The sequence below is a fragment of the Caulobacter endophyticus genome (assembly GCF_029543245.1).
GTDB classification, from domain to species: Bacteria; Pseudomonadota; Alphaproteobacteria; order Caulobacterales; family Caulobacteraceae; genus Caulobacter; species Caulobacter endophyticus_A.
Genome location: NZ_JARQWV010000021.1, coordinates 1 through 53,742, shown reverse-complemented (window position 1 = coordinate 53,742; position 53,742 = coordinate 1). Strand labels below are relative to the sequence as shown.

Genomic DNA, 53,742 nt, shown 5'->3' with positions numbered 1-53,742 from the left:
CCGTCGCGGCGCCGCGGGCCTGCTGATCGTGCACGAGACCGCCCCGGCCTCCTACGGCTGGGCGACGGTGAAGAACTCCAACACCAACACGATGTTCGACATCGTCCGCAAGGATCCCTCCAAGAGCCACCCGGCCCTGGAAGGCTGGATCCAGCGCGATGTGGCCGTCGACCTCTTCAAGAAGGCCGGCCTCGATTTCGAGACCCTGAAGAAGCAGGCCCAGACCCGCGACTTCAAGCCGGTGGACCTGAAGGCGACCTTCTCGGCCGACTACGCGGTCAAGCACGAGGTCATCGTCTCCAAGAACATCGCCGGCCGCGTGAAGGGGACGAAGTATCCGGACGAGACCATCATCTACAGCGGCCACTGGGACCACCTGGGCGTCGGTTTGCCGGACGCCAAGGGCGACAAGATCTACAACGGCGCCGTCGACAACGCCGACGGCATCGCCGCCCTTCTGGAACTGGGCCGCGCCTTCAAGGCTGCGCCCGCGCCGCAGCGCTCGGTGATGTTCCTGGCCGTGACCGCCGAGGAAAAGGGCCTCTTGGGCTCGGAGTACTACGCCGCCAACCCGCTGTTCCCGCTGGCCAAGACGGTCGCCGACCTGAACATCGACGCCCTGTCCGCCGCCGGTCCGGCCAAGGACGTCACCACCTCGGGCGACGGCAAGGTCGATTTGCAGGACATGCTGGTGGCCAAGGCCAAGGAAGAGGGCCGCTACTTCACGCCCGATCCGGTGCCGCAGGCCGGCCACTTCTACCGTTCGGACCACTTCCCCTTCGCCAAGCGCGGCGTTCCGGCCATTTCGGTCGGCTCGGGCAGCGATCTGGTGAAGGGCGGCAAGGAAGCCGGCGAGAAGGCCGAGGCCGACTACAACGCCAACCGCTACCACCAGCCGGCCGACGAATGGTCGGCGGACTGGGACCTGTCGGGCCAGGCCATGGACATCGGCCTGTTCTACAAGGTCGGCGCGGACCTGGCGAACTCGCGCACCTGGCCCGAGTGGCAGGCGGGGTCGGAGTTCAAGGACCTGCGCGACAAGACCAAGGCGGACCGGAAGTAAGAGTAAATAACCCGATCACCCCCGCGAAGGCGGGGGCCCAAGCCGAGTCGACCGCGCACGCCGTGGCCAGTTCGGTTTGGGTCCCCGCCTTCGCGGGGAAGAACGGTGAAGAATAAAAATGACCGCCTCCGTCTTCGACCTCTTCAAGCTGGGCGTCGGCCCTTCCAGCAGCCACACCATGGGCCCGATGACGGCGGGGGTGATGTTCGTCGAGCGGCTGCGCGCCGCCGGCAAGCTGGCCCTCACGGCCCGGGTCGAGACCCGGCTCTACGCCTCGCTGGCCCTGACCGGCAAGGGCCACGCCACCGACCGCGCCGTGATCCTGGGCCTGATGGGTTTTGCCCCCGCCCAGCTTGATCCCGACGCCGGCGAGGCCGCGCTTGCCGAGACCAAGGCCACGCAATGGATGATGCTGGGCGGCGAGGTCGGCATCGGCTTCGACGAGGCCCGCGACATCGTCTTCGCCGGCCACGAGCGCCTGCCCCAGCACCCCAACGCCCTGACCTTCAGCGCCTTCGACGCCGAAGGCGGCGTGCTGGCCGAGCGCACCTATTTCTCGATCGGCGGCGGCTTCGTGCGCGACGAGAGCGAGATGGGCCGCAACGCGCCGCCCGAGGAAGGCCCGGCCATTCCGTTCCCGTTCGAAAGCGCGGCCGACCTCCTGGAGCGCGCCGAAAAGGCGGGCCTGACCATCGCCCAGGTGATGGCCGCCAACGAGCTGGCCCGGATGAGCGAGGGCGAGATGAACGCCGGCCTCGACCGCATCTTCGGGGCCATGGAGGCCTGCATCGACCGCGGCATGCGCGAGGAGGGCGTCCTGCCCGGCGGCCTTACCGTCAAGCGTCGCGCCCGCCAGATCCACCAGACCATCCTTGGCCGGATGGAGCGCCAGATGAGCGATCCGCTGGCGGCCATGGACTTCGTCAACCTGTGGGCCATGGCGGTCAACGAGGAGAACGCCGCCGGCGGCCGCGTCGTCACCGCCCCGACCAATGGCGCGGCGGGACTAGTGCCGGCCGTGCTGCGGTTCTTCGTGCGCTTCCACAAGGGCACGCCGGAACAGATCCGCACCTTCCTGCTGACGGCGGCGGCGATCGGCGCGCTCTACAAGCGCAACGCCTCGATCTCGGGGGCCGAGGTCGGCTGCCAGGGCGAGGTGGGCGTGGCCTGCTCGATGGCGGCCGGCGGCCTCTGCGCCGCCCTGGGCGGGACCAACGCCCAGATCGAGAACGCCGCCGAGATCGGCATGGAGCACAATCTGGGCCTCACCTGCGACCCGATCGGCGGCCTGGTGCAGATCCCCTGCATCGAGCGCAACGCCATGGGCGCCATCAAGGCCATCGACGCCGCCCGCCTGGCCCTGCTCGGCGACGGCCAGCACTCGGTCAGCCTCGACAAGGTGATCGCCACGATGAAGCGCACCGGCGAGGACATGAACGAGATCTACAAGGAGACCTCGCTGGGCGGCCTGGCCGTGGGCCTGTCGGTGAACCGGGTCGAATGTTGAATCCTTCTCCCCTTGCGGGAGAAGGTGGCGCCGAAGGCGTCGGATGAGGGGTCTCTCAGATCCTTCAACCGCCGCACCAGCCTACCCGCCTGTCGAAGCGGACAGAAATTTCGACCCCTCACCCGACCCCGCGCTGCGGGGCCACCCTCTCCCGCAAGGGGAGAGGGATTCAGAGGCTTCCCACCTGAACGTCGATAATTAGAATGAGCGTTTGAAAGAGCGCCGCCCCCGTCCCAGGTTAGAGCGGCCCGGCAGGAGGAACCCATGCGCGACTACCTGAAGTTCTACATCGACGGCCAGTGGGTCGAAGCCAAGTCCGACAAGACGGTGGACGTCATCAATCCCGCGACCGAAGCTGTCGCCGGCCGGGTGACCCTGGGCTCGGTGGAAGACGTCGATCTCGCCGTCCGCGCCGCCCGCAAGGCCTTCGCCAGCTATTCCCAGACCAGCCGCGAGGAGCGCATCGACCTGCTCGAGCGGATCATCGCCGAGTACCAGAAGCGCTTCGAGGACATGGCGAAAGCCATCACCGAGGAGATGGGCGCGCCCGCGTGGCTGGCCCAACGCGCCCAGGCGGCCATGGGCATCGCCCACGTCCAGACCTCGCTGCAGGTGCTCAAGGACTACAGGTTCGAGGAAGATCGCGGCACCACGCGCCTGGTCAAGGAGCCGATCGGCGTCTGCGCCTTCATCACGCCGTGGAACTGGCCGGTGAACCAGATCGCCTGCAAGGTCGCGCCCGCCCTGGCCGTCGGCTGCACCATGGTGCTCAAGCCCTCGGAAGTCGCGCCGTTCTCGGCCTGGGTGTGGACCGAGATCCTCGAGGCCGCCGGCGTGCCGGCCGGCGTTTTCAACCTGGTCAATGGCGACGGCCCCACGGTCGGCGCGGCCCTGTCCAGCCATCCTGAAGTCGACATGGTGTCGTTCACCGGCTCGACCCGGGCCGGCATCGAGGTGGCCAGGAACGCCGCCCCGACCGTCAAGCGCGTGCATCAGGAGCTGGGCGGCAAGAGCCCCAACATCATCCTCGACGACGCCGACTTCCAGCGCGCCGTCGGCGGCGGCGTGGCCTCGGTGATGATGAACTCGGGCCAGTCGTGCAACGCGCCTACCCGTATGCTGGTCCCGGCCAAGCGCATGGACGAGGTGATCGCCATCGCCAAGGCCGCCGCCGAGGCCCACACGGTGGGCGACCCCAACGGCAATTCCAAGCTCGGCCCCGTGGTCTCCGAGGTGCAGTGGACCAAGATCCAGGGCCTGATCCAGAAGGGCGTCGACGAGGGCGCGACCCTGGTGTCCGGCGGTCCGGGCAAGCCCGAGGGCCTGGAGACCGGCTACTACGTCAAGCCGACCGTCTTCGCCAACGTCACCCCCGACATGACCATCGCCAAGGAAGAGATCTTCGGCCCGGTGCTGTCGATCCTCGGCTACGACAGCGTCGACCAGGCCGTGGCGATCGGCAACGACACCGAGTACGGCCTGGCGGCCTATGTCTCGGGGACCGACGCGGGCGAGGTGCGCAAGGTGGCGAGCAAGCTGCGCGCCGGCCAGGTCAACCTCAATGGCGCCAGCCCCGACCTGATGGCGCCGTTCGGCGGCTACAAGATGAGCGGCAACGGCCGCGAATGGGGCGACCACGCCTTCGGCGAGTTCCTCGAAACCAAGGCCATCCTCGGCTACGCGCCCAAGCAGGCGGCGGAGTAACCGATCGCGCCCCACCGAGCTCCCCTTCTCCCATAGGGAGAAGGAGGGGCCCGCGCCGGAGGCGTGGGAGGATGAGGGGTTACGAGGCCGGCCGGCGCGCCGGCAGGATCGTGGACAAAGCGGTGAGGGCGTAACCCCTCACCCTCCCACCGCTGCGCGGCGGGCCCCTCCCTCTCCCTATGGGAGAGGTTTTCAGAGGCGTATCACCAGCTCACGCTGGCCCGGGTCAGCACCAGGGTCTTGTCCGAGATCCCCCAGCCCATCAGGCCTTCCGGCTTGGCGCCGGGCGAGGGGGCGGCGCGGGGCCAGCCTTCGCGGGTTTCCAGGGCGGCGGCCTCGACGCGGCCGGCGCCGTTCAGGCGGCTGAAGCTGAGGGTCACGCCGTTGGGATCGGGGGCGTGGTAGGTCAGGCTGGTCCACTCGCCGTGCCTGGTGGTCAGGGGGATGGGGCGGCCGTTCAGGCGCGCGCCGGCCAGCATGCCGTCGGGCTTGATGCGCAGGGTGACGTATTCGGCGCCGGGGCCGGGGATCACCCGCACCAGCAGGCGCTCGCCGGCGTGCTCCATGATCAGCTGCGGCGGATCCAGCGGCACGGGCCGAGCCTCGGCCATCCAGACCTTGGAGCGGAAGAACGGCGGCAGCTCCTTCTGGGCCGGTGTCCCGCCCTGGGCGGTCAGGGCGCCGCGCGACCAGGCGTCCAGGCGCGGCAAGGTCGAGATCCGCCAGGCCTGGCCGCTGGACAGGTCCGACAGGTGGGCGGCCTCGGTCAGTTCCGGACGGGCCGGCGTGGCGCCGGCCAGCACGGCGTAGGCGACGAGGCCCGCGCCGGCCATGGCGACCAGGGTGGCCGGGATGGCCGCCAGCTTCAGGGCCGAGAAGTCGTGGGCCAGGGGGATCAGGGCGGGCAGGGCCAAGAGGCCGAACGCCGCCAGGATCGCCGGCAGGGTCACGCCGAGGCCGGCGAAGGTCCACGCGCCCCAGGCGCCGACCTGGGTGACGACCAGCACCGCCGCCAGGGCGACGAAGAAGGTCAGGGCCCAGGCCACGCGGCGGTCGCGCGTGCCGCCCTTGGCCAGCACCAGCACGGCGGCCAGGGCGGCGACCAGCAGCGGCCACACCGCCATCACCGAGCCGCCGGGCAGCAGGATCATGGCCGCCACGGCGATGGCCAGCAGGCCGACGAGGGCCCCGATCCAGGCGCCCAGAACGCCGACCGGCTTGCCCAGCGAGGCCCAGACCAGCAAGGCGCTGGCGACGCCCAGCCCGGCCCCGACCGGGTCGAGCGCCGGCGGTCCGCCGGTCAGGCAGGTCGCGCCGCCGGCGGCCAGGGCCAGGAGGCTGGGCCAGATCCGCGCCGCGCCCTTGGCCTGGCCGATGACCACCGCCAGGGCCACGCCGACCAGGATGGCGGTGCAGCCCAGCAGCAGCGGGTCGAAGCGGCCCAGCAGGGCGTAGTGGGCCTGCAGGTCGGCGATATGCAGCAGCTTGCCGGCCAGGTGCAGGACGAGGGCGCCGGAGGTTCCCACCAGCAGGAAGCCGCAAAGACCCTTGAGAAGCTCGACGACGCTGGTCCCCCGGATCATCAGGCCGCGGACCAGGGCGTACAGCACCAGCACGCCGGCCAGGACCAGCAGGCCCCAGGCGACCTCGACCGGATAGCTGACCAGGAACAGGCCGAAGACGTCGGAATAGATCGCGTTGGGCGCCTTGCCTGGCAGGGTCTGGGCCGCAGCCAGGGCGCGGGCGGTGGGCAGCACCTGGTCGCCGAAGTGCTGCAGGCTGCCCTGGTCGAGGTGGTCGGCCTTGGCCAGCGGGGTGTGATAGGCCAGCTGGTCGTCGATGAAGGCGAAGTTCAGCCCCGGCAGGCCGGCCTTCACCGCGTGGGTGAAGTCGGTGTCGTTGGGCATCTTCTCGTAGACCGCCGCGGCCAGGGAGTTGGCGGCGGGACGGCGGGCCTCGCGGGCGAAGAGGGCCATCAGGGCGCCGTTCTGCGGGCCGGTCTGGAACATGGCGGCCCGGCCGCTGTCGCCGCGCGCCTCCATGTTGATCACCACCCCGACCTTCTGGCGCAGCGGGTCGCGGGCGAAGAAGGCGTCGGCGCCCAGGAGGCCCTGCTCCTCGCCGTCGGTGAACAGGAAGATCACGTCGCGGGCCGGCGTCGGGCCGGCCTTCAGGGCGCGGGCGATCTCCAGCGCGGCGGCCACGCCGGCGGCGTCGTCGGCCGCGCCCGGCGAATTGGCCACCGAGTCGTAGTGGCTCATGATCAGCACGGCGGGCCTTGAGCGGTCGGCGCCAGGCAGCACGCCGATGACGTTCTGCACCGAGCCGGCCGTTAGCCAGCGTCCGTCGTTGCGCGGGCTGGTATAGCCCTCGTCGGCGCGGACCGACAGCTCCAGCCCCAGAGAGGAGATGCGGCTCATCAGGTGATCGCGCACCCGCACGATGTCGGTCGAGCCCGTGGGGTGGGGCCGAAGAGCGATGGTCCGCACGTCGGCCATGGCGCGCTGCGCCGAGAAGGCGTCGGGCGGGGCGGTGGCGGGAACGACGGGCGGCGATCGCTGCGCCAGGGCCGCCAGGGCCAGGCCCAGCAGCAGGCAGATCCAGAATCCGAGCAGTCTGATCGCTTTCATGCGCGGCTCGCCCTCGCGTCCATCCCCCGTCCCAGGCGAGGGTGCGGGTGTTCGCGCGCGGGGGGAACGGGAAAGGCGGGGATGCGGAACGAAAATGGTCGAAGGCGCTAGGGTTTTCCCCAGTATGGCGGTCCCCAGAAGCCGGGCTATGCGTCGGACTATCCGTCATTTCTACCGAGGTCATCGATGAGCATCGTTCCCGCCTTCGCGATCCTGGCCATGCTGGCCGGCGCACCGCCCCAGGCGACGGGGCCGACCGAAGCCGGCGGCCGGGCGATCGCCATTTCCGGGACCGACCACGTCGAGACCCTGTCGTGCGACGGCCGCGCGGTGACGATCACCGGCGTGGACAACACCGTCACCCTGACCGGGGTGTGCAGGAGCGTGCAGATCTCCGGCAGCGGCAACACGGTGACCGCGACCATCGCGCCCGGCGGGGCGCTGTCGGTCACGGGCACCGACCAGAAGGTGCGCTGGCGCTCCACCGGCGAGGTCCGCCGCAGCGTGACCGGCGTCGACAACCAGGTCGTGCGGGAGAAGTAGAGGGGAGTCTTCCCCGCCGTTGCGCCTGCCGCGCGCCGCTGGCACGGTCGCCGCCAAGCGGTCTTCAGCGCCGCGTGGAGGCGCCGCCTTGACCCCGTTCCACCACCTGCTGGCCAACAACCTCGTGGCCAACATCACCAACTTCACGGTCTGGTTCGCCCTGACCTTCTACGTCTATCTGGAGACCCGCTCGGTGTTCGCCACCGGCATGATCGCGGGCGTCTATCTGGTGCTGACGGCGGGGTGCGGATTCTGGTTCGGCAGCCTCGTCGACCATCACCGCAAGAAGACGGCGATGCTGGGGTCCAGCCTCGCCTCGCTGGGGCTCTACGTCGTGGCGCTGGCGGTGCACGAACTGGCGCCGAAAGGCGCCATCGCCGATGTCGGCCGGCCCTGGCTGTGGGCGTTCATCGGCCTGTGCATGCTGGGCGTCATCGCCGGCAACATCCGGAGCGTGGCCCTGCCCACCTTGGTGACGATCCTCATTCCCGAGGGCGAGCGCGACAAGGCCAACGGTCTGGTGGGCATGGTCAGCGGCATCGGCTTCCTGACCACCTCGGTGATCAGCGGCTTCCTGGTGGCCTGGGGCGGGATGCGGCTCAGCCTCGCCTTCGCCCTGGCCCTGACGCTGGCGGCCCTAGTCCATCTGCTGGCCGTGCGGGTCGACGAGCCGCGCGCCGTCGCCGAGGCGGGCGAGCACGCCGCCCCGCGCCGGGTGGACATCGCAGGCACTGTGCGGGTGATCGCCAGCGTGCCGGGTCTCTTCGCCCTGATCCTGTTCGCCAGCTTCAACAACTTTCTGGGCGGGATCTTCATGGCCCTGCTCGACGCCTATGGCCTGTCGCTGGTGTCGGTGCAGGTCTGGGGGCTGCTGTTCGGCGTGCTGTCGACGGCCTTCATTCTCAGCGGGATCGTCATCGCGCGCACGGGCCTGGGACCCAGCCCCTTGCGCACCCTGCTGCTGGTCAATCTGATCACCTGGGCCGTCTGCTGCGTCTTCACCCTGCAATCGTCGATCTGGCTGCTAGCGGGCGGCTGCTTCGTCTGGATGCTGCTGGGGCCCTATGCCGAGGCCGCCGAGCAGACCACCCTGCAGAAGGTGGTGCCTTTGGAGCGTCAGGGCCGGGTCTTCGGCTTCGCCCAGTCGGTGGAGCAGGCCGCCTCGCCGCTGACCGCCTTCCTGATCGGCCCGCTGACCCAATTCGTGGTCATCCCGTTCATGACGAACGGCGCGGGCGCGGCGACCATCGGCGACTGGTTCGGACGCGGACCCGACCGGGGGATCGCGCTGGTGTTCACCGCGGCCGGCGTCGTCGGGGTGCTGGCCACGATCGCGGCCTTCAACTCGCGGCCCTACCGGCAGCTGAAGGCGGCGTATGCGGCGGGCTAGGAGGCTGCCCTAGAACGGATGCGGCGCGTGGTAGTAGAGGGTGACGCGCTCGATCTGGCCGTTGATCCCCAGGACCACCTCGACGTCGCAGACGATCCTCCCCGGGCCTTCCGGCAGCAGCGTGATCTTGTAGGGAACCCACAGGGGGTTGTCCGAAGCCGGCTTGCTGATCTCGAACGGCCGGTCGAAGTCGGCCTTCAGGAAAACGTCGCGCGGAGCGAGCTTGGCCTGCGGATAGGCGGCCGGCGCGCCCGACAGCAGGCCGAAATAGAGCTTTCCGTCGCCCCGCAGGCCATCCTGCGCGGCCTTCAGCTTGCCGATCAGGGCGATAGCTGCCTCGCGATCCAGGCCGGCGAGCCGGGCCTCCTCGGCCGTGGGCGCGGGCGGCGCGGCCCAGGCCGGCGCGGCGGTCATGGCGACGGCGGCGATCGCCAGCGCCCGGATCAGGATCGACATGAACAACGCCCCCATTTGCCCGCGGCGATCATGGGCGCCGCTCGGAAGAACGTCGATCCCAAAAAAGAAAAAGGGCGGCCCGCGAAGGCCGCCCTTTCCCTGCCCCAGGGGCCCGTCGCCGGGCCCCTTAGCCTTATGTGATCAGAACTTCGCCCGCAGGGTCACGCCGTAGGTGCGCGGCGCGCCGAGGAAGGCGTCGTAGGTGAGGGTGTCGGCGGCGGGGTTGTAGACCTTGTTGGTCGCCGACAGGCCCGACGAGCCTTGCAGCGGGCCGTTGAACACCACCTGGTAGTAGTCCTCGTCGAACAGGTTCTGGGCCCACAGCTCGACGGCCCACTTGTCGTCGGCGTCGCCCAGGCCGACGCGGGCGTTCACCAGGGTGAAGGCGTCCTGCTTCTTGAACGGGAACAGGTCCGAGCCGGTGTTGTATTCCGAGGAATACTTGGCGCCGATGTTGTACTTGGCCTTCAGCGTGCCGCCGACGGCGTGCTCGTAGCTGATCGAGCCCGAGGCCGACCATTCCGGCGCGAACGACATCTGCGAGCCCGGCAGCAGGGCCAGGGCGTTGGTCGGGTCGTTGGCCACCAGCTGGTCGCCATACTCGGTCTTGGCGTAGGTCAGGCCGCTCTGGACGGTCAGGCCGCGCACCGGAGTGAACCACAGGAAGTCGACGTCGACGCCCTTGGAGGTCACTTCCTCGACCGAGCGCACCGCGAACGAGGTGCCCAGGAAGGTGTTCAGCTGGAAGTCCGAGAACTTCTGGTAGAAGCCGGTGACGTTGAACAGCACCGTGCGGTTGAACAGGGTGTTCTTCAGGCCCAGCTCGTAGCTGTCGACGAATTCGGCCGGGAACGAGGTGTCGGTGATCGGCACGACGCCGACGCCGCCCGAGGGCGTGCCGTTCGACGACTGGGTGCGGTCGAGGTTGAAGCCGCTGCCCTTGTAGCCGCGGGCGTACGAACCGTAGGCGAACACCGACGGGTTCAGGCGGTAGCTGGCCTTGACCGTGCCGGTCCACTCACGCTCGCTGAGGCTCTGCTCGGTGCCGCGGCCGTTGAACAGCGGGTTGGCCCAGGGCAGGCACATGTTGCCGACGACGGTCGAGACGATGCTGGTGCCCGTGGCCGTGCCGAACAGGGCGGCCGGCACGCCGCGACCGACCAGGGTCGAGGCGACGCGGGCCTGGCCCGCCGGGGTCAGCAGCACGCCGCAGGCGTTGGACGCGCCGGTCTGGTAGGTCGACAGGTCCTTCTCTTCGGCCGTGTAGCGCAGGCCGACGGTGAGGTCGAAGGCGTCGGTGATCTTCAGCGTGTTGTTGGTGAACAGCGCCACGGTCTTGGAGCGCTGCTTGTAGGTGTCGTGCAGGCCAGTCCCGGCCGTGAACGAGCTGCCGTAGGGCAGAGCGGTGACCTGCGAGGCGAACAGCGCGCTGTTGGCCTGGTTGACCGTGATGCCGGCCGGGGCCAGGGCGCCGGCGACGCCCGACAGGACGATCGTCGACATGTAGGCTTCGTAGTCGGCGCCGAAGCGGAAGTTGGCCTCGTTGTCCAGGCGCTCGTCGGCCAGGAAGGCGCCGACCAGCCAGTTCAGGCGCTCGGTGCTGCCGGCCAGGCGCAGTTCCTGGCTGAAGGTGGTGAACTCGGCGTAGTTGGTGCCGTCCTTGGCGCGGTAGGTGATGTCGGCGGCGGTGAAGTCGCTGTCCTGGCCGCTGTCGATGCGCCAGTTGCGGATGGCGCTGATCGAGGTCAGCGTGCCGATCGGCAGGTCGATATCGGCCTGCAGCGAGATCCCCTTGTCCTCGATCTCCTGCGGCGCGCCGCGGTTGGAATAGGCCACGCGGTCGAACGGCCGGGCAGGGTTGGCGATGCCGGGGCCGGTCGACAGGGCGTTGACCACGGCCGAGGTGGGGCCGGTGCGGATCTGCACGGCGCCGCAGCAGTTTTCATCGCGCTTGGTGTAGTCGGCGATGATCTTGAAGGTCGAGTTGTCGTCGGGCACGAACAGCAGCTGGCCGCGCACGGTGTAGAAGTTCTGGTCGGCGTCCTGCTTCTCGGTGCTGGGGCCCTCGCCCGTCACCACGTCGTTGAAGCCGTCGCGCTGGCGGGCCGCGGCGTAGAGGCGGCCGGCCCACTTGTCGCTGCCGAACAGCGGGCCGGTGACCGAGGCCGCCGCGCCCTTGGCGTCGTAGTTGCCGACCGTGACCTCGGCGTTGGCGCCGAAGCCGAACTCCGGCTCCTTGGTCATGATGTTGATGACGCCGGCCGAGGTGTTCTTGCCGAACAGGGTGCCCTGCGGACCTTTAAGCACCTCGATGCGGTCCATTTCGCCCAGGTCGCCGAACGACACGCCGTTGCGCGGGCGGTAGACGCCGTCGATCACCACGCCGACCGAGCTTTCCAGGCCGGGGTTGTCGCCGACGGTGCCGACGCCGCGGATGCGGGCGGTGGTCGAGGCTTCCGACGTGGTCGAGGTGACGGTCAGGCCCGGCGTCAGGATCGTCAGGTCCTTGATGTCGCGCACGCCGGTGTCCTGCAGCAGCTTGGCGCCGACCGCGGTGACCACCACCGGGGTGTCCTGCAGGTTCTGCTCGCGCTTCTGGGCGGTGACGATGATGCTGTCGACGGTAAGGGTTTCGGGCTCCTGGGCGGCCGCCGCGGCCGGGTCCTGAGCATGGGCGACGCCGACGGCGGCGACGCCCGCGAGCACGACGGCGGAGGCCGTGCCGCGAAGCACCTGGGTAAAGCGCATTTCCTACCTCGGTTCGTTATGACGAGAGCGCTTGCACCGCCCCCGCCGGTTTTTTGATTGGCCTTCACCCGAACGATCGTTCGAATGGACAGCCAATGGTTATGGGCGGCTGGTATGCTCGGCAAGCGAAAACCTTGCTGTGAAACGGTTCCAAGGTTCCTGTTGCGAAACTGCGACAGCGTTATGCGAACATGCCGGGCTTCTTAAAAACCCGATCCGGGGTCGCTCCCTTGCGCGCGAGGGGCGGCGGGCGCATCTGGCGTCCATGCCGGTTTCCCCACGCTACCGCCCCGATTCCCGCTTCGCCCTGCTGGGCGGAGAGTTCGCCGATCCGGTCGAGGCCGCCGACTTTCCTGAAACGATCCTGCGGTTCCGCAATGATCGGGCCGCTTTGACGGTAGGGCTGGAGAGCCTGACCGACGCCGAGTGGATCGCCCATTTCGGCAGGTTCGCCCCCCTGCCGGACGCCCAGCCGAGCCCGCTGGCCATGCGCTATCACGGCCACCAGTTCCGCTCGTACAATCCCGAACTCGGCGACGGCCGGGGCTTCCTGTTCGCGCAGGTGCGGGAAGAGGAGACCGGTCGCCTGCTCGACCTGGCCACCAAGGGCTCTGGCCAGACGCCGTGGTCGCGGCATGGCGACGGCCGCCTGACCCTGAAGGGCGGCATGCGCGAAATCCTGGCGGCCGGCCTGCTGGAGGCGCTGGGCGTTCCCACCTCGCGGGCCTTTTCCCTGATCGAGACCGGCGAGGCCCTGACCCGCGGCGACGAGCCCAGCCCGACCCGCTCGGCGGTGCTGACCAGGCTTTCGCACAGTCACATCCGCTTCGGGACCTTCCAGCGCCTGGCCTATTTCGAGCGGGCCGACCTGATCTCCACGATGGTCGACCACGTGGTCGAGACCTATTTCCCGCACTTGGCCGAGGCCCCCGACCGGCCCACGGCGATGTTCGCCGAGGTAGTGGCCCGCACCGCCCGCCTCATCGCCCGCTGGATGACCGCCGGCTTCGTGCACGGCGTGCTCAACACCGACAACATGGTCGTCACCGGCGAGAGCTTCGACTACGGCCCCTGGCGCTTCCTGCCGCGCAACGACCCCAACTTCACGGCCGCCTATTTCGACCATTCGGGCCTCTACAGCTTCGGCCGCCAGCCGGAGGCGGGGTTCTGGAACCTGCAGCAGCTGGCCGCTTGCCTCGTTCTGGTCACTCCGGACCAGACGGGCCTGATCGCCGCCCTCAACGGCTTTTCCGACGCCTACAAGGACGGCCTGCGCGAGGCGATGATCGCGCGGCTTGCGGTCAAGAGCCGGGGCGCGGAGGCCGACGTCGAACTGGTCAACGCCGCCTTCAAGGCCCTGGCCGAGGGGAGCAAGCTGTCCGGCGGCGAGGCCCTGCGCTGGGAGCCGTTCTTCTTCGACTGGTTCGGCGGCGAGGCCTCGCAGGCCCGCGCGCTGGAGGGCCCGCGCGGCGGCCTCTACCAGGATCCGGTCTTCGCCGACTTCCGTTCACGGCTGGCGGGCTTCGAGCCCGACCGCCCCGAGCGCCTGGAAAATCCCGTGTTCGGACGAACCGAGCCGGAGGAGCTGCTGATCGAGGAGGTCGAGGCCTTGTGGGCGCCGATCGACCAGGCCGACGACTGGGCGCCGCTCAACGACAAGCTGGCGCGGATCGAGGACGCGAGAAAGGCTTACGGCCTCGATGTGTGAACTGGACGACTGACATAAGTTTGAGGCATTTATGCCGCATGCTGAGTTTTCCGGAGTCGCACCCGGAACCAACGTCAAGCTTGCGATTTAAGCGTGCTGGACGGCGGTCTATCAACCCCGCGGCCGACCCCTTCCCCCGAGGGCGGCGGGACAAGGTGGAGAATAACGCATGCGCATCTTCCAACCGATCATGCTGGTCTGCGCCGTGGCCCTGTCGTTCATCGGCGCCCTCGGCCTGCCGGGCTGCGCCCGCGCCATCGGCGAAGCGCTCTCGGACAAGCCGGAACTGGCTTAAGCGCCCTTCTCCCCTTGCGGGAGAAGGTGTCATCCGCAGGATGACGGATGAGGGGTCTCTCAAACGGGAGACGCCTCGCCCAGCCCATCTGCCGTCTCGGCGGCGCCGGTCGTCGACCCCTCACCCGACCTGCTTCGCAGGCCACCCTCTCCCGCAAGGGGAGAGGGATATATCTGCCACACCGCCCGCAACTTCCGCGCGCGCCGCTCGCCCGCCCCTGGCGCGGGTCGGCATAACCCTGTAATCGCCCGCCTCCCGATAAGGACCTCGAAGACCATGGCGCGCAAAGCCCCAGCCTTCATGACCGTCAGCTACCAACTCGACCTGCAGGTCGAGGGTAATGACGCGTGCATGCTGGAGGGGAAGACGGCCTAGGTCCGAAAGGATTTCGGGAAGTACGAAGAAAACCCCTCCTGGCCTTGGCCGGAGGGGTTTTTCGTTTTGCGCGGAAATTCCTCCGACCATGACGCCGGGAGGGGCGGATTGGAAAGGAGAAGCCCATGAGCGGCTTCACGCACATCGAAAGCGGGGGCGCGCCGATCAAGGCGTGGACCCAAGGGGTGCCGATCGAGGATTCGGCGCTCAAGCAGCTGCGCAACGTCGCCAGCCTGCCGTTCATCCACAAGCACGTGGCGGTGATGCCCGACGTGCACTGGGGCATGGGCGCGACCGTGGGCTCGGTGATCCCGACGTATAAGGCGATCATCCCGGCCGCCGTGGGCGTCGACATCGGCTGCGGCATGATGGCGGTGCGCACCTCGATCCGCGCCGAGCACCTGCCCGACAACCTGTTCGGCATTCGCTCGTCGATCGAGGCGGCCGTGCCGCACGGCCGCACCGACAACGGCGGGCGCAACGACAAGGGCGCCTGGCAGACCGAGCCCCCGGCGATCGCCGCGGCCAAGTGGGCCGACCTGAAGGAAGGGTACGACGACATCGTCGCGCGCAATCCCAAGGCCGGCCACCCGCGCGGGTTCGGGCACCTGGGCACGCTGGGCACGGGCAACCACTTCGTCGAGCTGTGCCTCGACGAGGCCGGCGACGTGTGGGTGATGCTGCACTCGGGCTCGCGCGGGGTCGGCAACCGGTTCGGGACCTACTTCATCGAGCGGGCCAAGCACGAAATGCGCCGCTGGTTCATCAACCTGCCCGATGAAGACCTGGCCTACTTCGCCGAAGGCTCGGACGGTTTCGTCGACTACGTGCGGGCGGTGGCCTGGGCGCAGAAGTACGCCCGCGCCAACCGCGAGGTGATGATGGACCAGGTCCTCTCGGTGCTCCGCGGGCGCTTCCCGGATCTGGTGGTGACGCAGGAAGCGGTGAACTGTCACCACAACTACGTCTCCAAGGAAAAGCACTTCGGCAAGGACGTCTACCTGACCCGCAAGGGCGCGGTGTCGGCCAAGGCCGGGGAGCTGGGCATCATCCCCGGTTCGATGGGCGCCAAGTCGTTCATCGTGCGCGGCAAGGGCAACCCGGACTCGTTCTGCACCTGCTCCCACGGGGCGGGCCGCGCGATGAGCCGCAACGAAGCCAAGCGCCGGTTCACGGTGGAGGACCACGTCGCGGCCACGGCCGGCGTGGAATGCCGCAAGGACGAAGGCGTGATCGACGAAACCCCGATGGCCTATAAGGACATCGACGCGGTCATGGCCGCCCAGAGCGATCTGGTGGAGATCGTCCACACGCTGCGCCAGGTGGTGTGCGTGAAGGGCTAGCCGCGTGACAGCCGAAAGTGTGTGCGGTTTCGGCGGCCGTCACGCGGCCGCTTGGAGACGAGCCTGCATGCAGGCTCTAGGACGCCGTCCGGTCGCAAGACCGGGCGGCGTTTCCGCGTGGGCCTACCCATTGTGGGCGGGCGGTGCGTACAGCACGCGCGTCTGTTGCTAAGCCGCTGCTCAAGGTTGATCTGAGGCGCGCGCCATGGCCACGGAAGTCCCGTTCCCGACCCGGCCCTTTTACATCGGTTCCAAGTTGCCCGGCGGCGAGCGCCTGGCGCTGTCCAAGGGCGAGGGCGACAAGCTCGTCCTGCGACCGCTGGAAGGCGACCTCGACCAGCTGTGGACAGCCGAGGCCTACATCCATGGCGGATCGGTGCTGCGCCACCTGGCCAGCGGCCTGGTCCTGACCTACCGCACCCGCCACTATTCGACGCCCAAGGGCGGCGGCTACGACACGCCCGAGGGGGCCGTGCGCCTGGCGCCCTTCTCGCCCAGCGAGGTGCGGCAGGTCTGGCGCGCCGAGGCGGTCAACGGCTGGGTCGCGCTGAACACCCGGCTCGACTGGGAATACAAGCTGAACATCTACCGCTCCGACCCGCGTGGCGACATCGGCGTCTATCGCTGGGACGGCGGCGCCGACAACGAGTGCTGGGCGCTTCCGGTCGAGGAAGGCCAGGTGATCGTCACCGACCTGCAGTATGCCCACCGCCTGTTCATGGAGGTGAGGCCCGCGCCGTCGCAGTGGGGCGAGGTCATGGTTGTCGACAACCGCTTGGGCTCGGAACTGCTCACCGACGTGCGCTGGACGCCGCGCACCTACGACATCGAGCGCACGTTCATGATCGAAGAGGGCGTCGATCGCGGTCCGCTGGCGATGTTCGGCCCGGTGGGCGGGTTCGATCGCGTGGTGGACGTCCTTGACGGTGAACAGACCCTGGAGCGGTCGATCAAGCCGCTGCCCGAGGCTCACATCCTCAGCCCCCACCTTGAACGGATGGACGACCCGGCCCAGGCGCTGGTCGAGGTTCCGGCCGGACGGCTCTACGGCTACCAGCCGCTGGTGGACTACGCCCGTATCGTCGCGCCGTTCACCGCCACCCTGCGCCTGCGGTCAGCGATCTCGGGGCGGTTGTCGGGTGCGCTCGCGATCGAGGGAAGGTTCTTCGGCGTCAATCCGGTGCGTAGCGAGGTCCGGGTCCACGATCTCACCACGGTCGGGGCAGACGGCGGCGGCGACCTTGTGGGCGTCATGCAGCCGGCCTAGGCGGGCGTCTTTCCGCGCCCCTCACGCCAGGACCGGCATCTTCTCCAGCAGCTTGTCCAGGGTCACCGGGTACTCGCGCACCCGCACGCCGGTGGCGTTGTAGACGGCGTTGGCCACCGCCGCGCCGACGCCGCAGATGCCCAGTTCGCCCACGCCCTTGGCCTTCATCGGCGAGGACATCGGGTCGGTCTCGTCCAGGAAGATCACCTCCTGGTGCGGGATGTCGGCGTGCACCGGCACCTCGTAGCCGGCCAGGTCGTGATTGACGAAGAAGCCGATGCGCTTGTCGACGACCAGCTCTTCCATCAGAGCCGCGCCGGCGCCCATGACCATGGCGCCGATCACCTGGCTGCGGGCCGCCTTCGGATTGAGGATCCGGCCCGCCGCGCAGACGGCCAGCATCCGGCGGATGCGGATCTCGGCGGTGTCGGCGTCTACGCCGACCTCGACGAAGTGGGCGCCGAAGGTCGACTGCTGGTGGGTCTTGGTGAGGTCGCCGTACTCCATGAAGTCTTCGGCGGTGACCGGGCCCGAGGCGGCGGCCTGCTCCAGCGGCAGGCTCTGATTGCCGACCTTCACCCGGCCGTCGGCGAACTGCGCCTTGGCGGGATCCAGGCCCAGCTTGCCGGCCACGGCCTCGCGCAGCTTGACGCAGGCCGCGTAGACCCCGGCGGTGGAGCTGTTGGCGCCCCACTGGCCGCCCGAGCCGGCCGACACGGGGAACGACGAGTCGCCCAGGCGCACGTTCACGCGGGTCAGAGGCACGCCCATCATCTCGGCCGCGGTCTGGGCGATGATGGTGTAGCTGCCGGTGCCGATGTCGGTCATGTCGGTCTCGACGGTGACGACGCCGCCGGTCTCCAGCCGCACGCGGGCGGCCGACTTCATCACGAGGTTGTTGCGGAAGGCCGCCGCCACGCCCATGCCGACCAGCCAGCGGCCGTCGCGGGCCTGGCCGGGCTTGGCCCGACGGCTCCAGCCGAACTTGTCGGCGCCGGTGCGCAGGCACTCGTTCAGCCGCCGCTGCGAGAACGGCCGGCTGGGCTTTTCCGGGTCGACCTGGGTGTCGTTGAGCACGCGGAACTCGACGGGATCGATGCCCAGCTTCTCGGCCAGTTCGTCGACCGCCACCTCCAGGGCCATCAGGCCGGGGGCCTCGCCGGGCGCGCGCATGGCGTTGCCCTCCGGCAGGTCCAGCAACGCCAGCCGCGTCTTGGTCATGCGGTTCTCGCCGGCATAGAGCAGGCGGGTCTGCTGCACGGCCGTCTCCGGTCCGCCGCCGGGCAGGTCGCCCGACCAGCTCTCGTGGCCGATGGCGGTGATCTTGCCGGCGCGGTCGGTCCCGATGCGGATGCGCTGGATGGTCGCCGGGCGGTGGGTGGTGTTGTTGAACATCAACGGCCGGGTCAGGGCCACCTTCACCGGCCGTCCCGCCGCCTTGGCGCCGAGGGCCGCCATGATGGCGTCGGCCCGCACGAACAGCTTGCCGCCGAAGCCGCCGCCGATGAACGGCGACATCAGCCGCACGTTCTCTCGCGGGATCCCCAGGGTCTTGGCGACGTCGCCGGCCCCCCAAGCGATCATCTGGTTCGAGGTCCACAGGCTCAGCTTGTCGCCCTTCCAGGCGGCGATGCTGGCGTGCGGCTCCATCATCGCGTGGCCGTGGTCGGGGGTGGTGTAGGTCTCGTCCAGCTTCACCGGCGCGGCGGCGAAGGCGGCCTCGAAGTCGCCGACCGCGCTGTCGGGCCCGCCGTCCTTGGGCTTGGTCGCCCCGTCCTTGGCGGCGACAAGGTCGAAGGTCCCCTTGGCGCGCTCGTAGTCCACCTTGACCAGGCCGGCGGCGGCGCGGGCCTTCTCGAAGGTCTCGGCCACGACGATGGCGATGGCCTGGTGGTAGTGCTGGATCTCGGGACCGCCCAGCAGCATGGCGGTGTTGAAGTCGCCCTTGGTCAGCTTGCCGGCCTCGGCGGCGGTGACGATCGCCAGCACGCCCGGCGCGGCCTTGGCGCGCGAGAGGTCCATCGACGTGATGCGGCCCTTGGCGATCGCGGCGCCGACGACATAGCCGTAGGCGATGTTGGGGATCGCGTCGTGCCGCTCATAGGCGTAGGGGGCGCGGCCGGTGGTCTTCAGCGGACCGTCGATGCGGTCGACCGGCTTGCCGACCACCTTCAGCTGGTCGATCGGATTGGTGGTGGCGGGGGTGTCGAACTTCATCGCTTAGGCCCTCGCTTCGGCCAGGGCCGCGCCGATGGCGCGCTGCGTCAGGGCCAGCTTGAACGCGTTCTGGGTAGTGGTGCGGGCGCCGGCCAGCAGGCCATCGGAGATCGCCTGTGCGCCGCGGGGCAGGGCGCTTTCCGCCGCCTCCACCCGCCAGGGCTTGTGGGCGACGCCGCCCAGGGCGATGCGGCCGCTCCCGTCCTTCTGGATGACGCTGGCCACCGAGACGAGGGCGAAGGCGTAGGAGGCCCGGTCGCGCACCTTGCGATAGGCGTGAACCCCGCCGATGGGCTTTGGCAAGGTCACCGAGGTGATCAGCTCGCCGCGCGCCAGGGCGGTCTCGACATGGGGCGTCTGCCCCGGCAGGCGGTGGAAGTCGGCGATCGGGATCGAGCGCTCGGTCCCGTCCGGGGTCACGGTCTCGACGGTGGCGTCCAGCACGCGCAGGGCCACGGCCATGTCGCTGGGGTGGGTGGCGATGCAGGCCTCGCTGGCGCCCAGCACGGCCAGGCTGCGGGTGAAGCCGCCGATCGCCGCGCAACCCGCGCCGGGGGTGCGCTTATTGCAGGGCATGTTGGTGTCGTAGAAGTAGGGGCACCGGGTGCGCTGCAGCAGGTTGCCGGCGGTGGTGGCCTTGTTGCGCAGCTGGCCCGAGGCGCCGGCCAGCAAGGCCCGCGACAGCACGCCGTAGTCCTTGCGCACCCGCTTGTCGGCGGCCAGGTCGGTGTTGCGCACCAGGGCCCCGATGCGCAGGCCGCCGTCCTTGGTGGGGGCGATCTCGTCCAGCTTCAGGCCGTTGACATCGATCAGCCGCGCGGGCGTCTCGATCTCCAGCTTCATCAGGTCCAGCAGGTTGGTGCCGCCGGCGATGAAGCGGGCGGTCGGGTCGGCGGCGACGGCTGCGGCGGCTTCGCGCGGGCTTTTGGCGCGCTCGTAGGAAAACGCCCTCATGCCTTTCCTCCCGCCACTTCGGCCACGGCCGAGACGATGTTGGAATAGGCCCCGCAGCGACAGATGTTGCCGCTCATCCGCTCGCGCAGCTCGTCCTCACTGAACTGGACCCTGGCGTTGAGGTCGCCGGTGACGTGGCTGGGCACGCCGGCCTTGATCTCGTCGAGCACCGCCTTGGCCGAGCAGATCTGGCCCGGCGTGCAGTAGCCGCACTGGTAGCCGTCGTGCTTGACGAAGGCGGCTTGCAGAGGGTGCAGCTTTTCCGGCGTTCCCAGGCCCTCGATGGTGGTGACCTCGTCGCCCTCGTGCATCACCGCCAGCGACAGGCAGGAATTGATCCGCCGGCCGTCGACGATGACCGTGCAGGCGCCGCACTGGCCGTGGTCGCAGCCCTTCTTGCTGCCGGTCAGCTTCAGATGCTCGCGCAGGGCGTCCAGCAGGGTGGTGCGGGTGTCCAGCTCCAGGGTCTGGCGCTGGCCGTTGACCGTGAAGGACACCTTCATCAGCGAAGGCGCCGGTTCGGCCGGCGCGGCGGCGGCCACGCCAGGGGCCGTCGTGACGCCCACGGCGGCGCCGGTGGCCATCACTTCGCGCCTGGAAAGCTGAAGGTCGTCGAGTATCGCCATCCCATCCTCCGGTCCTCCACGCGCCAAGGGTCCGCGGGTAAAGCGGCCGGACGCGCAGGCGGTTTCGTCGCGGGTGTCGGCCCAGCGAAAGAGGCGAAGCGTAACAGGGGCGGACGGGGCGTATTAGGCGCCTGGCGGTGCACGGGGTGTTGAGCCCTGCTCAACAATCCAGATCGGGTTTCACGCGTTGGGGCGGCCGCCGCGGAGCGATCCGGCTGGTCGCAGCGTTGTCTCGGCGAACAAGCGGAGACCCCATGGACCTCGACACCAAGCCCGACATTCACCCGGACCAACAGCCCAAGCCGGTCAGGCGCAAGCACGTCAAGGCGCTGGCCGTGATCGCCATCATCATCGCCGTGCTGGCCGTGGCGATGTTCGTCGGCTTCAACGCCTTCTACGCTGTGGAAGCGAGCTAGGGGCCTTAAGCCTCGCCCTTGCTTCCGCCCGAGCGCTGGAACAGTTGCAACGTGCGCAGCATGGCCAGGCGAGCGCTGTCGGCGTGATGGCCGCTGGGGGCGACGAAGGCGTGGCCGGCGTCGTACTGGAAGATCGGCAGGTCGGGGTGGGCCGCCTCGATCGCCGCCACGTCGGCCGGCGGGATCATCTCGTCGGTCTTGCCGAAGTGCAGGATGGTCGGAACCTTGGGCGTCTCGTCGCGATAGCGCACGATGTCGCCGCCATAGAAGCACGAGACCGCCGCCACGCCGTGGGCGCGGGTCGAGGTCAGCCAGGCGGTGGCGCCGCCGAAGCAGAAGCCCAGGACAAAGACCGGACCCTCAAGCGCGTCGATGGCGGCCTGGACGCGCGGCACGCTGGCCGCGCCCCAGCCGGCCTGCTCGCCCAGCGCCATGCGCTGGTCGAGGATCGAAGGGTCGGTGTTGAGCTCCGGCCAGGGGGCGTCGGCGCTGTCCAGCAGGCTGGGAGCGATCACCTCATAGCCGTGCTCGGCCAGGCTTTCGCTGAACTCGCGGATGTGCGGGGTTATCCCCCATATGGCGTGCAGCACGACGAGGCCGCCGCGCCGCGCCTCGCCGGGCGGCACGTGGAAGGCCGACAGCGGACCGCCGTCGCGGTCGCACAGGGCGATGCGGGTTCCGGTGGTCATGCGCCAGCCCCGTTCGCCTCGAACAGCTCGACGGTGCGCTGGCGGGCCAGCTCGGCGTCGGCCGGATCGCTGTCGGGACGGCCGTCGTTGTTGAAGCCGTGGCCGCTGGCCTCGTAGACATAGACCGGAAGGTCCGGGTGAGCCGTCCAGAGGGCCGCCTTGGCGGGCTCGGCTGGGATGTGGGCGTCCTTGGCGCCCAGGTGGACGATCACCGGGCAGTTCAGCGGCAGGGCGGCGTTGGCGGCGACCTGGCTGCCGTAATAGCTGGAGCCGGCGGCCAGGCCTTCCAGCTTCGAGGCCGCCAGCCAGACCAGCGAGCCGCCCATGCAGTAGCCGACGGCGAACACCGGACCCTTGTCCTTCAGGGCGTCGATGCAGGCCTGGATGTCCGACAGCATGGCCGGCATGCCGACCTTGCCGACGGCGGCGACGCCGTTCTGGAAGCCCTCGGGATCGTGCTCGGCGACATAGCCGCGCTCGACCCGGTCGAACAGCGACGGCGCGATCGCCTCGTAGCCGCGCGCGGCCCAGCGGGCCAGGTCGGCCTGGATGTACTGGTCGAGGCCGAAGATCTCCTGGATCACCACCACGCCGCCCTTGCGCGGGCCCTCGGGCTGGACATGGCCGGCGGTGAATTCGAAGCCGTCGATGGCGGAGGTCAGGGTGATGGTGTCGGCCATGGGGGCTCCGGCGTCTTGTTTGGCGCGCATCCAGAACCGCGCCGCCTTTCCGGTCAAGGCGTCAGTCCGCTTGCTCCATGATGCGGACATGCCGGCGAAGGCCGGGCGGTCCGGCTCAGCGCGCCTTTCGCGACAGGCGGGGGAACAGGTGAGGGGCGCGCTGGTGGATGGCGGCGGCCAGGGCCTCGTCCGACGTCGCCAGGCCATGGATCGGAATCAGCACGGCGGTCGGACGATCGGAGGGCGATACGCTCCTCTCCCGCAGGCGCAGCAGCGCGCCGTTGTCGCCGATGGCGTCGGTGTCGGCGGCGACGATCGCGTCCCAGGACATGAACCGGAACTTCTTCCGGGGGTGATCGCGCCAGTGGATGCCTTCGTCGGCGATGATCAGGCGGGCGGCCTTGTCGGTCAGGGTCAGCGCCAGGGCGAAGGCCAGGCCGCAGACGGTCAGCAGGGTCCACGGCCAGTTCTCGTGGGTGGGCGTGGTGATCGCGCGATAGGCGGGTATGGCGCAGAGCAGGATCATGAGGCCCGCTTCCCACAGGGCGCGTCGAGGCCGGTCGATGCCGATCTCGAGCGCCGGCGTCTGCGCGTGACGCGACGAAACGGCGGTCTTGCTCATGGCGTGATCCTTACGCGCGCGCCGTCGCGCACCAGTTTCCAGACCTCCTCGATCTCCGGATCGGTGACGGCGATGCAGCCGTCGGTCCAGTCGCGGCCCTTGTACAGCGCCCAGAGGGCGCCGCGGCCGTTGGGTAGGCCGTGGATCATGATGTCGCCGCCGGGGTCGCCCCCCTGGGCGCGGGCCGCGGCGGCCTGGGCCGGCGTCGGGTAGCTGATGCGCAGGGAGAGGTGGAAGCGGCTGTTCGGATTGCGGCCGGTGATGCGGTAGTCGCCCTCGGGCGTGCGCCGGTCGCCCTGGCGGGTCTTGGGCGCCAGGCCGCCACCGCCCAGCGAGACGTCATAGGTCCGCACCAGCCGATCGCCGGCGTAGAGGCTCATGCGATGGGCGGCCTTCTCGATCACGATGCGGTCGACCGAGCCTTCGACGGCGGGCGGCTGGGCCGCCGCGCCGCAGCCGGCCAGCAGCAGGACGGCGGGCGCGGCCAGGCGCGAGATCGGGCCCGCCACGGTCAGAACTCCGGCTTAAGGGTTGGGGACGGAGGCGTTATCACTTCCAGCAGGGCCGCGTGTCGGTCGCCGCCCACCGGGATCAGCCGGAACTCGCCGCCGAAGATCTTCAGCCGGGCGCTGCCGTCGGCCTCGCGCGGCAGGCTGCGATTACGGATCGGGGCGATCGCGCCCGGACCTTCGACGCTGACCATCACGTCGGCGTCGTCCTTGTCCCATTCGGTGAACTTGAAGGTCAGCCGCATGACCGGCAGGTCGGCCGGCTTGCGATCGACCGTTAGGCCGGCCGCGCCGCTGGTGCTCTTGGTGTAGGACAGGGAGGTCGGGAAAAGCGGTGCGAAGGTCCGCACCCATTGATGGCCGCTCATGCCGCCGCGCGGAAAGCAGATCGTCGTCCAGGCCACGGTCTCGCCGCGCGGTTCGGACTTCGGCGCGCACCAGATGATGCTCGAGCCATAGGGGTCGGTCATCGGGACCCCGAACACCGGCGTACCGGCGGGCATCACGGCGCCGCCGGCGAGCAGGCCCATTTTGCGCACGTCCTGGCCGAGCACGCCGGTCAGGCTGTGGGCGACGGGCAGGCTGGCGATGACGTCGCGGCGGGCGATTGGGCCGGGGGCGTGGATCTCGACCGGACCGACGGCCTTCAGAACGGCCATGGCCTCGAACGGCGGCGGGGCGTCCGGCGCGCTCGCCGTCTCTTCCCCGGGCTGGGCCGCAGCGGACGGCCCGCCGACGGCAAGGGCGACGGCCAGACAGGCGGCCGCGCCGTACACGATCTTCTTCACGCCGAACCAAGCTCCCCCGAACCGTTGCGGGGAGAACTTGGCCCAGACGTGAATTATTTCAAGCCTGCGATCAGACGTTGAAGCGGAAGTGCATCACGTCGCCGTCCTTGACGACATATTCCTTGCCTTCCGAACGCATCTTCCCGGCTTCCTTGGCGCCGGCTTCGCCGTTGAGCTTGACGTAGTCCTCGTAGGCGATGGTCTCGGCGCGGATGAAGCCCTTCTCGAAGTCGGTGTGGATCACGCCGGCCGCCTGCGGGCCGGTGGCGCCCACGGGGATCGTCCAGGCGCGGGCTTCCTTGGGGCCGACCGTGAAGTAGGTCTGCAGGCCCAGCAGCTTGTAGGCTTCGCGGATCAGGCGGTTCAGGCCCGGCTCTTCCAGGCCCAGGGTCTCGAGGAACTCGGTGCGCTCGGCTTCGTCCAGCAGGGCGATCTCGCTCTCGATCTGGGCCGAGATGACCACGCTGTTGGCGTTGTCGGTCTTGGCGCGCTCGGCCACCAGGTCGGAGAACTTGTTGCCCTTGTCGGCGCTGGCTTCGTCGACGTTGCAGACATAGAGGGCCGGCAGCGAGGTCAGCAGCTGCAGCATGGCCCAGGCCTTGGCGTCTTCCTTGTCGACCTTGGCGGCCCGGGCCGGACGGCCGGCGCGCAGTTGCTCGAGAGCCAGGTTGATCAGGCGCAGGGTGGCGATCATTTCCTTGTCGCCGCCGCTCTTGGCGCGCTTCTCGACGTTGGGCAGGCGCTTTTCCAGGCTTTCCAGGTCGGCCAGCATCAGTTCCATCTCGATGATCTCGAGATCGGCGATCGGGTCGATGCGGCCTTCCACGTGGGTGATGTCGCCGTCCTCGAAGCAGCGGGCCACGAAGGCTACGGCGTCGCAGTCGCGGATGTTGGCCAGGAACTGGTTGCCCAGGCCTTCGCCCTTCGACGCGCCGCGCACCAGGCCGGCGACGTCGACGAAGTTGATGCGGGCCGGGATGATTTCCTTGGAGCCGGCGATGGCGGCCAGGGCGTTCAGGCGCGCTTCGGGCACGGCCACGTCGCCGGTGTTCGGCTCGATGGTGCAGAACGGATAGTTGGCGGCCTGGGCCGACGCCGTCTGGGTCAGGGCGTTGAACAGGGTGGACTTGCCGACGTTGGGCAGGCCGACGATGGCGACTTTCAGGGCCATGGAACTCTCGTGAATTTCGTTGGGCGGGCGCTTAGCACGGATTGTGCTGGAAGTCCGCCCTCACCACATCGGATCGATCTCGGCGCCCTTCAGCGCCTCGGCGATGCGCTGGCGGGTGGCGTCGGTGACGTCGTCGGGCAGGGCGTCGGGGTGGAACCAGCCGATCTCGTGGATCTCGCCCTGCTCGGCGGCCGCGCACGGCTCCCAGGCGTGGACGCGGTAGAACAGCACGTGGTCGCCGGGATGGCGCGGCTCGTTGCTGTGCACCGACAGCAGGGTGGGGCGGCCGATGACGCGCACGCCGGCCTCCTCCTGCATCTCGCGCACGAGCGAGGTCTCGGCGATCTCGCCGCGCTCGACCCCGCCGCCGGGCAGGTACCAGCCGGGGACATAGGTGTGCTGGATCATCAGCACGCGGCCTTCCTCGTCGGTGACGAGGCCGCGCACGCCCAGGGTCAGGCCGCGGGTCATGCGGAACCAGGCATAGACGAAGGGACGGGTGTAGGGTTCGACTTTACGGCGCCAGAGCATGAGGCCCAGGCTAAGCTGTTTCGGCGGCGAGGGGCAGGCCTTGCTCCACCGAACATTGGCCGCTAAAGCCGGGGGCGAGGAAACAACAACCAAGCCGGAGCGGCGCCAACATGCTCGCGATCCTGATCATCGCCATCTTCCTGGGCGTCATCGTCGGCCTGAACGCCTTCGAGTTCGGCCGCATCGATTGATCCAGTCCGCGCGGCGGTTTCCCGCCGCGCTCGCTCTCTAGTCCCCCACCCGCGCCATCAGCCGCCGGCCGCCGGCGCGCATCAGGAAGCGGGTCTCGGCGTTGGCCGGGATGCGGGGGTCGTCCCACAGCGCCAGCTGCAGCCAGGCCTCGACGCGCAGGCGCCGGGTGAGGCCTCGCGCCGTCTCGAAGGCGTCGCCCAGCTCGCGCACGGCCCGCGCCTCGACCGCCTCGGCCACCGCTTCGCCGTCGGCCAGCATCGGGTCGGCGCCGGCCAGCACCCAGGCGCGGATGTCCTCGCGGGCCTCCGGCGAGGGGGTCATCTCCTCGGCGAAGAACAGCGGCCAGTGGGTCAGGGGGCGGCGGCCCTCGGAAAGGTCGCCCGCGGCCAGTTCCAGGGCGCGGCTGAGCAACTGGTCGCGGGCCACCGGCGAGTGGGCCAGGTCCTCGGCGTGCAGCGACAGGCGGGTGGCGGCCTCGCGCGGCGAGGCGCCGGACCAGGCCTGCTCCACGTGATCGGCGGCGGTCAGCAGGGCGGCCGCGGCGGCGGCGCCCAGGCCGTGGCCGGGGCTGGGGCAGGGCCCCGGGGCGTCGTCAGCCGTCATTGCGCACCGCCAGCACCTTGATCGATCGGACCCGGCCGCCGGCTTCCGCCCACGAGAAGCGCTGGCCGGGCTTGAGTCCCAGCAGCGCGGCCCCGATCGGCGCTGTGACCGACACCCGGTGCTCGTCGATGCTGGCCTCGTGCGGCAGGGCCAGGCGAATGGTGCGCATCCGGTCGCGGTCGAGATCGTGATAGTCGACCTCCGAGCCCAGCCGCACGCGGTTGGCGGCCAGGACACCCTCGACCACGGCGGCGCGTTCCAGCTCGACGGCCAGCAGGGCCTGGCCCCGCGCGGCGCTGGGATGGGCCACCAGGGCGGCGAGGGCGTCGTAGTCCTCGGCGCAGACGGTGATCGGCGGACGCGGATCGCGCTTGGAGAGAGGCGGGGAGGCAGGCATCGAAGCGCTCCTGGCGTTTGGCCATGCGGCATGGCGCGGCGCCGCGGCCCTGGGCCACGCGCCGTAGTAATGGGGGTATGGGCGCAAGTTTTCTGGACCTCGACCGGTTATGTGTCGAAGTCTTGCGCAACGCTGTTGTCGATGTGGTTTTCGTCCCGAGCCCGGCGCACGCGCGTCGATAGGGGCTCGGGACTAGGCTCCTGCGATGAGGTGGCCCGCCCTGTGCTGTTCGCGATTGAAGAATTCGATGCGATACATGGTGGCGGCATCATAGGTAAGGCAGCGCTGCTGTCAAATCAGGCAATCAGTCCGGAGCGCCGTTCGCGCGACATGGGTCGCCGAAGCGGCCGGCGGCGGCTAAACGAGGCGCTGGTCCTTCGCGTCCGGAGAGTCGCTTCCATGTTCCGTCATCTGTCGGGCGCTCTTGTCGCCGCCGCCCTGCTGGCTGGCCCGGCCCTGGCCCAGGACCCCAACACGCCGCCGCCGACCGAGGCCCACTACGACACCGCCCGGGCGATGATCGCCGACCGTCAGAAGATCGTGACGCCGAACGGGATCCAGGTGCTGGAGCAGGTGAACCTCAACGGCCTGCCGCAGTGGGTGTCGATCCGCGGGACCGACAAGGCCAATCCGGTGATCATCTATGTTCACGGCGGCCCGGGCGCGACCGAGATGGGCCGCTCCTGGCCCTACCAGCAGGGCTGGGAGGACTATTTCACCGTCGTTCAGTGGGACCAGCCGGGCGCCGGCAAGACCCTGCGATCGAGCGGCGAGGCGGCCAACCGCGCCCACCTGTCGCGCGCCCAGATGACCAAGGACCTGCTGGCCCTGATCGACGACGTCCGGGCCCGTGTCGGCGCGAGGAAGGTGATCCTGCTCGGTCACTCCTGGGGCAATGTCATTGCGCTGGACGCGGCCATGGCCCGGCCGGAGGTAGTGGCGGCCTATGTCGGCGTCGGCCCGCTGTTTTCGCTGCGCGCCAACGAGACGGCGCAGTACGAGGCGCTGCTGAAGATCGCCGCCGAGCGCAAGGACGAGACGGCCCTGGCCGAACTGAAGGCGCTGGCGCCCTATCCCGGCGACGGCGAGATCCCGTTCGCCAAGGTCAATGTCGTGCGCAAGTGGGTGATGGCCTACGGGGGCCTGGCCGCCTATCGCGACAACGCCGACTTCTATTTCCGCGCCGCCCGGCTGTCGCCGCTCTACGACTATGCCGACCGCCTGGCCATCGACCAGGGCGGCCAGCTGTCGGTGCCGGCCCTGCTGCCCGACATGGCCGCGGTGGATCACACCAGGATCGCGGCGACGAAGTTCCCGGTCTTCATGTTCCTGGGCCGCCACGACATCACCACGCCCTCGTCGGTGATCGAGCCGTGGCTGGGCCGCCTGAAGGCCCCGAAGAAGCAGCTCGTCTGGTTCGAGCACTCGGCCCACCTGCCCCCGCACGAGGAGCCCGGCAAGTTCCTGGTCGAACTGGTCGACAAGGTGCGGCCGCTGGCGGTGGAGAAGCCGGCGAAGTAGGGCGATCGGCTCAGACGCCGACCGCCTTTCTCAGAAGTTCGTTGGCCCGGCTTTGCCAGCCGGGGCCGTCCTCGCGAAGCTTGTCGATGACGTCTTGGTCAAGGCGCAGGGTCACCTGCTTCTTGGGCGTTTCGAGCTTCGGGCGGCCGCGCCGAGTCAGCGTCCCTGTCGCGGGGCGCAGGACGCGGTCGCCGTCCTTCAGTTCAGCCCGATCGAGAGCCTCGTCGGACCATTCGGGCGCGTCATCCGGATCGATCCAGATGGGGCGCGTATCGTCGTTGTTCCCTGTCATTGCACTCTCTCATCGAGATGATGCGTCGTGCCTGACCGCGTGGTGTCCAAACCACCATGACCATGCGGCCGTCGATGCGGCCGATCGTCTGGTAGCGGGTCTCTCCATACTCAATTCGATCGTCCTCTAGGGTCAGTTGCCTGCCTTCGAAGACGAGGCTCGCATCGGAAAAATCCAGCCCACGGTGGGTCAGGGTCTGCGAGCGCTTCGTCTCATCCCATTCCAGGTCCATTTCGGTGATCCAAGTGGCGACATCTCCAGCCGCGAGGGCTGGGCGGGGTGTGCAGGTTCATTACCGGTTCCTGTTAGTTACCTTGGAGCGAGGCCGCTCCGTTTTTATGTAACTACGCAAATTTGGTTTCGTCAATAAGATGTAGTTACAAAAAAGCGAGCATGGACGCTTGTGACGTTATCCTTAGCTATGTACGTGGCTTGCAGATCGCCTCCGTAGGACCAGCATGCCGATGCCTTCCGAAACAACATCGCGCGGCGGCGCGCTCGTCACCGGCGCGGGCCGGCGGATCGGGCGGGTGCTGGCGCTTGAGGCGGCGCGAGCGGGGTATGACGTGGCGGTGCACTACCGCACCGCGCGGGACGAGGCCGAGGCCGTCGTGGCCGAGATCGCGGTGCTGGGCCGGCGGGCGGTCGCCGTGCCGGGCGAGCTTGCCGATCCGGATATCGGCGCGGCCCTGGTCGGGGCGGCCGCCGAGGCGATCGGGCCCCTGACCCTGCTGGTCAACTCGGCCTCGACCTTCGAGGACGACCGGGTTGGAAACCTGACCGCCGACAGCTGGAACCGGCACATGGACGCCAACCTGCGCGCGCCGGTGCTGCTGGCCCAGGCCTTCGCCGCTGCTCTACCGGCCGATGCGAAGGGGCTGGTGGTCAATCTGGTCGACCAGCGGGTGCTGAAGCCCAACCCGCAGTTCTTCAGCTACAGCGTCTCCAAGGCCGGCCTGTGGTGGGTGACGCGTACCCTGGCCCAGGACCTGGCGCCGGCCATTCGCGTCAATGCGATCGGCCCCGGGCCGGTGCTGGCCTCGATCCACCAGGCGCCCGGCGAGTTCGAGGCCGAGGCCGCGGCCACGCCCCTGGGCGGTCCCGTCGATCCGGCCGAACTGGCGGCCGCGATGCGCTATCTCATTGACGCGCCGTCGGTCACGGGCCAGATGATCGCGGTCGACGGCGGCCAGCATCTGGCCTGGCGCACGCCCGACGTCCTCGGTTCCTGAAGGCCCCCGCCCTTGTCCGCCTCCCCCCTCTCCGAAACGCCTTTCCCGGCGCCCGTTCTCGCCAAGGTCATCGTCACGAAGGTCTTCGTGCGCGGCCTTAAGGTCGAAGCCGAGATCGGCGTCTACGACCACGAGCACGGCCGCGTGCAGCCGCTGGTCATCGACGTCGAGCTCGACGTGGCCGCCAGCCACTGCGAGCAGCTGGGCGACACGGTGAACTACGAGACCATCCGCACCGCCGCCCAGGACATCGCCGCCGCCGGCCATATCGACCTGGTCGAGACCTTCGCCGAGCGCCTGGCCCAGGCCTGTTTCGACGACCATCGCGTCACCCGCGCCCGGGTGCGGGTCGAAAAGCCCCTGGCCCTGGCGCCGCACGCCGCCGCCGCCGGCGTCGAGATCACCGCCGTCCGCGGGTGAGCGCGCTTTCCCACAGCGCCCGCCTGGCTCCGTTCCAGCCCGAAACGGCCTGGACCCTGGAGGGCGGGACGCTGGTGGAGCGCCGCGGTGCGCGCGAGCGCCGCTTCGACCTTTCCCATCTTCGCCGCTTTCGCCTGGCCATGCCGCGCGGCGGCGGCCGCCAGCGCGCCTTGATGCTGAGCTTCGGCCGCCAGCGCGTGGCCGTCGCCTCGCAGAGCTGGCGGGGCCCCGGTCTCTATGACGACAGGTTGGAGAGCTTCTCGCTGCTGGCCCGCGCCATCGCCGCCGTCGGCGCCGACCTTTCGCCCCACGCCCGTTTCGAGACCGCCGGCTTCAAGCTGCGCGACGCCACGACCCTGGTCATCGGGCTGCTGGCGGTGGGGATGGGCGCGCTGCTGCTGCTGGCGATCTCGTCGTCGATGCGCGGCATGGCCATCGACCTGGCCGCGCGCATGGGCTTTCTGCTGCTGCTGATCTTCGCAGGCCTGCCCTGGCTGCCCAGGGGCGAGACGCTGGATCCGCACGACCTGCCGGCGCGGTGGTTGCCCTAGGACCTTGCCCGATCACGGCGGCGGCTCTACCTCCGAGGCCATGATCAGCTATCGACCTTCCTTCCCCGACGACGGCGACCGCATCGTCGACATCTGGCGCCGAGCCGTGGACGCCACGCACGACTTCCTGTCGCCCGAGGACCGGGTCGCCATCGAGGCCGAGGTCGCGGCCTTCCTGCCGGCCGCGCCCCTGTGGGTGGCTGTCGACGACCAGGACGTCGTGGTGGCCTTCATGCTGCTGGAAGGCGGCCACATGCAGGCGCTGTTCGTCGATCCCGACCATCGCGGGACGGGCGTCGGCCGCAACCTGGTGTCGCTGGCCCTGGCGCAGCACCCGGCGCTGACTGTCGACGTCAACGCGCAGAACCCGCAGGCGCTGGGCTTCTACGAGCGGCTGGGCTTCGTCCCTACCGGGCGGTCGGAAACCGACGGCCAGGGGCGCAGCTATCCCCTGATCCACCTGCGGAAGGGCTGACCCGCTCCAGCTCCAGCGGGCCGTCGTCCACTCGCCAGCGCAGCGGCAGGAGCGAGGCCTCGCGATAGAGGCCGTAGTGGTAGCCGTCGTCGCTGGGCCCGCCCGCCTGGCGGTGAACCTCGCAGACCAGGCCGTCGGCGCGCGCCTCGCGCAGCACCGGCGGATCGGTGGCGTCACCGACCATGAAGGCCATGGCCAGCGCGCCGACCGTGCCGAGAAGATAGCCCACCGCCATGGGGATGAAGGCGGCGAACACCAGCACGGCCAGCGCCGTGGGGCGCCGGCGAAGCGCGGGGCGGTCGGCCAGGAGCGGCGCGGCGAAGGCCAGGACGGCGTAGGCGAGATAGGCCGCGCCGATGGCTGTCAGATTGGCGGTTCCATCCCGGAAGCCGATCCCGAGCCACGAGGCCAGAATGATTACGGCGAGCAGCGTCGCGGCGGCCGTCAGCAGCATCCGGGTCGGACGTCGCCCCAGGCGGCGGGCCGCCAGCAGGGCCAGCCAGGCCGCGGGCGGGCCCAGCAGAAGGACCTTCAAGGTCGCGCCGAAGACCGTCATCGGGCGGCGCCGCCCCTGGCCGACTTGGCGAACAGCGCGGCCGAGGCCAGCCACAGGCCGATGAACAGCGCCGTCGGTCCGAGGATCAGCCCCTGGCCCATGGCCAGGACCGCGAGGCAGACCAGGCCCTGGGCCACAGCGGCCGCGGCCATCGCCCGGGCCATGCCGCCCGGCCTGAAGCTCCCCAGCGTCGCACCCAGCAAGGCGACGGCGAGCACGCCGGCGAACAGCTGGTTGATCGGATTGTCCTCGGAGCCGACGAGGCCCACCGCCAGGTTGACCCAGATCAGCAGAAGGCCGGTCAGCACGGCCACGCCGGCGCCGAGGCGATAGGCGATGTCGCCCGATAGCCGCACGGCCAGTTCGATCAGGGCGGCGGCTCCGAACAGCAGCGCGCCCATCGCCAGGAAGTCCCCGGCCGTCCAGTTCACCTCGGCGGTGAAGCGCATGGCGATCGCCGGCAGGGCCAGCAGGCCCGCCGCCCCGCCCCAGACCAGCAGGGTCCAGCGGCTTCCGCGCCGCGCCTTCAGGTTCGTCGTTCCCGTCATCGCCATGTCTCCTTGTCGAGCGCGAGGCCGGCAATCTGGAGGGCGGCGCGGTGAGCGGCATGAGGAGAAGGTGAGGTTGCGGTGAAAAGCGCCGGGCGCTTCCCTTTCGGAAGCTTCATTTGCATCGCCGCCCGTTTTTGGCGAGCATCCGGCAAACGACGCTCATCGACCAAGGAAGCCCGTGACCGACGTCCAGCCCGATCCCGCCGTCCCGCCCGCCCTGCAGGACGACAAGACCCTGCCGATCATCGCCTATGCCTGCTACATCGCCGGCTGGGTGACGGGCATCTCGCCGGTCATCGGCGTGATCCTGGCCTATGTCTCCAAGGCCTCGGCCCCGGAATGGCTGCAGAGCCACTACGTCTTCCAGATCCGCACCTTCTGGCTGTCGCTGCTGTTCGGCCTGATCGGCGTGCTGACCCTGATCATCGGCGTCGGCGCCCTGATCCTGATCGCCGTGGGCATCTGGGTGACGGTGCGCGCCATCGTCGGCCTGTCGTGGCTGCTGAAGGGCCAGGCCTATCCGACGCCCCGCAACTGGATGCTCTGAAGACCGATGACCGATCTCGCCCGACCCGTCGCTCCCGATCCGCTGGCCGAGCGCCACTCGGAGGACAAGATCGTCCCGGCGGTGGTCTACGGCCTCTATCTGCTGGGCTTCAGCAACGGCCTGACCTTCTTCATCGGCCTGATCGTGGCCTATGTGCAGCGGGGACAGGCCGGGCCGATCAACGAAAGCCACTACACCTTCGCGATCCGCACCTTCTGGCTGTGGATCGCCTGGTTCCTGGTCGGCGGGGCGCTGGTGCTGTTCGGCATTCCGCTGTCGCTGGTGCTGATCGGCGTGCCGATGATCATCGCGGGCGTGGCGATCGTCTCGGCGATCAGCCTCTGGTTCGTCGTGCGATGCATCGCCGGAATCGCCTTCCTGGTGCGCGGCGAGGCCTATCCCAGGCCGCGCACTTGGCTGATTTAGAGGCAGGAACGGCCTCCGGCGCCCGCAAGGGCGACTTCCAGGTTATCAACGTTCCCCTGACGGGCGAGTGTGCTCGACGCCGGTCGCCCGGTCCTATGACTTTCCGCCCCTGGCGGAAGTGCGTCGTGGAGGGGGCGACATGCTGGCTCGCATCGTAGGGATCATCTTGGGGCTGATCCTGACGACGTCGGGATACGTGATTTCAGGCCTGGGCACGCTGGGGACGTGGGCCGCAGGCTGGGATCTCGGCCCGTTCGAGCCGCATCGGACGACCGCCGGTTGGGCGGCGATGACGTTGGGGGGAATCCTTCTCGTCGCCGCCCTGGTTCCCCGCATGGGGACGTCGCGTCGGGGGATGCGACGCAGGAAAGGGAGCGCTCGCGGGGGCGAGCGTTCCCTGACCAAACCCTTCGACATGGACGGATCCGAGCCGGCCGCGGCGACTCCCGCTATGACGGCCGCCGCCATGACGACCGCTCCCATTCTCCAGTCCGCGCCCACGCCCGCACCGGTCGGCGCCACCGAGTTCGAGATCCTGCGGGCCGAGATGCTGGCCCTCTGCGGCTCGGAGGCCTGGAACCCGGCCGCCCGGGTGCTGGCCAGGCTGGTGCGCGCGGCGGAGAGCGACCGGGAACGGACGATCGCCTATCGCGACCTCGGCGACTTCGCCACGGCCCAGGGGCGCCACGACGACGCCGCCGAAGCCTACGAGGAAGCGGTCTCCTACGCCCGCATGGTCAGGAAGGCCGCGCCGCATGACCCGTCGGCGGACGAGCTGCTGGCCGGCGCCCTGGCCGGGGTCGGCGATACGGCCGAAGCCGAGGGGCGGCTGAACGAGGCGTTGGCCGCCTTCGAGGAGGCGCTGAGCCTGCGCCGCTCGCCCGGTGGCCGCGAAGCTGCCGATCCTGGCGCTCAGCGGGCCCTGTCGGTGGCGCTGGAGCGGCTGGCCGACCTGCGCGAGGACCGCGGCCACCGCATGCGGGCCCTGGACCTCTACCGCGAGAGTTACGACGTCACCGCGCGCCTGGCTGCGGCCGATCCCGCCCGCTTCGGGCTCGATCTGGTGGCCACGCGGGCGCGCCTGGAAGAGATCGAGGCGCGGGTGGCGGGATCATGAGCCGGCGGGCCGACTGGTGTCTTGGGGCGTTCGGCGCGGCGCTCTGGATTGCGCTGAACCTCCATGTCGTCTGGTGGATCACGGGCCGTTTCGCGCGCTTCACCAGCCAGGAATGGTTCTGGATCGCCGGGGTGCTGGGCGGCCTCCACATCGGCCTCGCGATCCTGATCCTGGCAGACCGCGCGAAGGCCCGCCGCCGCGCCCGCTCTGAGCGGTCCGCTTCGGACGTCTGGACCGACGCATAGCCGCTCCGCAAGGGCGGTTTCCGGGGCGGAAACAAAGAAAACCCCGGAGCGTCGCCGCCCCGGGGTCTATCAAATCACGGCTTGTGGCCGGCCTTACGCCGTCACGACCTCTTCGCGGCGCACGAGGGCGGCGTAGGCGTCCATCAGGCCCAGCGACAGCTTGCCGGGCGTGAAGGTGAACTCGCCGATCTCGGCCACCGGCGTGACCTCGGCGGCGGTGCCGACGATGAAGCACTCGGTGAAGCCGGCCAGTTCTTCCTTCTCGATGTGGCGCTCTACCACCTCGATCCCCTGGCCCTTGGCGATCTCGATCACCGTGCGGCGAGTGATGCCGTCCAGGAAGCAGTCGGGCTTGGGCGTGTGCAGCACGCCGTCCTTGACGAAGAACACGTTGGCGCCGGTCGCCTCGGCCACGTAGCCGCGGTAGTCCAGCATCATCGCGTCGGTGTAGCCGTCCTTCTCCGCAGCGTGCTTGGAGATGGTGCAGATCATGTACAGGCCGGCGGCCTTGGCGGCGACGGGGGCCGTCTTCGGGTCGGGACGGTTATACTTGGCCCAGGTCAGGCGGATGCCCTTGGCCTTCAGCGCCGGGTCGAAATAGCTGGGCCAGTCCCACACGGCGATGGCCACGTGGATCTTGGTCTGCTGCGCCGAAACGCCGATCATTTCGCTGCCACGCCAGGCGATCGGGCGCACGTAGCAGTCCGACAGGCCGTTCTTGGCGGCGGTCGCCTTGCAGGCCTCGTCGATCTCGGCCACCGTGTAGGGGATCTCGAAATCGAGGATTTCGGCCGACTTGAACAGGCGCTCGGTATGCTCGGTCAGCTTGAAGATCTCGCCGCCGTACATGCGCTCGCCCTCGAACACCGACGAGGCGTAGTGCAGGCCGTGCGTCAGTACGTGCACCTTCGCCTCGCGCCAGGGAACGAACTGGCCATCCAGCCAGATCCATCCGTCGCGATCATCGAAGGGAACGAGAGACATCGGTCCAAGACCTCCTTATTTGGAACCCGGTCCTTAGACGCCCGAGGAGCCCGAAGGTCAAACGAAATGGACACCCGAGCATGACGCCGCACGCCGATCCCCGCCTGATCCTGCGCGAGGAAGAGCTCGATGGCGGCCTGGAGTTGATTCTCCTGGCCGAGGCGGCGCTGTGGGCGGCCGTCGACGGCGTGCTCGAGACCGAAGGGCCAGGCCTTGGCCGTTCGCACTGGCGCGCGGCCTTCCTGCTGCGTCGGCGTCCGGGCATCGGGGTGCAGGACCTTTCCAAGCTCACCAGCCTGTCGAAGCAGGCGGCCAGCAAGACCCTGTCGGACCTCCAGAAGCTGGGGCTGGCCGAGAAAGCGGCCGGGGATCTCGACGCCCGCCGCAGGCCCGCCGTGCTGACCGAGGCCGGCAAGGCCTTCGAGGCGCGGGTCAGCGAGCGGCTGCGGGCCTTGCTGGGGCGGGCCTATCGCACGGGGGGACTGGATGGCGTGCCGGGGGCGCGGCGGATCCTTGCGGCCCTGGCCGGACCACGCCAAGGGGTGGGCGTCAATCGAAGGGAGGCGCTGTGAGCCCCGAGGAAAGACGCGACCGCCACCTGCTGGTGGTCGACGACGACGACCGCATCCGCGAGCTGCTCAAGCAGTTCCTCAGCCGCGCCGGTTTCCGGGTCAGCGCCGCCGCCGACGCCGCCCACGCCGACCGCCTGATCGGGGTGATGGACTTCGACCTGCTGGTGCTGGACGTGATGATGCCGGGCGAGGACGGTTTTGCCTTCACCAGGCGGGTTCGGGCCAAGGGTGGCGAGGTCGGCCGGATGCCGATCCTGATGCTGACCGCGCGCGACACCACCGGCGACCGCATCGAGGGCCTGACCCACGGCGCCGACGACTACCTGGCCAAGCCGTTCGAGCCGCAGGAACTGCTGCTGCGCATCGAGTCGATCCTGCGCCGCGCCGCGCCCAAGCCGATGGGGCCGCAGGAGATCGTCATGGGCGACTGCGCCTTTCTGCCCGATCGCGGCGAGCTGACCCGGGCCGGCGTCCCTGTGCGCCTGACCGAGGCCGAGGTCGCCCTGCTGCGCCGTCTGGCCCGCGCTCTGCACGAACCCGTCGACCGCCTGGAACTGGCCCGCGACACCGCCGACGCCACGGGACGGGCGGTCGACGTCCAGGTCACCCGCCTGCGCCGCAAGATCGAACCCGATCCCAAGAACCCGCGCTATCTGCAGACCGTGCGGGGCGTAGGCTATCGGCTGGCGCCGGATTGATGGGGATTCAGCGAAATCCTTCTCCCCTTGCGGGAGAAGGTGTCGGCGATAGCCGACGGATGAGGGGTCTCTCAAACCCGTCCGCTCCGCCCGGCCTGTCTGCTGGTCGCGGCGGCGCCGTCTATCGACCCCTCACCCGACCTCCTTCGGAGGCCACCCTCTCCCGCAAGGGGAGAGGGACTTAAAATGCGCCTGCGCACCCGCCTGTTCATCCCGCGCCAGATCAAGCGCTGGCTGCCGACCTCGCTGTTCGGCCGGTCCCTGCTGATCATCGTGCTGCCCGTGGCGGTGATGCAGATCGCTGTCACCTGGGGCTTTTTCGACGCCCACTGGGAGACGGTGAACAGCCGCCTGTCCGAGGGGCTGGCGGGCGACATCGCCTGGGCCGTGGCCACCTACCAGGACGATCCCAGCCCCGCCGCCGTCGAGCGCATGGCCGAGCGGGCCGAGCAGACCATGGACCTGTCGATCGCCCTCCTGAAGGGGCGCGAGCTGCCCACCGGCAAGCGGCCGGCCATGTTCGCCTCGCTCGACCGCTCGATGCAGCGGGCTCTGGAAGAACGGCTGGATGAGCCGTTCTGGTTCGACGCCTCCAACCGCTACGCCGCCCACGTCGAGATCCGCGTGCGGGTCAGGGAAGGCACCTTAAGGATCTTCGCGCCGCGCGACCGCGCCTTCGCCACCCAGGGGCACATCTTCATCCTGTGGATGGTGGTGGCGACCATGCTGCTGACGGCGATCGCCATCCTGTTCATCCGCAACCAGGTGCGGGCCATCGAGCGCCTGGCCGACGCGGCCGACGCCTTCGGGCGCGGTCTCGACCACGAGTTCAAGCCGCATGGCGCGCGCGAGGTGCGCCAGGCGGCCCAGGCGTTCCTGGCCATGAAGGCCCGCATCCAGCGCCATATCGAGCAGCGCACGGCCCTGCTGGCCAGCGTCAGCCACGACCTGCGCACGCCGCTGACCCGGCTGAAGCTGGAGATGGCCCTTTCCGAGCCCGGCCCGCAGGTCGAGGCCATCAAGCGCGATCTCTCCGAGATGGAGCACATGATCGACGAGTACCTGGCCTTCGCGCGCGGCGAGGGTGGGGAAGCGCTGCAGTCGGTCGAGCTGGCCCCGCTGGTCGCCGGGGTCTGCGCCGCGGCCGAGCGCGGCGGGGCGCGCGTCGAGACCGTGCTGGAGCAGGACCTGACGGCCAACCTGCGGCCCAGCGCCTTCAAGCGCGCCCTGGCCAACCTGGTCGACAACGCCGCGGCCCACGGCGACACCGTCCGGGTGACGCTGGAGGCGCGCATGACCGGCGGGGTCAACATCATCGTCGACGACGACGGCCCGGGCATTCCAGAGGACCGTTACGAAGAGGCCTTCAAGCCCTTCAACCGCCTCGACGAGTCACGGAACCAGAACGAGAAGGGCGTCGGTCTGGGCCTGGCCCTGGCCCGCGACATGGCCCGCGGCCTCGGCGGCGACCTGGTGCTCGAGCGTTCGGCCATGGGCGGCCTGCGGGCCCTGATGAGGCTGCCGGGGTAGGGGCGGCTCAGGCGGCGACCAACGGCTCGATCGCCTCAAGGTCGGCGCGGCGCTCCAGCACCGTCTTCGACAGGTCGTGCTGGGCCTGGAGGTTCATCCAGAATTGGGCGCTCGCGCCGAGCACCCGCTCCAGCCGCAGGGCGGTGTCGGGCGTGACCGGTTGGGTCTCGCGCACCAGACGCTCGATCCGCGTGCGATCCTTCAGGCCCATGGCCCTGGCCAGCGCGCCGGCCGTCAGCCCCATCGGCGCCATGAAATCCTCGCGCAGGATCTCCCCGGGGTGGGGCAGGGGGGAAACGAAGTCGAGCGCCAGAAAGCTGTCGGTCATCGCTCGGATCTCCTTCAGTGATAATCGCCGAACCAGACGTCTTCCGGGCCGTCCTCGCCCCATCGGAAGGTGATCCGAAACTGGTCATTGACGCTGACCGACCATTCGCCCGTCCGATCGCCGCCGAGGGCGTGCAGGCGATTGCCTGGCGGAATGCGCATCTGGGCGATCTCCGTGGCCGCGTTCAGCTGGGCCAGCACCCGGCGGGTCCGCTTCACGAGATCAGCGGGAAAGCCCTTGGGCGAGTGGCCCAGGAAGACGGCTCTGGCGGTGTCGCTTCTCCAGCTCTGGATCATCCATGTCCGCCATCATCTGTAGCGTATCACGCTACAGGTGTCGAGCGATGTGTAGCGTCGCGCGCTACCGCCTTGCCCTCCAGCAAGCTTAACCCTGGGTGGAGCGCTTGGGTAGCGGCGTCTTCCACTCCCAGGGCTCAGAACCCCGCGCCGACCTTTCCCAGTTTCTCGGCCATCTGCTTCAGGCGCTTGTCGAGCTCGGCCATGGTGCGGTTCAGCGCGCCCTCGTCGTCGCGCCAGACCTGCAGGACGCGGGCCCAGACGGCGGTCATCGCGGCCAGCCGCACGGGCGTGGCCTCGATCCCGGCGGCTTCCAGGATCGCGCGGGCGGTCCTGGGGAAGCGGACGGCGACGCGGGGCAGGCCTTCGGACTTGGAGATGGCGATCAGGGCGTGGCGGTGCGGCTCCATGGCCTCGACCCGCGCCATGGCCGCGTCGAACAGGCGGTCGTGGGCGGCTGCGCCCTCGCCGGGGTCAGCGTTGAGCGCCGCCTGGTCGAAACGGCGCGACAGGTGGGCCAGCACCTTGGTCTTGCTGTCGGCCTTCACATAGAGCTCGGCGAACGGCGCGCCCGCCGCCACGGCGATATCGCGCAGGGCGATCTGCGGCCAGGGACGGTCGGCGGCCAGGGAAAGCGCGGCGGCGGCCGCGCGGTCGAGCAGGTCTTCGGCGGGCGTTGTCATGGCCAGAGACATGGCCGTGCGGGCTTGCGCTGACAAGGTCGGCGCTTGCCTCGCGGCCGTAGTTCGGGGAAAGGGGCGGCCATGAGCCTTTCCTATTTCCGTTGCGACTGGGCCCACGAGAGCGCCGAAGAGCCCGTGTCGATCTTCTACGAGGTCGACGACGAGGGCCGGGTGCTGCGCCTGATCGACGTTTTCCGTGACGGCAGCCGCGAGCGCGACGCCGTCGCCAACTATGTCGGGCGCGAGCACGAGCTGCCCGGCGAGGACAGCCTGTCGGAAGACGACTTCCACGACTCGGTCGAGGCCCTGCTCGACGATGAAGACGTCGTCGAGGGCGAGGACCGCCTGTCGCTGACCCCCGTGGAGGCCTCGGTGTTCGAGGCGGCCTGGCGGCTGGACGCCTGAGGGGGCGAAACCTCGCCCTTCGACAGGCTCAGGGTGAGGTTTGTGGCTGCCCGGCCTTTGCAATGGTTCTCATCCTGAGCTTGTCGAAGGACGAGGACCACACGCGGGACCTAGCCCAGCAGCCACCTCAGCCCCGCCGCCGCGACGATGCCGATCGGCACCACGGCCAGCATCGGCAGGCGCAGGGCCGCCAGGAAGGTGATCGCCAGCGCGGCGAGGTCGGCCGGGCGGGGCGAGACGAAGTGCGGGGCGATCACCGCGATCAGCACGCAGCCGGGGGCCGCCTCCATCACCGCCGTGGCGCGCGGGCCGAGGGTTCGGTTCCTCAGCACCAGATAGCCGCCGATGCGGGTCAGGTAGGTGACGGCGGCCATGGCCAGGATGGTGGCCAGCACGGGCAGCGAGATCATGCGGCGGCTCCCGTCTTGCTGGGAGCGGCCCACAGCCAGGCGGTGATCAGGCCCGCGATGGCGCCTGCCGCCACGGTCCAGGCGCCGGGCGCCAGCAGGTGGCCGGTCGCGGCGATGGCCAGGCTGACCAGCCACGGCCGCGCGGCGCGAAAGCCGCTCCACATGCCGCGCAGCAGGACGAGGAAGATGGCCGGGAAGGCCATGTCGAAACCCAGGGTCTCGACGTTCCCAAGCACCGGCCCGACCATCGCCCCCAGGGCGGTGAAGGCGATCCAGGCCAGCCACATCGGCAGGGCCACGCCCATGTAGTGCGCCAGGCTGAAGCTCCCGCGCGCCTTGGCGTCGGCCAGGGCCATCGCCCAGCTCTCGTCGCACATCAGGAACAGGGCCGGCAGCACGCGGCGCTTGGGCAGGGTCTTCAGGAACGGCGCCAGGGCCGCGCCCATCAAGAGGTGGCGGCTGTTGATCATCAGGGTCACGGCCGTGATCAGGGCCAGGTGCGGCGGCGAGGTCCACAGGCCGATGGCCGCGAACTCCGATCCGCCGGCGAAGTTGAGACCCGTCATCAGCGGGGTCTCGACGGCGGAAAGGCCCTTCTGGCCGGCCTGGGCGCCCAGCACCAGGGCGAACGGCACGAAGCCGGCGGTGACCGGCAGCGAGGCGACGAGGCCCTGCATGAATTCGGGCCTGGATCTGGAACGCAGTTCGGAGGGCCCGTCGCCAGGCACGGCGGCGGGAGCGCAGGTTTCGATTGTCATGGGCGACCGGGGGAGGGGCGGTGGCGAGGAGGATTGGCAGCCTAGCGCAAACCTCGCGCAATCGGGTTGCGATCATGCTCCCATATGATCGATGATTGGCATCCAGGCGCAGTTGATCGCCAAATCTTGGTTGTAGATTCATGAAGCTCGACGACATCGACCGCCGCATCCTGCGCGAGCTGCAGAAGGACGGGCGCATCCAGAACGCGGAGCTGTCCAAGCGGGTCGGCCTGTCGCCGTCGCCCTGCCTGCGGCGGGTGCGGATCCTGGAGGAGGCGGGGGTCATCGCCCGCTACGTGGCGGTGGTCGACGCCGCCAAGGTGGGGCAGGGGCAGACCTTCTTCACCCGCATCTGGCTGAACTCGCAGCATGAGGACGCCGTCGATCACTTCGTGGCCGAGGTGAACAAGCTGCCCGAGGTGGTGGAGTGCTACGTCATGCTCGGCGACTGCGACATGCTGCTGCGCGTGGTCGCCGCCGACATCGCCGCCTATCGACGCTTCCAGGCCGACCGTCTCAGCCGCATCCGGGGCGTGATGAACGTCAAGACCGACATCCCTGCCCAGACCGTGAAACAGACCTTCGCGGTGCCGCTGTAAATACCCTCTCCCGGAGGGGAGAGGGAGGGGCCCAGGCGATAGCCTGGGAGGGTGAGGGGTGACGGCGCCCGACGTCGTGCCGGCACGCCGTCTTCGGTCCCTAACCCCTCATCCTCCCACGCCTTGCGGCGCGGGCCCCTCCTTCTCCCTATGGGAGAAGGTGATTATTCAGCAGCCGCCGCCAGTTCCGTGGCCGGGCGGTACTTGTCCAGCCAGTGCGCGTACGGCGCCGGCAGGGTGGCCCAGGTGGGGCGCGCGACGCCCAGTTCCTGAGCCAGCTCGTAGGGGTAGTGCGGATTGGCCAGGTGGGCGCGGCCGATCATCACCAGATCCATCTGCTCGCTGGCGACCAGGCTTTCGGCCAGGCGCGGCGCGTCCAGGCCCCAGGACGAGGCGACCGGCAGGCCGGCTTCCTCGCGCACGCGCTTGGCGATGGGGCCCAGGAACGGCGTGCCCCAGGGAATGCTGGTGTTGGGGATGGTGAAGCCGACGCTGACGTTCAGCAGGTCCAGGCCGCCGGCCTTCATGCGGCGGGTCAGGTCGATCGACTCGGCCAGGGTCTGCTCGTCGTGGCCGTCATATTCCAGCACGCCGAAGCGGGCGGTCAGCGGCAGGTTCTCGGGCCATTCGGCGCGGACGGCGGCAAGGGTCTCTTCCATGAACCGGCCGCGGGCCAGCGCGTCGCCGCCGTACTGGTCGGTGCGATGGTTGGAGTGGTGCGAGAAGAAGCTCTGGGCCAGGTAGCCGTGGGCGAAGTGCAGCTCCAGCCACTCGAAGCCGGCCTCGCGGGCGCGGCGGGTCGCAGCGGCGAAGTCGGCCTTCACGCGCTCGATGTCGGCCAGGCTCATCTCGCGCGGAACCTTGGGCAGGCCCGCGCCGTAGGCGATGGCCGAGGGCGCGATGGTTTCCCAGCCGCGCGGGTCGCCGTCGGCGATATGGTCGTCGCCTTCCCACGGACGGTTGGCGCTGGCCTTGCGGCCGGCGTGGGCGATCTGGATGCCGGGGACGGCGCCGGCAGCCTTGATGGCCGCGGCGATCTTGGCCAGGCCTTCAGCCTGCTCGTCGGTCCAGATGCCGGTGCAGCCGGGGCTGATGCGGCCTTCGGGCGAGACGGCCGTGGCCTCGACGATCACCAGGCCCGCGCCGCCGCGCGCCAGGCCGGCATAGTGCGGCAGGTGCCAGTCGGTCGTGACGCCGTCCTCGGCGCTGTACTGGCACATCGGCGGAATGGCGATGCGGTTGCGAAGCTGGGCGTCCTTCAGGCGGAAGGGCGTGAACAGGGCGGACATGAAGGCGGTGCTCTTTCGGCGGGAAGCAGTGAGCGGCTCAGGTGTATGCGCCGGCGGCCTGACTCAAGTGCCGTCGAGTCCCAGCACCTGTGCCTTGAGGGAAACAATCGACCTCTCGCGGCCAGCGAAGGGGTGGCTGGGCCCATCGCTCAATACCGGTTTGACCAATTTGTCTGACTAGATTTTGGCTTCTTGCCGCTGGGGAAGGTCGTTTTGATCTTGCCCAGAACCGCTATGTCAGCGGTGTCTTCGAACTGAGTTGGCCGAAAAGCCAAGCTTGTCGAAGAAAATCACCCGACCTCGCTTCGCGTGAAAATGTTCGCCCACCAGCGTTACGTCATTGCGTGGCGTTTAATTGTCAGACAATAATTCCTCCAAGGCAGCCGGGATCACATCGGCGCCGGAACTTATGGAGGGATGAAATGCGCGTGGAGACGGCGTCTTCCGTTTCGGAGTCCGGGCGCGCCCGGCGTCTTTGGCTGGTGTCGGCGGCCACCACAGCCTTGGCCGCGAGCTTCGCGACCACGGCGTTTTCTCAGGATAATTCAGCGGCTTCCGGAAGCACGCTCGCGCCCGACACCGTCGAGGAGGTGGTGGTTCGCGGCATCCGCGCCAGCGTCGGCCAGAGCCTGGCGATCAAGCGCGAGTCGACCCAGGTGGTCGAAAGCGTGGTGGCCGAGGACATCGGCAAGTTGCCGGACAATAACGTCGTCGAGGCCTTGCAGCGGGTCACCGGCGTGCAGGTGACCAACCGTTCGGGCGGCGAGGCCACGGCCATCTCGATCCGGGGCCTGCCCGATATCACCACCACTTGGAACGGCCGCAACGTCTTCACCGCCTCGGGCCGCCAGTTCGCCCTGCAGGACATTCCGGCCAACCTGGTCAAGCGCATCGACGTCTACAAGACCCGCAGCGCTGACCAGATCGAGACCGGCATCGCCGGCCAGGTCGACGTGTTCACGCGCCGGCCGTTCGATTTCAAGGGTCCGACCTTTTCGCTGGCCAGCCGGGGGATCTGGCACGAGCAGGCCGACAAGTTTAATCCCAATGTCAGCGCCCTGGTCGCCAACCGCTGGGACACCGGCGCCGGCGAGATCGGCGCTCTGCTGAACGTCAGCTACGCCCGCACCCGCTATCGCGACCAGAGCGTCACCGCCGGGGCCTTGGTGCCGTTCGCGACCGCCGACAATCCGCCGGCCGGCTGGGTTCCGCTCGAGCGTATCCAGGTCACCGACGCCCGGGCGCCCAACCCCGACGGAAGCCTGCAGACCCTGTGGCGGCCTGGCCTGAACGAGGGCCTGTCGACCGCGCCGGGCTCGACCCTGACCATCAACGGCGTGCAGGTTCCCTACCTGTTGTCGCGCGACGCGGTGTTCCAGTCCGACCTGCTGGGCGACCGCAAGCGCCCGGCCGTCAACGCCGCCCTGCAGTGGGCGCCGAACGACAGCGCCGAATACACCTTCGAGTTCTTCTACGACGGCTACCGCAACACCACCTTCAACAACCTGCAATTCACCTTCGTCGACTGGTGGGGCGACCTGGGCGCCAATCCCGGCTCCAGCTTCACGCTCTTTCCCGGGACCAACATCATCAAGTCGCGCACCGCTGGCTCGGTCTACGGCTTCAACAGCGGCGACCTGACCGTCGCCAAGACCGACAGCTTCGTTTACGCTCTGAACGGCAAATGGCGGATCGGCGAGCGCCTGGAGCTGGTCGGCGACCTGTCCTACCAGACCAGCAAGTTCAGCTCCGCCTTCATGGCCATGCGCACCGACCGCGTGGCGCGCCAGGTGAGCGTGAACTTCAATCCCGGCGACGGGATCACCTCGTTCCACTTCGACGACGACAGCCAGCTGGCCGATCCGACCCGCTGGAACGTGGCCGAGTTCTACGACAACGCCAACCGCAACAAGGGCGACGCCGTCACCGTGTCGCTGGACGGCGACTACAACGCCGGCTGGGGTCCGCTTAAGACGCTGAGCTTCGGCTTCCGCTACGACGATCGCGGTACGTCGGAGGCCCAGCGCACGCAGTCGGCCTTCCTCGGTCGTCCGCTGAGCAGCCTGCCGTCGGGCCTGCAGTGGGTGAACCAGGGCTTCTTCGACGGCCACTCCGACACCCCGACCCGCTGGGTGGTGGCAAACGGCTACTATTTGCGCGACCACGTCGACGAGATCCGCGCCCTCTATCACGCGGCCAACCCCAACAACGTCAACTTCACCACCAGCGAGAACCTGTCGCTGTTCGAGAACTTCACCGTCGACGAGGTGACGAGCTCGGCCTACCTGATGGCCGATTTCGAGAGCGAGCTGTTCGGCCGCCGCCTGCGAGCCCAGGCCGGCCTGCGCTATGTCGACGTCGACACCGACATGACCTTCAATGACCAGGCCGAAAGCCGCAGGCTGGGCAGCCTGGTGCAGACCAGCGCGGGCAAGCAAGTCAGCGATGTACTGCCCAGCGTGACGGTGCGCTACGACCTGACCAGCGACGTGGCCCTGCGCTTCAACTACGGCAAGACGTTGCGACGCCCCGACTTCAGCGCCCTGAACCCCAACTACACCCTGGTCGACGACCTGACCGACGTGGGTTACGGCACGGCCACCGGCGGCAACGCCAATCTGGAGCCGACCCGCGCCACCAACTACGACCTGACGGCCGAGTGGTATTTCGCCTCGGGCAGCGCGCTCTACGCCACGGCCTTCCGGCGCGAGATCGATGGACTGGTGGTGTCGCTGCGCAGTCGCCGCAACATCCCCAACACCACCAACAACACCCAGGAATTCGTGCTGACCCAGCCGGCCAATGCGTCGGACGGGGTGCTCAAGGGGCTGGAGGTAGGGCTGGTCTACTTCCCCAAGAACCTGCCCGGCTATCTCGACGGCCTGGGCTTTCTGGGCAGCCTGACCAAGCTCAGCTCTTCGCAGAACGTGCCCGACACGAACGACGCCGGCGAGATCGTCGGTCAGAAGAACAGCGCCTTCTTCGGGGTGTCGGACTTCTCCTACAACGTCACCCTGGCCTACGAGCGCGGTCCGATCGGCGCCCGCCTCTCGTATGTCTGGCGCGACGACTTCCTGGCCAACAACGAGGCGGCCCTGTTCGCCAATCCGATCGGCGTCTGGCGCAAGCCCGAGAGGAGCCTCGACATGCAGGTCAGCTACAAGGTCAACGACCGCCTCTCGATGACCTTCGACGCGGTCAATCTGACCGAGGAGATCGCCCAGTCCTACTACGCCTTCGGCGAGGCGGGCGGGCCCGACACCCACAACTTCGGCTCGTCGCTGCTCAGCCGCACCTTCGCGTTCGGCCTGCGCTACCAGTTCGACTAGGCCGACTTCGGCCAGAGCGCCCTCTCCAGGGCGACTGGCGGGCGGGGCCTTGCGGCCTCGCCCGTCTCTTTACGTGTCGGGCCAGACTTCCCTGCGCGGCGAGGGCAAGCGGGGCGTCCGGCTTTCCGGCCTCCCGGAAACGAAAAAGGCGGCCCCCGTGAGAGGCCGCCTCAATCGTTTCCGAGCCTCGAAAGGGCCTTAGGCCACCTTCACCCGGGCGGCGCTTTCGGGCAGGTCCTGGCCGAAGGCGCGCTGGTAGAACTCGGCCACGGTGGGGCGTTCCAGCTCGTCGCACTTGTTGAGGAAGGTCAGGCGGAAGGCGAGGCCGATGTCGCCGTCGAAGATCTCGGCGTTCTGCGCCCAGGTGATCACCGTACGCGGGCTCATGACCGTCGAAATGTCGCCGTTCATGAAGGCGTTGCGGGTCATGTCGGCCACGCGGACCATGGCCGCCAGGGTGCGCTTGCCCTCGGCGGTGTCGTAGTGGGGGTTCTTGGCCAGCACGATGGCCGCCTCGACGTCGTGCTCGAGGTAGTTCAGCGTGGTGACGATCGACCAGCGGTCCATCTGGCCTTGGTTGATCTGCTGGGTGCCGTGATAGAGCCCAGTGGTGTCTCCGAGACCAATCGTATTCGTCGTCGAAAAGAGACGGAAATACGGGTTGGCGCGGATCACCCGGTTCTGGTCGAGCAGGGTCAGCTTGCCACCGGCCTCAAGCACGCGCTGGATCACGAACATCACGTCCGGGCGACCCGCGTCGTATTCGTCGAACACCAGGGCGATCGGGCGTTGCAGCGACCAGGGAAGAATCCCTTCGCGGAATTCGGTGATCTGCTTGCCGTCCTTCAGGACGATGGCGTCCTTGCCGACCAGGTCGATCCGGGAGACGTGGCTGTCGAGGTTCACGCGGACCAGCGGCCAGTTCAGGCGCGCGGCGATCTGCTCGATGTGGGTCGACTTGCCGGTGCCGTGATAGCCCTGGACCATCACGCGGCGGTCCTTGGCGAAGCCGGCGCAGATGGCCTTGGTCGTCTGGGGATCGAAGCGGTAGGCCGGGTCGATCTCCGGCACGTGCGGATCGCGGTGCGAGAACGCCGGCACCTTCATGTCGCTGTCGACGCCGAACGCGTCGCGAAGCGTCACCCACTTGTCCGGGACCAGGGTGATCAGGGGATCGGCGGCGTGGCTGTCGGTCAGTTCGGGCATGGGTTTTCGATTAGCGCTCCACCCCAGGGAGGGGAAGGGGGAATTGCGCCAATTATCCTTCTCCCCTTGCGGGAGAAGGTGGCGCGAAGCGCCGGATGAGGGGTTTCTCAAAAGCGAAACGCCGCGACGGCCTTTCAGCTGTCGCGGCGTTCGGGTCGGTGCGACCCCTCACCCGACCCCGCTCCGCGGGGCCACCCTCTCCCGCAAGGGGAGAGGGATCGGTTGGGCGCCCTAGTTGTTGGCGATGATCACCGAGGCGATGATGCCGGTGGCGACCGCGGCCAGGATGTACTGGTTGTCGACGCGCTGCCAGCGGTAGCCGCGGGGCGGGGCGCGCAGGCCGTGGCGGCGGTAGTCGCTGACATAGTAGCCGTTGCCGCGATAGCGGGCGTCGAGGCGTTGGCCCTTGGCCCAGCGGCGGTACTCGCGGCGGTCTTCCTTGCGCTCGTAGCGAGCCTGGTCGCGGCGGCCCTTTTCATAGGCGCGCTGCTGCTCGTAGCGGTCGTGACGGTCGTCGTGGCGGGGCTGGGCCATGGCGGTCCCCGACAGGGCGGTCCCGGCCAGCAGCGAGGCGGCGACGGCGGTGATGATGAGACGTTTCATGACAAGTCCTTTCCCTTCGATGCCTCCACCTTAGTGAGGTCGATTTGGACTGGTGATGAACGAAGCAACTCAGGAACGGTTCATGTTTCTTTCATGAAACATTGTAGCTATACATGCCAAATACCGGTTGCGGCCAAACTGCTTTTCGCGCGTTGAGGGTGCATGCCGCTCAAGCTCCGTCTGGATCCCCGCCGAGACCTGCCCCTGCTCTTGAAGGCCGCCCGGCGCGAGATCGCCGCCACGGCCGCCCTGCTGGTGGCGGGCCTTGGCCTGCTGGCCTTCCTGAACATCGCCGACGAAGTGGCGGAGGGCGACACTCGCGCGCTCGACTTCCAGATCCTGCAGGCGTTGCGCGTGCCGGGCCAGCCTCACCAGCTGGTGGGCCCGGAATGGCTGCACACGGCCGCCGCCGACGTCACGGCCCTTGGCTCGGTGACGGTGCTGACCCTGCTGGTGCTGCTGGCCCTGGCGATATGCGCCAGCCTTCGCCGATGGGCCGAGGCGCTGGTGGTGCTAGTCGGAGCCGTGGGCGGGGTGAGCATCAGCCAGGGCCTGAAGCATCTGTTCCTGCGCGAGCGGCCGGACCTGGTCTATCGCGCCGTAGAGGCGGCCAATCCCAGCTTTCCGTCTGGCCACGCCATGCTGTCGGCGGTGGTGTTCCTGACCCTCGGGGCGCTGGCGGCGCGGTTCGCGCCCCGGCGCAGGGTCAAGGCCCTTTGCCTGGCGGCGGCGGTGTTCTTCTCGGTGCTGGTGGGGCTCAGCCGCGTCTATCTCGGCGTCCACTGGGCCAGCGACGTGCTGGCCGGCTGGTGCGTGGGCGCGGCCTGGGCCATGGCCTGCTGGCTGGCGGCCTGGGGCTGGTCGCGGTTTTTCCGCTCGCCGCGGGCGGAGACCTGAGATCCTCCCCCTGATGGGGGAGGCGGCCCGAAGGGCCGGAGGGGGAAGTGTCTGCTGACGTCGAGGCGGTTGCGGGTTCACAGGCCACATCCCCCTCCGTCGGCTTCGCCGACACCTCCCCCTTCAGGGGGAGGATTGTTCGAGCCTGGCCTTCAGGGCTTCCAGGTCGCGGGTGACGGCGGCGGCGTCGCGTTCGAAGGCCGCGTCGTCCATGGCGGGCAGGTGAAAGAGGGTGAGGGTCACCTCGGCGCCGTCGCCGTTGGCCACGACCCGCAGGGGGACCGAGATTTCTGTTCCGTCGGGCAGGGTCACCCAATGATCGAGGACGCCGAAGGGGTTGGCCGGCGAAAAGCGCACGCGGGCCTCGCCCGTCGGGGTGTCGGCGATCCACACGTCGTTGTCGTCGGGTGAGCGGCGAAGGCCGTCGCCGATGCCGGCGGCCCAATCGGCCATGTTTTCGGGATCGGCCGTATAGGCGTAGACGGCTTCGGCCGCACAGGCGACGCCGATGGTGATCGGACGGCAGGGATGTACGGTCATGCAGCGGGCCTCGTCGTCAGCGCAACGCGCCGTCGGCAGGCCGCTCGCGTGAAATCAGAAGAGAACGGTGGCCAGGGCGACGACGCCCGCCCAGAGCGCGATGCTGGCGCCGACGACGGCGACTCGGCTCCAGCGGACTCGGCGACGCGAAGGCGCGGTGTCGGGGCGCGCCCCCATGCTGAGATAGGCCATGTCTTCCTCCCCCGCCTCTGGTCTCCCTTGGGGGCGGGAGTGGGCGGTTTCATTTGATACGATCTCCTGGGTTGCAACGCTTGGCAAGAGCCAACGGAGCCACGGAGTCACAAAAAGTTGCGTTCCAACACAGTGGCTTGTGTCGACCTGCCGACTTCACCGCACGCGGCCACGGCTCAGATCGAGCCTGTCCCATGATATGGACGGCCGACGACCTGGTCCTCGTCGCCTTCCCAGGCCTCGTCGTCGGGCATCGAGACGTTGGCGTCCCAGTGCTCGGCCTGGCTGGAGCCCGAGCCGCTGTCGGTGTGGCGGACGATCTCGTCGATGTCGCGGGCGTTGCGGGGCGCGGTTCCGGGCGGAATAACCGCCGTCTCGGCCGGGCTCAGCGCGTCGTTCTGGAAGTCGACGTGCTGCGGATAGAAGGCCAGGCGCCCGGTCAGGCGCTCCATGCCCGGCAGCGGGGCCTCGTACGACCACACGGCGTCCTCGATGATCTGGCCGTCGCGATAGATCGTGTAGTAGCTGGCCGAGCCCTTGTAGGGGCAGCGTGTGGTTTTGTCCGACCGGCGCAGGAAGGCCGTCGCCACGTCGTCGCGCGGGAAGTAGCGCACGGGCGGATAGTCGGCCTCGCGCAGCACCAGGACATCGTCGCTGTCGGCGATCTCGTGGCCTTCGAACAGCACGCGGACGCGGCCGCTTTCGCGGGCGCAGGTGATCGGATGGTTGGGGTCTGACGTGTGCATGGGCGTTCCCCAGGCGTTGAGGGTGTCGTTGCGGAACTTGCAGCCAGTGAAACGCGCGGCGCGCCCCAACCGCTCCCTCCCGGCAAGCCTTTGCTTGTGAAACGGAAAGCCGCGTGATCTTCTCCCCGCGAACCGGGGAGGGGAGGGCGAAACGACCGTTGGCGTCGCCCTATCTGACTTGAATACAGTCAAGGTCGAGAATGAATAGCATTGTCGTTGTCGCCGGCATTCTCGTCACGTTAGTGACGGGCCTGCCGGTCTTTTTGCAGCTCATCAAGGAGCACCCGAAAGGGTTGATCATCCTGTTCTTCGCCGAGATGTGGGAGCGGTTCTCCTACTACGGCATGCGGGCGATCCTGATCTTCTACCTGACGCAGCACTTCCTTTTCGACCCGAAGGTCGCCAACGGCCACTACGGCTCCTATACCTCCCTCGTCTACCTGCTGCCGCTGATCGGCGGCTTCCTGGCCGACAAGTGGCTGGGCACCCGCAAGGCCGTGGCCTTCGGCGCCATCCTGCTGGTCGCCGGCCACCTGGCCATGGCGGTGGAAGGCAAGCCCGCCACCCAGACCCTGACCTACGCCGGCCAGACCTACCAGTTCCAGGCCGAGGGCCGCGGCGGTGAACGGGTCGCCAAGCTGGTGGTCGCAGGCAAGCCCTACGACGTCTCGGCCACCAAGACCGGCGACTTCGAGATCAAGGACCTGCCGGCCGCCGCGCCGATCCCCGCCGTGCTGCCCAAGGGCCAGTACAGCCTGGGCGTCGAAGGTCGTGACCCGACCTACCTGAACATCTTCTGGCTGGCCCTGTCGCTGATCATCGTCGGCGTCGGCTTCCTCAAGCCCAACATCTCGACCATCGTCGGTCAGCTGTACCCGCAGGGCGACCCGCGTCGCGACCCGGGCTTCACCCTCTACTACTACGGCATCAACCTCGGCTCGTTCTGGGCCTCGATCCTCTGCGGTCTCCTGGGCATCAAGGTCGGCTGGTGGGCGGGCTTCGGCCTGGCGGGCCTGGGCATGCTGGCCGGCTTCGTCGTCTTCGTGCTGGGCAAGCCCTGGCTGCTGGGCAAGGGCGAGGCGCCCGAGCCCAAGAAGCTGAAGGAGAAGGTCGCCGGCCCGCTGACCCGCGAGCACGTGATCTACGCCCTGTCGCTGGTCGGCGTGCTGGGCGTGTTCTTCCTGGTCCAGCGCAGCGCCATCGTCGGCGTGACCCTGGTGGCCGGCATGATCGGCTCGATCGGCTACGTCCTGTGGTTCATGTTCACCAAGGTGCAGAAGGTCGAGCGCGAGCGCCTGGCCCTGGCCCTGTTCCTGATCTTCGGCGCGGTCGTGTTCTGGACCCTGTTCGAGCAGGCCGGTTCGTCGCTGAACCTGTTCGCGGCCACCAACGTCAACCTCAACCTGACCTCGGCGCCCGTGCAGTGGTTCGGCGGCGCGGTGACCTTCGCCACGCCCGCCCAGCTCTCGGCCGCCGCCATCGACCCGGCCAAGACGCTGTGGATCGACTCCAGCTTCAACGCCGCCCAGACCCAGGCGCTGAACGCCGGCTGGATCCTGATCTTCGCCCCGGTCTTCGCCGCCATCTGGACGGCGCTGGGCCGCCGCGACAGGGATCCGAACCCGGTCGTCAAGTTCGGCCTCGCTTTGCTGCAGGTCGGCCTCGGCTTCCTGGTGCTGCAGTGGGGCTCCACCTTCGCTGACGGCGCCTTCCGCATGCCGCTGTTCTTCCTGGTGCTGATGTACATGCTGCACACCACCGGCGAGCTGTGCATGTCGCCCGTGGGCCTGTCGCAGATGACCAAGCTGTCGCCGGCCTCGATGGTGTCGTTCATCATGGCCGTGTGGTTCATGGCCGTGGCCATCGCCCAGTACGTGGGCGGCTTCATCGCCGGCCTGACCTCGGTCGAGACGGTGGGCGGCCAGGTGCTGGACCCCGAGGCGGCCCTGCGCACCTCGCTGCAGGTGTTCAACGTCATCGGCCTGATCGCCGCCGGCATCGGCGTGTTGTTCCTGATCGCCTCGCCCTTCCTCAAGAAGTGGTCGCACGGCGCCGACGAGCATCACGCCGCCCCGACCGACACGGCCACGGTCGCCGACTGAACTCGGCGTCCCTGACGAAGACGAAGGCCCCGGAGCGATCCGGGGCCTTTTTTATTCCTCCCCCGAGAAACGGGGGAGGTGGCGCGGCGCCATCGGCGCCGTGACGGAGGGGGCGAGGGACGGAGCGCCGTGCGCGCCGTGGGGGCGGCCGCCCCGCGCGCCCCGGGCACCCCCCCCCCCCCCCGGGGGGGGGGGGGGGGGGGGTGGTGTTGGGGAAC

General features: G+C 69.0%; 58 protein-coding genes (1 of these 58 only partly in view). 27 read left to right on the top strand and 31 right to left on the bottom strand.

Annotated elements, in window-relative coordinates; all coding sequences use genetic code 11:
- From P7A99_RS19040 to P7A99_RS19030, 3 genes are all read left to right on the top strand, one after another.
- Nucleotides 1–1,063 carry the 3' portion of a M28 family metallopeptidase gene (locus P7A99_RS19040; RefSeq protein ID WP_277795331.1) on the top strand. The gene continues 602 nt to the left of window position 1, outside the view, so the window shows 1,063 of its 1,665 coding nt (coding positions 603–1,665); its start codon lies off the left edge, out of view; it ends in the stop codon at nt 1,061–1,063.
- 118 nt (nt 1,064–1,181) lie between these two features.
- Nucleotides 1,182–2,570: an L-serine ammonia-lyase gene (locus tag P7A99_RS19035; RefSeq protein WP_277795330.1), complete on the top strand. Its 1,389-nt coding sequence runs from the start codon at nt 1,182–1,184 to the stop codon at nt 2,568–2,570.
- 264 nt (nt 2,571–2,834) lie between these two features.
- A complete protein-coding gene (locus P7A99_RS19030; protein ID WP_277795329.1) occupies nt 2,835–4,274 on the top strand; it encodes an aldehyde dehydrogenase family protein in 1,440 nt (479 codons plus the stop codon).
- A gap of 203 nt (nt 4,275–4,477) precedes the next feature.
- On the opposite strand, the gene P7A99_RS19025 is transcribed toward P7A99_RS19030, so the two are convergent.
- On the bottom strand, nt 4,478–6,904 hold the full coding sequence (locus P7A99_RS19025) for a M20/M25/M40 family metallo-hydrolase (protein WP_277795328.1): 2,427 nt from the start codon (nt 6,902–6,904) through the stop codon (nt 4,478–4,480).
- A 186-nt stretch (nt 6,905–7,090) separates the two neighbouring features.
- On the opposite strand from P7A99_RS19025, the gene P7A99_RS19020 reads away from it, so the two are divergent.
- A complete protein-coding gene (locus P7A99_RS19020; RefSeq protein WP_277795327.1) occupies nt 7,091–7,447 on the top strand; it encodes a DUF3060 domain-containing protein in 357 nt (118 codons plus the stop codon).
- Between the two features lie 88 nt (nt 7,448–7,535).
- The gene (locus P7A99_RS19015; protein WP_277795326.1) at nt 7,536–8,837 is read left to right on the top strand and encodes an MFS transporter; all 1,302 of its coding nucleotides are present in this window, start codon (nt 7,536–7,538) and stop codon (nt 8,835–8,837) included.
- A gap of 9 nt (nt 8,838–8,846) precedes the next feature.
- On the opposite strand, the gene P7A99_RS19010 is transcribed toward P7A99_RS19015, so the two are convergent.
- Both P7A99_RS19010 and P7A99_RS19005 read right to left on the bottom strand, forming a co-directional pair.
- Nucleotides 8,847–9,293 carry a hypothetical protein gene (locus P7A99_RS19010; protein WP_277795325.1) on the bottom strand — a complete coding sequence of 149 codons (447 nt, stop codon included), beginning with the start codon at nt 9,291–9,293 and terminating at the stop codon, nt 8,847–8,849.
- Between the two features lie 141 nt (nt 9,294–9,434).
- Nucleotides 9,435–12,041: a TonB-dependent receptor gene (locus P7A99_RS19005; protein ID WP_277795324.1), complete on the bottom strand. Its 2,607-nt coding sequence runs from the start codon at nt 12,039–12,041 to the stop codon at nt 9,435–9,437.
- Nucleotides 12,042–12,306: 265 nt separating this feature from the next.
- On the opposite strand from P7A99_RS19005, the gene P7A99_RS19000 reads away from it, so the two are divergent.
- The 4 genes from P7A99_RS19000 (at nt 12,307) to P7A99_RS18985 (ending at nt 17,029) form a co-directional block, all read left to right on the top strand.
- Nucleotides 12,307–13,749 (top strand): protein adenylyltransferase SelO, encoded by a 1,443-nt coding sequence (locus P7A99_RS19000; protein WP_431307691.1) that lies wholly within the window; start codon nt 12,307–12,309, stop codon nt 13,747–13,749.
- A gap of 169 nt (nt 13,750–13,918) precedes the next feature.
- Nucleotides 13,919–14,044, top strand: a complete 126-nt coding sequence (locus P7A99_RS18995) for a hypothetical protein (RefSeq protein ID WP_058349058.1) — start codon at nt 13,919–13,921, stop codon at nt 14,042–14,044.
- Nucleotides 14,045–14,544: 500 nt separating this feature from the next.
- Nucleotides 14,545–15,762: an RtcB family protein gene (locus tag P7A99_RS18990; RefSeq protein ID WP_277795323.1), complete on the top strand. Its 1,218-nt coding sequence runs from the start codon at nt 14,545–14,547 to the stop codon at nt 15,760–15,762.
- A gap of 205 nt (nt 15,763–15,967) precedes the next feature.
- A complete protein-coding gene (locus P7A99_RS18985; RefSeq protein ID WP_277795322.1) occupies nt 15,968–17,029 on the top strand; it encodes a hypothetical protein in 1,062 nt (353 codons plus the stop codon).
- 21 nt (nt 17,030–17,050) lie between these two features.
- Here P7A99_RS18985 and paoC read toward each other — a convergent pair whose 3' ends face one another.
- From paoC to paoA, 3 genes are read right to left on the bottom strand one after another with little or no spacing between them, the layout of a single operon-like run.
- Nucleotides 17,051–19,246, bottom strand: coding sequence for an aldehyde oxidoreductase molybdenum-binding subunit PaoC (gene paoC, locus P7A99_RS18980; protein WP_277795321.1), 2,196 nt, complete (start codon nt 19,244–19,246; stop codon nt 17,051–17,053).
- Nucleotides 19,247–19,249: 3 nt separating this feature from the next.
- Nucleotides 19,250–20,200 (bottom strand): FAD binding domain-containing protein, encoded by a 951-nt coding sequence (locus P7A99_RS18975; RefSeq protein ID WP_277795320.1) that lies wholly within the window; start codon nt 20,198–20,200, stop codon nt 19,250–19,252.
- The gene (paoA, locus tag P7A99_RS18970) at nt 20,197–20,826 is read right to left on the bottom strand and encodes an aldehyde dehydrogenase iron-sulfur subunit PaoA (protein WP_277795319.1); all 630 of its coding nucleotides are present in this window, start codon (nt 20,824–20,826) and stop codon (nt 20,197–20,199) included. The genes P7A99_RS18975 and paoA overlap by 4 nt, the downstream gene beginning before the upstream one ends.
- A 254-nt stretch (nt 20,827–21,080) precedes the next feature.
- Here paoA and P7A99_RS18965 point away from each other — a divergent pair, with 254 nt between their 5' ends.
- Nucleotides 21,081–21,242 carry a hypothetical protein gene (locus tag P7A99_RS18965; protein WP_277795318.1) on the top strand — a complete coding sequence of 54 codons (162 nt, stop codon included), beginning with the start codon at nt 21,081–21,083 and terminating at the stop codon, nt 21,240–21,242.
- A 5-nt stretch (nt 21,243–21,247) separates the two neighbouring features.
- On the opposite strand, the gene P7A99_RS18960 is transcribed toward P7A99_RS18965, so the two are convergent.
- The 9 genes from P7A99_RS18960 to P7A99_RS18920 form a co-directional block, all read right to left on the bottom strand.
- Nucleotides 21,248–21,931 carry a dienelactone hydrolase family protein gene (locus P7A99_RS18960; protein WP_277795317.1) on the bottom strand — a complete coding sequence of 228 codons (684 nt, stop codon included), beginning with the start codon at nt 21,929–21,931 and terminating at the stop codon, nt 21,248–21,250.
- Nucleotides 21,928–22,611 carry a dienelactone hydrolase family protein gene (locus P7A99_RS18955; RefSeq protein ID WP_277795316.1) on the bottom strand — a complete coding sequence of 228 codons (684 nt, stop codon included), beginning with the start codon at nt 22,609–22,611 and terminating at the stop codon, nt 21,928–21,930. Before P7A99_RS18955 ends, P7A99_RS18960 begins: the two co-directional genes overlap by 4 nt.
- Before the next feature lie 115 nt (nt 22,612–22,726).
- Entirely contained in the window at nt 22,727–23,233 is a 507-nt protein-coding gene (locus P7A99_RS18950) for a hypothetical protein (RefSeq protein ID WP_277795315.1), read from the bottom strand.
- The gene (locus tag P7A99_RS18945; protein WP_277795314.1) at nt 23,230–23,742 is read right to left on the bottom strand and encodes a L,D-transpeptidase family protein; all 513 of its coding nucleotides are present in this window, start codon (nt 23,740–23,742) and stop codon (nt 23,230–23,232) included. Before P7A99_RS18945 ends, P7A99_RS18950 begins: the two co-directional genes overlap by 4 nt.
- A 2-nt stretch (nt 23,743–23,744) precedes the next feature.
- Nucleotides 23,745–24,530, bottom strand: coding sequence for a hypothetical protein (locus tag P7A99_RS18940; RefSeq protein WP_277795313.1), 786 nt, complete (start codon nt 24,528–24,530; stop codon nt 23,745–23,747).
- 70 nt (nt 24,531–24,600) lie between these two features.
- Nucleotides 24,601–25,701 (bottom strand): redox-regulated ATPase YchF, encoded by a 1,101-nt coding sequence (gene ychF, locus P7A99_RS18935; RefSeq protein WP_277795312.1) that lies wholly within the window; start codon nt 25,699–25,701, stop codon nt 24,601–24,603.
- A gap of 60 nt (nt 25,702–25,761) precedes the next feature.
- A complete protein-coding gene (locus P7A99_RS18930; protein ID WP_277795311.1) occupies nt 25,762–26,232 on the bottom strand; it encodes an NUDIX domain-containing protein in 471 nt (156 codons plus the stop codon).
- A gap of 228 nt (nt 26,233–26,460) precedes the next feature.
- Nucleotides 26,461–27,027 carry a hypothetical protein gene (locus P7A99_RS18925; protein ID WP_277795310.1) on the bottom strand — a complete coding sequence of 189 codons (567 nt, stop codon included), beginning with the start codon at nt 27,025–27,027 and terminating at the stop codon, nt 26,461–26,463.
- Nucleotides 27,017–27,424 (bottom strand): GreA/GreB family elongation factor, encoded by a 408-nt coding sequence (locus tag P7A99_RS18920; RefSeq protein WP_277795309.1) that lies wholly within the window; start codon nt 27,422–27,424, stop codon nt 27,017–27,019. Before P7A99_RS18920 ends, P7A99_RS18925 begins: the two co-directional genes overlap by 11 nt.
- 399 nt (nt 27,425–27,823) lie before the next feature.
- Here P7A99_RS18920 and P7A99_RS18915 point away from each other — a divergent pair, with 399 nt between their 5' ends.
- A complete protein-coding gene (locus P7A99_RS18915) occupies nt 27,824–28,945 on the top strand; it encodes an alpha/beta fold hydrolase (RefSeq protein ID WP_277795308.1) in 1,122 nt (373 codons plus the stop codon).
- A gap of 10 nt (nt 28,946–28,955) precedes the next feature.
- On the opposite strand, the gene P7A99_RS18910 is transcribed toward P7A99_RS18915, so the two are convergent.
- Together P7A99_RS18910 and P7A99_RS18905 are read right to left on the bottom strand one after the other, a co-directional pair.
- Nucleotides 28,956–29,237: a BrnA antitoxin family protein gene (locus P7A99_RS18910; protein ID WP_277795307.1), complete on the bottom strand. Its 282-nt coding sequence runs from the start codon at nt 29,235–29,237 to the stop codon at nt 28,956–28,958.
- On the bottom strand, nt 29,188–29,469 hold the full coding sequence (locus P7A99_RS18905; protein WP_277795306.1) for a BrnT family toxin: 282 nt from the start codon (nt 29,467–29,469) through the stop codon (nt 29,188–29,190). The genes P7A99_RS18910 and P7A99_RS18905 overlap by 50 nt, the downstream gene beginning before the upstream one ends.
- A 226-nt stretch (nt 29,470–29,695) precedes the next feature.
- Between P7A99_RS18905 and P7A99_RS18900 the strand changes: the two genes are divergently transcribed.
- Genes P7A99_RS18900 through P7A99_RS18885 form a run of 4 tightly spaced genes read left to right on the top strand, consistent with a single transcriptional unit; the run spans nt 29,696 to nt 31,915 of the window.
- Nucleotides 29,696–30,469: an SDR family oxidoreductase gene (locus P7A99_RS18900; protein WP_431307690.1), complete on the top strand. Its 774-nt coding sequence runs from the start codon at nt 29,696–29,698 to the stop codon at nt 30,467–30,469.
- Nucleotides 30,470–30,481: 12 nt separating this feature from the next.
- Nucleotides 30,482–30,889 (top strand): dihydroneopterin aldolase, encoded by a 408-nt coding sequence (gene folB / locus P7A99_RS18895; protein WP_277795304.1) that lies wholly within the window; start codon nt 30,482–30,484, stop codon nt 30,887–30,889.
- Nucleotides 30,886–31,440, top strand: coding sequence for a hypothetical protein (locus tag P7A99_RS18890; protein WP_277795303.1), 555 nt, complete (start codon nt 30,886–30,888; stop codon nt 31,438–31,440). Before folB ends, P7A99_RS18890 begins: the two co-directional genes overlap by 4 nt.
- A gap of 40 nt (nt 31,441–31,480) precedes the next feature.
- Nucleotides 31,481–31,915 (top strand): acetyltransferase, encoded by a 435-nt coding sequence (locus P7A99_RS18885; RefSeq protein WP_277795302.1) that lies wholly within the window; start codon nt 31,481–31,483, stop codon nt 31,913–31,915.
- On the opposite strand, the gene P7A99_RS18880 is transcribed toward P7A99_RS18885, so the two are convergent.
- Nucleotides 31,848–32,471: a hypothetical protein gene (locus tag P7A99_RS18880; protein ID WP_277795301.1), complete on the bottom strand. Its 624-nt coding sequence runs from the start codon at nt 32,469–32,471 to the stop codon at nt 31,848–31,850. The two genes, P7A99_RS18885 and P7A99_RS18880, sit on opposite strands and share 68 nt — an antisense overlap.
- Nucleotides 32,468–33,019, bottom strand: a complete 552-nt coding sequence (locus P7A99_RS18875) for a hypothetical protein (RefSeq protein ID WP_277795300.1) — start codon at nt 33,017–33,019, stop codon at nt 32,468–32,470. Before P7A99_RS18875 ends, P7A99_RS18880 begins: the two co-directional genes overlap by 4 nt.
- Before the next feature lie 181 nt (nt 33,020–33,200).
- Here P7A99_RS18875 and P7A99_RS18870 point away from each other — a divergent pair, with 181 nt between their 5' ends.
- The 4 genes from P7A99_RS18870 to P7A99_RS18855 all read left to right on the top strand — a co-directional run bounded on the left by P7A99_RS18870 (nt 33,201) and on the right by P7A99_RS18855 (nt 35,357).
- Nucleotides 33,201–33,569, top strand: coding sequence for a DUF4870 family protein (locus tag P7A99_RS18870; RefSeq protein WP_277795299.1), 369 nt, complete (start codon nt 33,201–33,203; stop codon nt 33,567–33,569).
- Between the two features lie 6 nt (nt 33,570–33,575).
- On the top strand, nt 33,576–33,995 hold the full coding sequence (locus P7A99_RS18865; RefSeq protein WP_277795298.1) for a DUF4870 family protein: 420 nt from the start codon (nt 33,576–33,578) through the stop codon (nt 33,993–33,995).
- A 139-nt stretch (nt 33,996–34,134) separates the two neighbouring features.
- On the top strand, nt 34,135–35,112 hold the full coding sequence (locus P7A99_RS18860; RefSeq protein WP_431307689.1) for a tetratricopeptide repeat protein: 978 nt from the start codon (nt 34,135–34,137) through the stop codon (nt 35,110–35,112).
- A complete protein-coding gene (locus P7A99_RS18855; protein ID WP_277795296.1) occupies nt 35,109–35,357 on the top strand; it encodes a hypothetical protein in 249 nt (82 codons plus the stop codon). Before P7A99_RS18860 ends, P7A99_RS18855 begins: the two co-directional genes overlap by 4 nt.
- Nucleotides 35,358–35,450: 93 nt before the next feature.
- Here the strand turns inward: P7A99_RS18855 and P7A99_RS18850 are convergent, their stop codons facing one another.
- Nucleotides 35,451–36,341: a branched-chain amino acid aminotransferase gene (locus P7A99_RS18850; RefSeq protein WP_277795295.1), complete on the bottom strand. Its 891-nt coding sequence runs from the start codon at nt 36,339–36,341 to the stop codon at nt 35,451–35,453.
- Between the two features lie 80 nt (nt 36,342–36,421).
- On the opposite strand from P7A99_RS18850, the gene P7A99_RS18845 reads away from it, so the two are divergent.
- From P7A99_RS18845 to P7A99_RS18835, 3 genes are all read left to right on the top strand, one after another.
- Nucleotides 36,422–36,913 carry a MarR family winged helix-turn-helix transcriptional regulator gene (locus tag P7A99_RS18845; protein ID WP_058349175.1) on the top strand — a complete coding sequence of 164 codons (492 nt, stop codon included), beginning with the start codon at nt 36,422–36,424 and terminating at the stop codon, nt 36,911–36,913.
- Nucleotides 36,910–37,611, top strand: a complete 702-nt coding sequence (locus tag P7A99_RS18840; protein WP_277795294.1) for a response regulator — start codon at nt 36,910–36,912, stop codon at nt 37,609–37,611. Before P7A99_RS18845 ends, P7A99_RS18840 begins: the two co-directional genes overlap by 4 nt.
- Before the next feature lie 186 nt (nt 37,612–37,797).
- Nucleotides 37,798–39,141, top strand: coding sequence for an ATP-binding protein (locus P7A99_RS18835; protein WP_277795293.1), 1,344 nt, complete (start codon nt 37,798–37,800; stop codon nt 39,139–39,141).
- A 7-nt stretch (nt 39,142–39,148) separates the two neighbouring features.
- Here P7A99_RS18835 and P7A99_RS18830 read toward each other — a convergent pair whose 3' ends face one another.
- The 3 genes from P7A99_RS18830 to P7A99_RS18820 all read right to left on the bottom strand — a co-directional run bounded on the left by P7A99_RS18830 (nt 39,149) and on the right by P7A99_RS18820 (nt 40,448).
- Nucleotides 39,149–39,469 (bottom strand): HigA family addiction module antitoxin, encoded by a 321-nt coding sequence (locus tag P7A99_RS18830; RefSeq protein ID WP_277795292.1) that lies wholly within the window; start codon nt 39,467–39,469, stop codon nt 39,149–39,151.
- 14 nt (nt 39,470–39,483) lie between these two features.
- Nucleotides 39,484–39,765, bottom strand: a complete 282-nt coding sequence (locus P7A99_RS18825; RefSeq protein WP_277795291.1) for a type II toxin-antitoxin system RelE/ParE family toxin — start codon at nt 39,763–39,765, stop codon at nt 39,484–39,486.
- Nucleotides 39,766–39,902: 137 nt separating this feature from the next.
- Nucleotides 39,903–40,448, bottom strand: coding sequence for a TetR family transcriptional regulator (locus tag P7A99_RS18820; RefSeq protein ID WP_277795379.1), 546 nt, complete (start codon nt 40,446–40,448; stop codon nt 39,903–39,905).
- 81 nt (nt 40,449–40,529) lie between these two features.
- On the opposite strand from P7A99_RS18820, the gene P7A99_RS18815 reads away from it, so the two are divergent.
- The gene (locus P7A99_RS18815; RefSeq protein ID WP_277795290.1) at nt 40,530–40,853 is read left to right on the top strand and encodes a DUF6881 domain-containing protein; all 324 of its coding nucleotides are present in this window, start codon (nt 40,530–40,532) and stop codon (nt 40,851–40,853) included.
- A 110-nt stretch (nt 40,854–40,963) separates the two neighbouring features.
- Here the strand turns inward: P7A99_RS18815 and P7A99_RS18810 are convergent, their stop codons facing one another.
- Together P7A99_RS18810 and P7A99_RS18805 are read right to left on the bottom strand one after the other, a co-directional pair.
- Nucleotides 40,964–41,263 (bottom strand): AzlD family protein, encoded by a 300-nt coding sequence (locus tag P7A99_RS18810; RefSeq protein WP_277795289.1) that lies wholly within the window; start codon nt 41,261–41,263, stop codon nt 40,964–40,966.
- Nucleotides 41,260–41,940, bottom strand: coding sequence for an AzlC family ABC transporter permease (locus P7A99_RS18805; protein ID WP_277795288.1), 681 nt, complete (start codon nt 41,938–41,940; stop codon nt 41,260–41,262). Before P7A99_RS18805 ends, P7A99_RS18810 begins: the two co-directional genes overlap by 4 nt.
- A gap of 221 nt (nt 41,941–42,161) precedes the next feature.
- Here P7A99_RS18805 and P7A99_RS18800 point away from each other — a divergent pair, with 221 nt between their 5' ends.
- A complete protein-coding gene (locus tag P7A99_RS18800) occupies nt 42,162–42,620 on the top strand; it encodes an Lrp/AsnC family transcriptional regulator (protein WP_277795287.1) in 459 nt (152 codons plus the stop codon).
- Between the two features lie 164 nt (nt 42,621–42,784).
- Here the strand turns inward: P7A99_RS18800 and P7A99_RS18795 are convergent, their stop codons facing one another.
- Nucleotides 42,785–43,909: an NADH:flavin oxidoreductase/NADH oxidase gene (locus tag P7A99_RS18795; RefSeq protein WP_277795286.1), complete on the bottom strand. Its 1,125-nt coding sequence runs from the start codon at nt 43,907–43,909 to the stop codon at nt 42,785–42,787.
- A gap of 422 nt (nt 43,910–44,331) precedes the next feature.
- Here P7A99_RS18795 and P7A99_RS18790 point away from each other — a divergent pair, with 422 nt between their 5' ends.
- Nucleotides 44,332–47,238 carry a TonB-dependent receptor gene (locus P7A99_RS18790; protein ID WP_277795285.1) on the top strand — a complete coding sequence of 969 codons (2,907 nt, stop codon included), beginning with the start codon at nt 44,332–44,334 and terminating at the stop codon, nt 47,236–47,238.
- Between the two features lie 198 nt (nt 47,239–47,436).
- Here the strand turns inward: P7A99_RS18790 and cobS are convergent, their stop codons facing one another.
- Both cobS and P7A99_RS18780 read right to left on the bottom strand, forming a co-directional pair.
- Nucleotides 47,437–48,444: a cobaltochelatase subunit CobS gene (cobS, locus tag P7A99_RS18785; RefSeq protein ID WP_165261525.1), complete on the bottom strand. Its 1,008-nt coding sequence runs from the start codon at nt 48,442–48,444 to the stop codon at nt 47,437–47,439.
- A gap of 231 nt (nt 48,445–48,675) precedes the next feature.
- Nucleotides 48,676–49,047 (bottom strand): RcnB family protein, encoded by a 372-nt coding sequence (locus P7A99_RS18780; RefSeq protein ID WP_101716791.1) that lies wholly within the window; start codon nt 49,045–49,047, stop codon nt 48,676–48,678.
- A 162-nt stretch (nt 49,048–49,209) separates the two neighbouring features.
- Between P7A99_RS18780 and P7A99_RS18775 the strand changes: the two genes are divergently transcribed.
- Complete coding sequence (locus tag P7A99_RS18775; RefSeq protein WP_277795284.1) at nt 49,210–49,944, top strand: phosphatase PAP2 family protein; 735 nt, start codon at nt 49,210–49,212, stop codon at nt 49,942–49,944.
- A gap of 123 nt (nt 49,945–50,067) precedes the next feature.
- On the opposite strand, the gene P7A99_RS18770 is transcribed toward P7A99_RS18775, so the two are convergent.
- The 3 genes from P7A99_RS18770 to P7A99_RS18760 form a co-directional block, all read right to left on the bottom strand.
- Nucleotides 50,068–50,484, bottom strand: coding sequence for an SRPBCC family protein (locus P7A99_RS18770; RefSeq protein ID WP_277795283.1), 417 nt, complete (start codon nt 50,482–50,484; stop codon nt 50,068–50,070).
- A 54-nt stretch (nt 50,485–50,538) separates the two neighbouring features.
- On the bottom strand, nt 50,539–50,676 hold the full coding sequence (locus P7A99_RS18765; RefSeq protein WP_277795282.1) for a hypothetical protein: 138 nt from the start codon (nt 50,674–50,676) through the stop codon (nt 50,539–50,541).
- 176 nt (nt 50,677–50,852) lie between these two features.
- On the bottom strand, nt 50,853–51,422 hold the full coding sequence (locus tag P7A99_RS18760; protein ID WP_277795281.1) for a DUF427 domain-containing protein: 570 nt from the start codon (nt 51,420–51,422) through the stop codon (nt 50,853–50,855).
- A 200-nt stretch (nt 51,423–51,622) separates the two neighbouring features.
- Here P7A99_RS18760 and P7A99_RS18755 point away from each other — a divergent pair, with 200 nt between their 5' ends.
- Nucleotides 51,623–53,524, top strand: a complete 1,902-nt coding sequence (locus P7A99_RS18755) for a peptide MFS transporter (protein ID WP_277795280.1) — start codon at nt 51,623–51,625, stop codon at nt 53,522–53,524.
- The last annotated feature ends 218 nt before the right edge of the window (nt 53,525–53,742 follow it).

Coding starts and splice junctions, on each gene's coding strand:
- P7A99_RS18855 (WP_277795296.1), top strand. CDS start 35,109: ATGAGCCGGCGGGCCGACTGGTGTCTTGGGGCGTTCGGCGCGGCGCTC.
- P7A99_RS18775 (WP_277795284.1), top strand. CDS start 49,210: ATGCCGCTCAAGCTCCGTCTGGATCCCCGCCGAGACCTGCCCCTGCTC.
- P7A99_RS18865 (WP_277795298.1), top strand. CDS start 33,576: ATGACCGATCTCGCCCGACCCGTCGCTCCCGATCCGCTGGCCGAGCGC.
- P7A99_RS18805 (WP_277795288.1), bottom strand. CDS start 41,940: ATGCAGGGCCTCGTCGCCTCGCTGCCGGTCACCGCCGGCTTCGTGCCG.
- P7A99_RS18845 (WP_058349175.1), top strand. CDS start 36,422: ATGACGCCGCACGCCGATCCCCGCCTGATCCTGCGCGAGGAAGAGCTC.
- P7A99_RS18780 (WP_101716791.1), bottom strand. CDS start 49,047: ATGAAACGTCTCATCATCACCGCCGTCGCCGCCTCGCTGCTGGCCGGG.
- P7A99_RS19020 (WP_277795327.1), top strand. CDS start 7,091: ATGAGCATCGTTCCCGCCTTCGCGATCCTGGCCATGCTGGCCGGCGCA.
- P7A99_RS18795 (WP_277795286.1), bottom strand. CDS start 43,909: ATGTCCGCCCTGTTCACGCCCTTCCGCCTGAAGGACGCCCAGCTTCGC.
- P7A99_RS19000 (WP_431307691.1), top strand. CDS start 12,307: ATGCCGGTTTCCCCACGCTACCGCCCCGATTCCCGCTTCGCCCTGCTG.
- P7A99_RS18755 (WP_277795280.1), top strand. CDS start 51,623: ATGAATAGCATTGTCGTTGTCGCCGGCATTCTCGTCACGTTAGTGACG.
- P7A99_RS19005 (WP_277795324.1), bottom strand. CDS start 12,041: ATGCGCTTTACCCAGGTGCTTCGCGGCACGGCCTCCGCCGTCGTGCTC.
- P7A99_RS18860 (WP_431307689.1), top strand. CDS start 34,135: ATGCTGGCTCGCATCGTAGGGATCATCTTGGGGCTGATCCTGACGACG.
- P7A99_RS18925 (WP_277795310.1), bottom strand. CDS start 27,027: ATGACGGCTGACGACGCCCCGGGGCCCTGCCCCAGCCCCGGCCACGGC.
- P7A99_RS18985 (WP_277795322.1), top strand. CDS start 15,968: ATGGCCACGGAAGTCCCGTTCCCGACCCGGCCCTTTTACATCGGTTCC.
- P7A99_RS18825 (WP_277795291.1), bottom strand. CDS start 39,765: ATGATCCAGAGCTGGAGAAGCGACACCGCCAGAGCCGTCTTCCTGGGC.
- paoC (WP_277795321.1), bottom strand. CDS start 19,246: ATGAAGTTCGACACCCCCGCCACCACCAATCCGATCGACCAGCTGAAG.
- P7A99_RS18830 (WP_277795292.1), bottom strand. CDS start 39,469: ATGACCGACAGCTTTCTGGCGCTCGACTTCGTTTCCCCCCTGCCCCAC.
- P7A99_RS18960 (WP_277795317.1), bottom strand. CDS start 21,931: ATGACCACCGGAACCCGCATCGCCCTGTGCGACCGCGACGGCGGTCCG.
- P7A99_RS18905 (WP_277795306.1), bottom strand. CDS start 29,469: ATGGACCTGGAATGGGATGAGACGAAGCGCTCGCAGACCCTGACCCAC.
- P7A99_RS18800 (WP_277795287.1), top strand. CDS start 42,162: ATGAAGCTCGACGACATCGACCGCCGCATCCTGCGCGAGCTGCAGAAG.
- ychF (WP_277795312.1), bottom strand. CDS start 25,701: ATGGCCCTGAAAGTCGCCATCGTCGGCCTGCCCAACGTCGGCAAGTCC.
- P7A99_RS18880 (WP_277795301.1), bottom strand. CDS start 32,471: ATGACGGTCTTCGGCGCGACCTTGAAGGTCCTTCTGCTGGGCCCGCCC.
- P7A99_RS18955 (WP_277795316.1), bottom strand. CDS start 22,611: ATGGCCGACACCATCACCCTGACCTCCGCCATCGACGGCTTCGAATTC.
- P7A99_RS18920 (WP_277795309.1), bottom strand. CDS start 27,424: ATGCCTGCCTCCCCGCCTCTCTCCAAGCGCGATCCGCGTCCGCCGATC.
- P7A99_RS18760 (WP_277795281.1), bottom strand. CDS start 51,422: ATGCACACGTCAGACCCCAACCATCCGATCACCTGCGCCCGCGAAAGC.
- P7A99_RS18850 (WP_277795295.1), bottom strand. CDS start 36,341: ATGTCTCTCGTTCCCTTCGATGATCGCGACGGATGGATCTGGCTGGAT.
- P7A99_RS18950 (WP_277795315.1), bottom strand. CDS start 23,233: ATGAGCAAGACCGCCGTTTCGTCGCGTCACGCGCAGACGCCGGCGCTC.
- P7A99_RS18995 (WP_058349058.1), top strand. CDS start 13,919: ATGCGCATCTTCCAACCGATCATGCTGGTCTGCGCCGTGGCCCTGTCG.
- P7A99_RS18875 (WP_277795300.1), bottom strand. CDS start 33,019: ATGACGGGAACGACGAACCTGAAGGCGCGGCGCGGAAGCCGCTGGACC.
- P7A99_RS19025 (WP_277795328.1), bottom strand. CDS start 6,904: ATGAAAGCGATCAGACTGCTCGGATTCTGGATCTGCCTGCTGCTGGGC.
- P7A99_RS18790 (WP_277795285.1), top strand. CDS start 44,332: ATGCGCGTGGAGACGGCGTCTTCCGTTTCGGAGTCCGGGCGCGCCCGG.
- P7A99_RS18885 (WP_277795302.1), top strand. CDS start 31,481: ATGATCAGCTATCGACCTTCCTTCCCCGACGACGGCGACCGCATCGTC.
- P7A99_RS18810 (WP_277795289.1), bottom strand. CDS start 41,263: ATGATCTCGCTGCCCGTGCTGGCCACCATCCTGGCCATGGCCGCCGTC.
- P7A99_RS18770 (WP_277795283.1), bottom strand. CDS start 50,484: ATGACCGTACATCCCTGCCGTCCGATCACCATCGGCGTCGCCTGTGCG.
- P7A99_RS18910 (WP_277795307.1), bottom strand. CDS start 29,237: ATGACAGGGAACAACGACGATACGCGCCCCATCTGGATCGATCCGGAT.
- P7A99_RS18915 (WP_277795308.1), top strand. CDS start 27,824: ATGTTCCGTCATCTGTCGGGCGCTCTTGTCGCCGCCGCCCTGCTGGCT.
- P7A99_RS18990 (WP_277795323.1), top strand. CDS start 14,545: ATGAGCGGCTTCACGCACATCGAAAGCGGGGGCGCGCCGATCAAGGCG.
- P7A99_RS19010 (WP_277795325.1), bottom strand. CDS start 9,293: ATGTCGATCCTGATCCGGGCGCTGGCGATCGCCGCCGTCGCCATGACC.
- P7A99_RS18820 (WP_277795379.1), bottom strand. CDS start 40,448: ATGACAACGCCCGCCGAAGACCTGCTCGACCGCGCGGCCGCCGCCGCG.
- cobS (WP_165261525.1), bottom strand. CDS start 48,444: ATGCCCGAACTGACCGACAGCCACGCCGCCGATCCCCTGATCACCCTG.
- P7A99_RS19035 (WP_277795330.1), top strand. CDS start 1,182: ATGACCGCCTCCGTCTTCGACCTCTTCAAGCTGGGCGTCGGCCCTTCC.
- P7A99_RS18815 (WP_277795290.1), top strand. CDS start 40,530: ATGAGCCTTTCCTATTTCCGTTGCGACTGGGCCCACGAGAGCGCCGAA.
- paoA (WP_277795319.1), bottom strand. CDS start 20,826: ATGGCGATACTCGACGACCTTCAGCTTTCCAGGCGCGAAGTGATGGCC.
- P7A99_RS18765 (WP_277795282.1), bottom strand. CDS start 50,676: ATGGCCTATCTCAGCATGGGGGCGCGCCCCGACACCGCGCCTTCGCGT.
- P7A99_RS18900 (WP_431307690.1), top strand. CDS start 29,696: ATGCCGATGCCTTCCGAAACAACATCGCGCGGCGGCGCGCTCGTCACC.
- P7A99_RS19030 (WP_277795329.1), top strand. CDS start 2,835: ATGCGCGACTACCTGAAGTTCTACATCGACGGCCAGTGGGTCGAAGCC.
- P7A99_RS18930 (WP_277795311.1), bottom strand. CDS start 26,232: ATGCTCTGGCGCCGTAAAGTCGAACCCTACACCCGTCCCTTCGTCTAT.
- P7A99_RS18975 (WP_277795320.1), bottom strand. CDS start 20,200: ATGAGGGCGTTTTCCTACGAGCGCGCCAAAAGCCCGCGCGAAGCCGCC.
- P7A99_RS18965 (WP_277795318.1), top strand. CDS start 21,081: ATGGACCTCGACACCAAGCCCGACATTCACCCGGACCAACAGCCCAAG.
- P7A99_RS18835 (WP_277795293.1), top strand. CDS start 37,798: ATGCGCCTGCGCACCCGCCTGTTCATCCCGCGCCAGATCAAGCGCTGG.